This is a genomic window from Ruegeria sp. CK2, assembly GCF_056536585.1.
This window is the reverse complement of sequence record NZ_JBQFPW010000011.1, coordinates 1-57,671: the sequence shown is the minus strand read 5'-3', so window position 1 is coordinate 57,671 and position 57,671 is coordinate 1. Positions and strand designations below refer to the sequence as shown.

General features: G+C 55.9%; 51 protein-coding genes, 1 tRNA gene and 1 pseudogene (1 of these 53 running past the window's edge). 18 read left to right on the top strand and 35 right to left on the bottom strand.

Annotation, left to right across the window (positions count from 1 at the left end):
• The 3 genes from sauS to ACR0BU_RS16375 all read left to right on the top strand — a co-directional run.
• Positions 1-988: the 3' portion of an acylating sulfoacetaldehyde dehydrogenase gene (sauS, locus tag ACR0BU_RS16385; protein ID WP_480738125.1), read on the top strand. Its footprint begins 416 nt before the window's first position; 988 of the gene's 1,404 nt are visible here — the last part of the coding sequence; its start codon lies beyond the left edge, outside the window; its stop codon occupies positions 986-988.
• Positions 985-2,496: an AMP-binding protein gene (locus ACR0BU_RS16380; RefSeq protein ID WP_480738126.1), complete on the top strand. Its 1,512-nt coding sequence runs from the start codon at positions 985-987 to the stop codon at positions 2,494-2,496. Before sauS ends, ACR0BU_RS16380 begins: the two co-directional genes overlap by 4 nt.
• 837 nt (positions 2,497-3,333) lie before the next feature.
• Positions 3,334-3,747 (top strand): DUF4279 domain-containing protein, encoded by a 414-nt coding sequence (locus ACR0BU_RS16375; protein ID WP_480738127.1) that lies wholly within the window; start codon positions 3,334-3,336, stop codon positions 3,745-3,747.
• Between the two features lie 64 nt (positions 3,748-3,811).
• Here ACR0BU_RS16375 and ACR0BU_RS16370 read toward each other — a convergent pair whose 3' ends face one another.
• The 3 genes from ACR0BU_RS16370 to ACR0BU_RS16360 form a co-directional block, all read right to left on the bottom strand.
• Positions 3,812-3,970, bottom strand: a complete 159-nt coding sequence (locus ACR0BU_RS16370; RefSeq protein WP_480738128.1) for a hypothetical protein — start codon at positions 3,968-3,970, stop codon at positions 3,812-3,814.
• 272 nt (positions 3,971-4,242) lie between these two features.
• The gene (ykgO, locus tag ACR0BU_RS16365; RefSeq protein ID WP_005648635.1) at positions 4,243-4,368 is read right to left on the bottom strand and encodes a type B 50S ribosomal protein L36; all 126 of its coding nucleotides are present in this window, start codon (positions 4,366-4,368) and stop codon (positions 4,243-4,245) included.
• A gap of 89 nt (positions 4,369-4,457) precedes the next feature.
• Positions 4,458-4,532: transfer RNA gene (locus ACR0BU_RS16360), tRNA-Val, on the bottom strand.
• Positions 4,533-4,680: 148 nt separating this feature from the next.
• Between ACR0BU_RS16360 and ACR0BU_RS16355 the strand changes: the two genes are divergently transcribed.
• Complete coding sequence (locus ACR0BU_RS16355) at positions 4,681-5,541, top strand: N-formylglutamate amidohydrolase (RefSeq protein ID WP_480738129.1); 861 nt, start codon at positions 4,681-4,683, stop codon at positions 5,539-5,541.
• Between the two features lie 2 nt (positions 5,542-5,543).
• On the opposite strand, the gene ACR0BU_RS16350 is transcribed toward ACR0BU_RS16355, so the two are convergent.
• Together ACR0BU_RS16350 and pyrF are read right to left on the bottom strand one after the other, a co-directional pair.
• The gene (locus ACR0BU_RS16350) at positions 5,544-6,797 is read right to left on the bottom strand and encodes a DNA polymerase IV (protein WP_480738130.1); all 1,254 of its coding nucleotides are present in this window, start codon (positions 6,795-6,797) and stop codon (positions 5,544-5,546) included.
• A 343-nt stretch (positions 6,798-7,140) separates the two neighbouring features.
• Entirely contained in the window at positions 7,141-7,845 is a 705-nt protein-coding gene (gene pyrF, locus ACR0BU_RS16345) for an orotidine-5'-phosphate decarboxylase (protein ID WP_480738131.1), read from the bottom strand.
• A 141-nt stretch (positions 7,846-7,986) separates the two neighbouring features.
• On the opposite strand from pyrF, the gene ACR0BU_RS16340 reads away from it, so the two are divergent.
• Both ACR0BU_RS16340 and clpB read left to right on the top strand, forming a co-directional pair.
• Complete coding sequence (locus ACR0BU_RS16340; RefSeq protein WP_299887894.1) at positions 7,987-8,304, top strand: hypothetical protein; 318 nt, start codon at positions 7,987-7,989, stop codon at positions 8,302-8,304.
• Positions 8,305-8,432: 128 nt separating this feature from the next.
• Positions 8,433-11,051, top strand: a complete 2,619-nt coding sequence (clpB, locus tag ACR0BU_RS16335) for an ATP-dependent chaperone ClpB (protein WP_480738132.1) — start codon at positions 8,433-8,435, stop codon at positions 11,049-11,051.
• A 207-nt stretch (positions 11,052-11,258) separates the two neighbouring features.
• Here clpB and ACR0BU_RS16330 read toward each other — a convergent pair whose 3' ends face one another.
• From ACR0BU_RS16330 to ACR0BU_RS16295, 8 genes are read right to left on the bottom strand one after another with little or no spacing between them, the layout of a single operon-like run.
• On the bottom strand, positions 11,259-12,554 hold the full coding sequence (locus ACR0BU_RS16330; RefSeq protein ID WP_480738167.1) for an aminotransferase class III-fold pyridoxal phosphate-dependent enzyme: 1,296 nt from the start codon (positions 12,552-12,554) through the stop codon (positions 11,259-11,261).
• 52 nt (positions 12,555-12,606) lie between these two features.
• Positions 12,607-14,166 (bottom strand): trimethylamine methyltransferase family protein, encoded by a 1,560-nt coding sequence (locus ACR0BU_RS16325; protein WP_480738133.1) that lies wholly within the window; start codon positions 14,164-14,166, stop codon positions 12,607-12,609.
• On the bottom strand, positions 14,159-15,391 hold the full coding sequence (locus ACR0BU_RS16320; RefSeq protein ID WP_480738134.1) for an aromatic ring-hydroxylating oxygenase subunit alpha: 1,233 nt from the start codon (positions 15,389-15,391) through the stop codon (positions 14,159-14,161). Before ACR0BU_RS16320 ends, ACR0BU_RS16325 begins: the two co-directional genes overlap by 8 nt.
• Positions 15,391-17,451 (bottom strand): oxidoreductase, encoded by a 2,061-nt coding sequence (locus ACR0BU_RS16315; RefSeq protein WP_480738135.1) that lies wholly within the window; start codon positions 17,449-17,451, stop codon positions 15,391-15,393. The genes ACR0BU_RS16320 and ACR0BU_RS16315 overlap by 1 nt, the downstream gene beginning before the upstream one ends.
• 56 nt (positions 17,452-17,507) lie before the next feature.
• Positions 17,508-18,569, bottom strand: coding sequence for an ABC transporter substrate-binding protein (locus tag ACR0BU_RS16310; RefSeq protein ID WP_299887907.1), 1,062 nt, complete (start codon positions 18,567-18,569; stop codon positions 17,508-17,510).
• Positions 18,570-18,591: 22 nt separating this feature from the next.
• On the bottom strand, positions 18,592-19,686 hold the full coding sequence (locus ACR0BU_RS16305; RefSeq protein ID WP_480738136.1) for an ABC transporter ATP-binding protein: 1,095 nt from the start codon (positions 19,684-19,686) through the stop codon (positions 18,592-18,594).
• Complete coding sequence (locus ACR0BU_RS16300) at positions 19,686-20,471, bottom strand: ABC transporter permease (RefSeq protein WP_299081892.1); 786 nt, start codon at positions 20,469-20,471, stop codon at positions 19,686-19,688. The genes ACR0BU_RS16305 and ACR0BU_RS16300 overlap by 1 nt, the downstream gene beginning before the upstream one ends.
• Positions 20,468-21,265: an ABC transporter permease gene (locus ACR0BU_RS16295; protein WP_480738137.1), complete on the bottom strand. Its 798-nt coding sequence runs from the start codon at positions 21,263-21,265 to the stop codon at positions 20,468-20,470. The genes ACR0BU_RS16300 and ACR0BU_RS16295 overlap by 4 nt, the downstream gene beginning before the upstream one ends.
• A gap of 182 nt (positions 21,266-21,447) precedes the next feature.
• Here ACR0BU_RS16295 and ACR0BU_RS16290 point away from each other — a divergent pair, with 182 nt between their 5' ends.
• Positions 21,448-22,101, top strand: coding sequence for a TetR family transcriptional regulator C-terminal domain-containing protein (locus ACR0BU_RS16290; protein WP_299081888.1), 654 nt, complete (start codon positions 21,448-21,450; stop codon positions 22,099-22,101).
• Between the two features lie 650 nt (positions 22,102-22,751).
• On the opposite strand, the gene arcC is transcribed toward ACR0BU_RS16290, so the two are convergent.
• From arcC to ACR0BU_RS16265, 5 genes are all read right to left on the bottom strand, one after another.
• On the bottom strand, positions 22,752-23,663 hold the full coding sequence (arcC, locus tag ACR0BU_RS16285) for a carbamate kinase (protein WP_480738138.1): 912 nt from the start codon (positions 23,661-23,663) through the stop codon (positions 22,752-22,754).
• A 1-nt stretch (position 23,664) separates the two neighbouring features.
• Complete coding sequence (gene argF / locus ACR0BU_RS16280) at positions 23,665-24,666, bottom strand: ornithine carbamoyltransferase (RefSeq protein WP_480738139.1); 1,002 nt, start codon at positions 24,664-24,666, stop codon at positions 23,665-23,667.
• Positions 24,667-24,686: 20 nt separating this feature from the next.
• Complete coding sequence (locus tag ACR0BU_RS16275; protein WP_480738140.1) at positions 24,687-25,916, bottom strand: arginine deiminase; 1,230 nt, start codon at positions 25,914-25,916, stop codon at positions 24,687-24,689.
• Positions 25,917-25,939: 23 nt separating this feature from the next.
• Positions 25,940-27,391 carry a YfcC family protein gene (locus tag ACR0BU_RS16270; protein WP_480738141.1) on the bottom strand — a complete coding sequence of 484 codons (1,452 nt, stop codon included), beginning with the start codon at positions 27,389-27,391 and terminating at the stop codon, positions 25,940-25,942.
• Positions 27,392-27,815: 424 nt separating this feature from the next.
• Positions 27,816-30,548, bottom strand: a complete 2,733-nt coding sequence (locus ACR0BU_RS16265; protein ID WP_480738142.1) for a cation-transporting P-type ATPase — start codon at positions 30,546-30,548, stop codon at positions 27,816-27,818.
• Between the two features lie 413 nt (positions 30,549-30,961).
• On the opposite strand from ACR0BU_RS16265, the gene ACR0BU_RS16260 reads away from it, so the two are divergent.
• Entirely contained in the window at positions 30,962-32,755 is a 1,794-nt protein-coding gene (locus tag ACR0BU_RS16260; RefSeq protein WP_480738143.1) for a PHA/PHB synthase family protein, read from the top strand.
• 30 nt (positions 32,756-32,785) lie between these two features.
• Here the strand turns inward: ACR0BU_RS16260 and ACR0BU_RS16255 are convergent, their stop codons facing one another.
• From ACR0BU_RS16255 to ACR0BU_RS16210, 10 genes are all read right to left on the bottom strand, one after another.
• Complete coding sequence (locus ACR0BU_RS16255; RefSeq protein WP_480738144.1) at positions 32,786-33,214, bottom strand: phasin family protein; 429 nt, start codon at positions 33,212-33,214, stop codon at positions 32,786-32,788.
• A gap of 130 nt (positions 33,215-33,344) precedes the next feature.
• Complete coding sequence (locus tag ACR0BU_RS16250; RefSeq protein ID WP_298937963.1) at positions 33,345-34,469, bottom strand: ABC transporter permease; 1,125 nt, start codon at positions 34,467-34,469, stop codon at positions 33,345-33,347.
• Positions 34,470-37,163: a ribosome-associated ATPase/putative transporter RbbA gene (gene rbbA, locus ACR0BU_RS16245; RefSeq protein ID WP_480738145.1), complete on the bottom strand. Its 2,694-nt coding sequence runs from the start codon at positions 37,161-37,163 to the stop codon at positions 34,470-34,472.
• On the bottom strand, positions 37,160-38,155 hold the full coding sequence (locus tag ACR0BU_RS16240) for an HlyD family secretion protein (RefSeq protein ID WP_300070505.1): 996 nt from the start codon (positions 38,153-38,155) through the stop codon (positions 37,160-37,162). Before ACR0BU_RS16240 ends, rbbA begins: the two co-directional genes overlap by 4 nt.
• Positions 38,156-38,733: 578 nt before the next feature.
• Complete coding sequence (locus ACR0BU_RS16235) at positions 38,734-39,561, bottom strand: energy transducer TonB (protein WP_480738146.1); 828 nt, start codon at positions 39,559-39,561, stop codon at positions 38,734-38,736.
• On the bottom strand, positions 39,558-39,950 hold the full coding sequence (locus ACR0BU_RS16230) for an ExbD/TolR family protein (RefSeq protein WP_480738147.1): 393 nt from the start codon (positions 39,948-39,950) through the stop codon (positions 39,558-39,560). The genes ACR0BU_RS16235 and ACR0BU_RS16230 overlap by 4 nt, the downstream gene beginning before the upstream one ends.
• Positions 39,950-40,321, bottom strand: a complete 372-nt coding sequence (locus ACR0BU_RS16225) for a biopolymer transporter ExbD (protein ID WP_480738148.1) — start codon at positions 40,319-40,321, stop codon at positions 39,950-39,952. The genes ACR0BU_RS16230 and ACR0BU_RS16225 overlap by 1 nt, the downstream gene beginning before the upstream one ends.
• A complete protein-coding gene (locus tag ACR0BU_RS16220) occupies positions 40,311-40,979 on the bottom strand; it encodes a MotA/TolQ/ExbB proton channel family protein (RefSeq protein ID WP_480738149.1) in 669 nt (222 codons plus the stop codon). The genes ACR0BU_RS16225 and ACR0BU_RS16220 overlap by 11 nt, the downstream gene beginning before the upstream one ends.
• A gap of 4 nt (positions 40,980-40,983) precedes the next feature.
• Positions 40,984-41,430, bottom strand: a complete 447-nt coding sequence (locus tag ACR0BU_RS16215) for a hypothetical protein (protein ID WP_298937956.1) — start codon at positions 41,428-41,430, stop codon at positions 40,984-40,986.
• A gap of 20 nt (positions 41,431-41,450) precedes the next feature.
• Entirely contained in the window at positions 41,451-43,529 is a 2,079-nt protein-coding gene (locus ACR0BU_RS16210) for a TonB-dependent receptor domain-containing protein (RefSeq protein WP_480738150.1), read from the bottom strand.
• A 239-nt stretch (positions 43,530-43,768) separates the two neighbouring features.
• Between ACR0BU_RS16210 and ACR0BU_RS16205 the strand changes: the two genes are divergently transcribed.
• The 5 genes from ACR0BU_RS16205 (at position 43,769) to ACR0BU_RS16185 (ending at position 48,397) form a co-directional block, all read left to right on the top strand.
• Entirely contained in the window at positions 43,769-44,824 is a 1,056-nt protein-coding gene (locus ACR0BU_RS16205) for a hemin-degrading factor (protein ID WP_480738151.1), read from the top strand.
• Positions 44,821-45,687 carry a heme/hemin ABC transporter substrate-binding protein gene (locus tag ACR0BU_RS16200; RefSeq protein WP_480738152.1) on the top strand — a complete coding sequence of 289 codons (867 nt, stop codon included), beginning with the start codon at positions 44,821-44,823 and terminating at the stop codon, positions 45,685-45,687. Before ACR0BU_RS16205 ends, ACR0BU_RS16200 begins: the two co-directional genes overlap by 4 nt.
• The gene (locus ACR0BU_RS16195; RefSeq protein WP_480738153.1) at positions 45,684-46,760 is read left to right on the top strand and encodes a FecCD family ABC transporter permease; all 1,077 of its coding nucleotides are present in this window, start codon (positions 45,684-45,686) and stop codon (positions 46,758-46,760) included. The genes ACR0BU_RS16200 and ACR0BU_RS16195 overlap by 4 nt, the downstream gene beginning before the upstream one ends.
• A 3-nt stretch (positions 46,761-46,763) precedes the next feature.
• Entirely contained in the window at positions 46,764-47,552 is a 789-nt protein-coding gene (locus ACR0BU_RS16190; RefSeq protein WP_480738154.1) for a heme ABC transporter ATP-binding protein, read from the top strand.
• 209 nt (positions 47,553-47,761) lie between these two features.
• Entirely contained in the window at positions 47,762-48,397 is a 636-nt protein-coding gene (locus ACR0BU_RS16185) for an exonuclease domain-containing protein (RefSeq protein WP_480738155.1), read from the top strand.
• Positions 48,398-48,575: 178 nt separating this feature from the next.
• Here the strand turns inward: ACR0BU_RS16185 and ACR0BU_RS16180 are convergent, their stop codons facing one another.
• From ACR0BU_RS16180 to ACR0BU_RS16160, 5 genes are all read right to left on the bottom strand, one after another.
• Positions 48,576-49,184 (bottom strand): dihydrofolate reductase family protein, encoded by a 609-nt coding sequence (locus tag ACR0BU_RS16180; protein ID WP_480738156.1) that lies wholly within the window; start codon positions 49,182-49,184, stop codon positions 48,576-48,578.
• Positions 49,185-49,196: 12 nt separating this feature from the next.
• Positions 49,197-49,688: an SRPBCC family protein gene (locus tag ACR0BU_RS16175; protein ID WP_299081832.1), complete on the bottom strand. Its 492-nt coding sequence runs from the start codon at positions 49,686-49,688 to the stop codon at positions 49,197-49,199.
• The gene (locus ACR0BU_RS16170; RefSeq protein ID WP_480738157.1) at positions 49,681-50,019 is read right to left on the bottom strand and encodes an ArsR/SmtB family transcription factor; all 339 of its coding nucleotides are present in this window, start codon (positions 50,017-50,019) and stop codon (positions 49,681-49,683) included. Before ACR0BU_RS16170 ends, ACR0BU_RS16175 begins: the two co-directional genes overlap by 8 nt.
• A 477-nt stretch (positions 50,020-50,496) precedes the next feature.
• Entirely contained in the window at positions 50,497-51,576 is a 1,080-nt protein-coding gene (locus ACR0BU_RS16165; RefSeq protein ID WP_480738168.1) for an alpha/beta hydrolase, read from the bottom strand.
• Between the two features lie 274 nt (positions 51,577-51,850).
• On the bottom strand, positions 51,851-52,678 hold the full coding sequence (locus ACR0BU_RS16160) for a LysR family transcriptional regulator (RefSeq protein ID WP_480738158.1): 828 nt from the start codon (positions 52,676-52,678) through the stop codon (positions 51,851-51,853).
• Between the two features lie 66 nt (positions 52,679-52,744).
• Between ACR0BU_RS16160 and ACR0BU_RS16155 the strand changes: the two genes are divergently transcribed.
• The 3 genes from ACR0BU_RS16155 to ACR0BU_RS16145 all read left to right on the top strand — a co-directional run bounded on the left by ACR0BU_RS16155 (position 52,745) and on the right by ACR0BU_RS16145 (position 55,011).
• On the top strand, positions 52,745-53,941 hold the full coding sequence (locus ACR0BU_RS16155; protein WP_480738159.1) for an MFS transporter: 1,197 nt from the start codon (positions 52,745-52,747) through the stop codon (positions 53,939-53,941).
• The gene (locus ACR0BU_RS16150; protein WP_480738160.1) at positions 53,923-54,306 is read left to right on the top strand and encodes a RidA family protein; all 384 of its coding nucleotides are present in this window, start codon (positions 53,923-53,925) and stop codon (positions 54,304-54,306) included. Before ACR0BU_RS16155 ends, ACR0BU_RS16150 begins: the two co-directional genes overlap by 19 nt.
• A gap of 216 nt (positions 54,307-54,522) precedes the next feature.
• Positions 54,523-55,011: a GNAT family N-acetyltransferase gene (locus ACR0BU_RS16145; RefSeq protein WP_480738161.1), complete on the top strand. Its 489-nt coding sequence runs from the start codon at positions 54,523-54,525 to the stop codon at positions 55,009-55,011.
• A 5-nt stretch (positions 55,012-55,016) separates the two neighbouring features.
• Here the strand turns inward: ACR0BU_RS16145 and ACR0BU_RS16140 are convergent, their stop codons facing one another.
• On the bottom strand, positions 55,017-55,430 hold the full coding sequence (locus ACR0BU_RS16140) for a class I SAM-dependent methyltransferase (protein ID WP_480738162.1): 414 nt from the start codon (positions 55,428-55,430) through the stop codon (positions 55,017-55,019).
• A gap of 267 nt (positions 55,431-55,697) precedes the next feature.
• Entirely contained in the window at positions 55,698-56,105 is a 408-nt protein-coding gene (locus tag ACR0BU_RS16135) for a RidA family protein (protein ID WP_480738163.1), read from the bottom strand.
• 116 nt (positions 56,106-56,221) lie between these two features.
• Between ACR0BU_RS16135 and ACR0BU_RS16130 the strand changes: the two genes are divergently transcribed.
• Positions 56,222-57,115, top strand: a complete 894-nt coding sequence (locus tag ACR0BU_RS16130) for a LysR family transcriptional regulator (RefSeq protein WP_480738164.1) — start codon at positions 56,222-56,224, stop codon at positions 57,113-57,115.
• A 210-nt stretch (positions 57,116-57,325) separates the two neighbouring features.
• A pseudogene (locus ACR0BU_RS16125) lies at positions 57,326-57,502 on the top strand (BCCT family transporter); the annotation flags it as partial.
• Between the last annotated feature and the right edge of the window lie 169 nt (positions 57,503-57,671).

Sequence of the window (57,671 nt, the reverse complement as noted above, 5' to 3'; positions counted from 1 at the left end):
GGTGGCACCGTCCCCGAAAGGCGTCGCGAGCTGCGAGTTGTTGCTGGAGTTCATTCATACCGAGTTCGACAGGCTGGGCCTGGGTCATGATCTGGTGCAGATGATCCCGGCCCCAGGGTCCAAAGCCAAGACACAGGCCATGATGGAGCAATCCGACCTTGTGATCTGTACCGGCAGCCAGAACAACGTCCACCGCGCCCAGACCTGTGGAACCCCCGCCGTGGCCGTGGGCGCCGGAAACGTGACGGTGATCGTGGATGAAACAGCCGATCTGAAAGCTGCTGCGCAGAAGATCACCGCATCAAAGACCTTTGACAATGCCACGTCATGTTCGTCCGAAAACTCGATGATCGTGGTTGATGCAGTATACGATGGTTTTGTTGCGGCCCTCGCCGAGGAGGGCGGCGCACTGTCAAAAGACGAAGCCGCCATAGTGACCCGGCTTTGGCCTGATGGTCATCTCAACCGATCCGTAATCGCGCAGGATGCCGACCAGACGTTCGAGGCCCTGGGGCTGGCGGATCAGGTTCCTGCCGGGTCGAGGTTCCTTGTTGTCGAAACTGATGGCATCGGCCCGGACCATCCGCTGTCTGGCGAAAAACTCAGCCGCGTAGCCGCGCTTTACCGCGCGCGTGATTACGACGACGCACGTAAGATCGCCGCTCGCATTCTGGACTACCAGGGCGCAGGGCATTCGATCGGAATTCACACGTCAAGGGACAGCCGCGCTGTCGAACTGGGACAGTCTTTGCCGACCTGCCGGGTTATCGTAAACCAAGCCCACACCTTTGCGACCGGTGGCTCTTTCACCAACGGCATGCCGTTTTCGCTATCGATGGGGTGCGGCAGCTGGGGCGGAAACTCAATTGATGACAACCTGCATTGGCGGCACTTCCTGCAAACTACCAGAATCATCCGCGAAATTGCTCCGAATGAGCCGGCGGTTGAGGATATCTTTGCCGACTACTGGGCGGATGTGGGACAATGAAAGTAAGCCCGACCGCCCCCCCGCAGGGCACTGTCCGCGACTGGCTCGACCACCGCGCGGTCATGTCCGGCGAGCGCAGTGGCTATCTCTTCTTTGACGGGGGCGCGCCGCTCACTTGGAGCCAATTGCGGAACCGCGCGCGGAATCTGGCTGCTCGGCTTACCGCGCAGGGCCTTGAGAAAAGCGCCAGTGTCGCGATCATGCAACCAAACGGGCGCGAGGCGATCGAATGCCTCTACGGTGTCTTGTACGGAGGGTTTCGGGCCACCGTGATCAACCTAGCAGCGGGTGATGATGCCATCCGCTATGCGCTGGATCATTGCGAGGCACGCATCGCGCTGGTGGGTGCAGCCCAGCAAGATCTGTTTAACCGGGTTCGAACGGATGTGCTTCGACAACTACCCCAGGCAGACGGCACGAACCCCGTCGATCTGTTTGATCTGTTACCGGATGATGATGCCCTGTTGATGTATACCTCTGGCACAACGGGGCAGCCCAAAGGCGTGGTACATAGCAATTCAAGCCTACTCGCCGGAGGCTGGACGCCCACGATTGCACATGACCTCACATCGAAAGACATCGGCCTGTGTGTTTTGCCGATCAACCACATTAACGGGCTGTGCGTTACCGTGCTGGGCACGCTCATTTGCGGGGGCGCGCTGGCTGTGGCCGAAAAATTCTCGGCCAGTAGGTTCTGGGACCAATGTGAAAGCGCACAGGCGACTTGGTTCTCGGTGGTTCCGACGATCATTTCGCATCTGTTGCATTCAGAGATCGGGCCCTCGCCAAACGTGCGAGAACGACTGCGGTTTGGGCGTTCAGCTTCGGCGGCCCTTGCGCCTGATGTTCAGAACAACTTCGAGAAACGTTTTGACGTCCCAATTGTTGAGACGATGGGCCTAACCGAAACCGCCGCGCAAATCCTGTCGAATCCGCTACCGCCTGGGATTCGCAAGATTGGTTCACCCGGCAAGGCTATTGGCAATGACGTTTGTATTTTGTCTGCCGCGTTGGAACCACGCGGGCCCAACACCCAGGGTGAGATTGCAGTGCGCGGGCCCAATGTGATGCGTGAGTATTTTAAGAACCCCGATGCAACGCAAGAAACGTTCACTTCAGATGGTTGGTTGCGTACGGGCGATTTGGGACATTTGGATAACGATGGCTACGTCTTTGTAACAGGGCGGCTCAAAGAACTGATCATTAAGGGCGGTGAAAACATCGCGCCGCGTGAGATAGATGAAGCCCTCTATTCGCACCCAGATGTCATCGAAGCTGCCGCATTCGCACGCCCCTGCAAAACCTATGGTGAACGGGTCGAGGCTGCCGTGAAGCTGAAGGACGATACGAGGGTGGCACCTGAACATCTAATAGCGATTTGCCGCGAAAAACTCGGCTCATTCAAAACACCCGATGTCGTTCATGTGCTCGACGACTTACCCAAAGGCCCTTCCGGTAAGATACAAAGGATTAAACTGGTATCGTTAACTGGATCACCGACCAGTTGAATATGCTTGCCAGTCAGACCCTCCCTTAGTTCAGGCAGCCATCTGTTCGAAGATCTCTGATGACGGGCACTCCTACTTTGCTCGAAGAAGACGTTTGGCAGATCCTTCTTGAGAACAGCGACGTATTTGACGCCCAAGCCACAGCGGCGCGGCGCAAAACGTTTGATGACGTTTCCTGGGGGATGTCCTACCGGAGGCAGTACAGCTCCTGCGTGCCCCAATCTGCCTGGACGTCATGCGCGTCATTGCTGAGGCCCATGCAAAGGCAATTTCTCCGGAAGCCAGGGCCGGTGAGGAGGTAAAACCCGCTCATTATCTCGTCGACAACGAATTTCAAATACCTGCCGCCCATCCGTTTCATGAAATCCTGCTATGTCCGCACAAGCGGACAAATCAGACTTAAGTTGAAAGGGCCAATAGCTCGGTGGCCTTCCCCCAAGCAACTATCTGGCGTCCTTCATGACAAGTGAAATTTGATTCAACAAATAGGTGTCGCTTGGGGAACTCCACCATTTCTCTAACCACGATGTGCATTCTTGCCATCATAGTACCTTCAATCGAGACCCGTCTGGGTATCGGAGCACCGAATTCACTCAAAAAATTTTGCCAAATCATATAGATGGGGTCAATCTCCGCTTGATTTGGTGTTGCAACCAAGTAGAAATGTCGCTGGTTGTGCAAAGTAGAAATGTCTCACCCAGCACCGACGGCAGCAAGGCTTAGCAGCCCGGAGACCTCATATATCGAAGGGCAGAAAAGCCTTGCGATACGGTATGACTGGTTTACGCCTGTTTTTGGAGTTATCCACTGTCTGCTAAGCTCTAGGAGTGATTTAGGTTGTCAAAACTCTTTGAAACAGCTGCGGCGCTCCGAATAATGGGCGACGACTTGAACCCTGACGAAATTACGAGTTCCTTGGAGTGTGAGCCGGATAGGTTTGGGAAAAAGGGCGATAAAACACCGCTGAAAAACGGGCGCGAACGTATCGAAAGAACCGGCATATGGGGCAAAAATACCCCACGAACACAGCCGGGGAATCTGGATAGCCAAATAGCAGCACTGCTGGATAGTTTAACGGCTGATTTATCTATTTGGTCCAATCTATCGTCACGATTTGAAGTACAGATATTTTGTGGCTTGTTTCTTAAAAAGGGGAATGAGGGGCTGTATATCTCAGCAGAAACCACCCGTCTTTTGGGCGCCCGCGGTATTGCAATGGATCTTGATATCTACGGTGGCGCTGATGTTTGAGCCGTGTGTTCTTCCGCTCGCTTACTCTGCCGCTTCCACACGTTTTTTAGCCCACTTGGCAAGTTTAGAGTTCCAACCATCGTTGCGGCGTCCTGTTGGCTGGTAGCTGACCGCTGCTTTCCAGCGCTTCGCGGCTTGGGGTGGATTTGTCTTGCTCGGCTTTGATGTGCTCCAGAACCGCACCCAACCGTTTGTTCTCGGTGAATGCTGCATATTTAGTCATACGCAATACGCAGTGGAGAGGCGTCCAGTGCTTTGGCGTTTTGACTCTTTACTGTTTCCTTCAAATAGATGTGCATATGCAGTGAAGACGTTTACGGCAATTCGCCTGCAGTAAAACTCCAATGTGTCCGCACCGCATTCGTTCACGCGAAACAAATCTGTCGCAGTGCAGCTATCGGCTGCTCTTCTCCGTAAAGCCAACATTGCCCAGTTGTTGCAAACAAAAAAACCGCGCTCTGCAGCGCGGTTCTCTCGACTTGAAGTGTGCAGTTCTTAGCCCTGGCGAGCTTTGAACTTGCGCTGCGTCTTGTTGATCACGTAGACGCGGCCTTTGCGACGCACAACCCGGCAATCACGGTGCCGGTTCTTGAGCGAGCGGAGCGAGTTCTTGACCTTCATGGTCTGTCTCCAATCTGCGGCGCCTTCATCAAGGACGTGGCCAGCGCCTGGGTTAGTCGGGTGTCCCGGAAACCCGGAACAGTGAATCATGGTGGGCGGTACAAGGATCGAACTTGTGACCCCTTCGATGTCAACGAAGTGCTCTACCGCTGAGCTAACCGCCCATGAACCCTTTGCGAACCTTGCCCCACAACGAAATGGGGCGCGGATACCCGCGCCGGTAGCGGGGTCTATAAAAGGAGTCGCAAATGGGTTCAAGGGGTTTGGTAGAACTATTTTCCGGTCTATGTTCAATGCGAACATGGAGGGATCATGCAGAACGCGGCCTTTGTATTGGATATGCCCGAAATCCGCAGCTCTTGTGCGGTTTTTTCTTCGCCACATAGCGGGCGGGACTATCCCGAAGCGCTTCTGAAGCGTTCTGTTTTGAATCGCAATGTGATTCGATCCTCAGAAGACGCGTTTGTCGATTTGTTGTTCGCATCAGCCGCCGATCAAGGCGCGCCATTCATTCAAGCCGCCATGCCGCGGGCCTATCTTGACCTGAACCGCAGTGCAGATGAGCTCGACCCCGCTTTGATCAGCGGAGCCCGCAGACATGGGCATAACCCGCGTGTTGCATCGGGGCTGGGTGTGATCCCGCGTGTTGTGGCGAACGGGCGTGCCATTTACCGTGGCAAGCTGACCATGGATGAGGCGCGGTTGCGGATCGACACGTACTGGCGACCTTACCATGCGCGTCTCAAATCTCTGCTAGCCGAATCGCACAGCAAGTTTGGTCAGGCCATTCTGGTCGATTGCCACTCGATGCCGCATGAGGCCGTCGCGATGGCCAGCACCGCGCGCAGCAGGCGACCCGATATTGTACTTGGTGATCGGTTTGGGGCCTCAGCCTCGGGCGAGATTGTCGATCGGGTCGAAGCTGCCTTTGCCTCGGCGGGGCTTAACGTGGCACGCAATGCGCCATTTGCGGGCGCCTACGTCACGCAAACTTACGGCCGGCCCGCACGGCATCAACATGCGGTTCAGATCGAGATCGACAGGGCGCTATACATGGACGAGGAAAAAATCACGCCGAACGCCAATTTCGAAGAGTTTTCGGGTGTTCTAAGACAAGTGATCGCTGAAATCGCCAGCATCGGCGCGCGACCGATGCGACTGGCAGCCGAGTAACTTCACCGCAGCGCGCGCCCTTTCACAATGGCATCTGTCCCAAACTTCTGACGGATTTCATCTGTGGCCCGTTCGGCCTGTGATCTGCGCACGGCATCAGGGTCAAGCAAATCACCTGAGATATCGGCTTGGTCGGCAGAGCACAGGTCCGAAAGACCGCATCCCAACAGGCGGTAAGGCCCTTGATCACCGACCTGATCAAACAAGCCGCGTGCGGTTCGATAAATCCGATCCGCTATCTGAGTTGGATCCCGCAAAGACACGCGACGCGTCAGAGTTTTGTGATTGGCCTTCTTCAGTTTCAGCGTGACAACCCGGCCCGCCAACCCTTTGGCCTTGGCCCGGTCGGACACTTTCAAAGCCATGCGCCAGATGTGACCGTCCAGAATGTCCAGACTCGCTGTGTCCTCGAAGAATGTCGTCTCGTTGCTGATCGATTTCATCGGCTCATGCGCCGAAACGCGGCGTTTGTCTTGCCCACGCGCCAGATGCCACAGCCGATATCCCATGGATCCGAAGCGGGCGGTCAGCGCCTCTTGATCCCAGCGCAGCAAATCAGAAAACGCCCGAATACCGGCGCGCTCAAGCGATTCCTGCGCAGCCGGGCCAATCCCCCAGATCAGCCGCACCGGCTTGTCATGCAAGAACTCTGCCGTTTCGGCTTTGCCGATCACCGAAAATCCGCGCGGCTTGTCGAGGTCGGACGCAACCTTGGCCAGAAACTTGTTGTGACTCAGCCCGATTGAGCCGGTAAGCCCCAACTCGTCCTTCATCCGCTTGACCAAACGCGCCATCATAATCGCAGGTGGTGCGCCATGCAGACGTTTGGTGCCAGATAAATCCATGAAGGCCTCGTCCAGCGACAGCGGTTCCACATCCGGGGTCAGCTCATCCATCATCGCCCGGATATCGCGAGACACTTCGGCATAGACCGACATGCGCGGTTTGATCACCACGGCCTCGGGGCAAAGCTGCAAGGCCTTGAACATCGGCATGGCCGATCGCACGCCCCGAATCCGCGCCACGTAACAGGCCGTCGACACGACACCCCGTTTGCCGCCCCCGATGATGACCGGTTTATCCACCAGTTCAGGGTTGTCGCGCTTTTCGACCGAGGCGTAGAAGGCATCGCAATCCATATGCGCGATAGACAGATCAAACAATTCGGCATGCAACGTTAAGCGAGGGCTACCGCAGGACGGGCAGCGCCGTTCGTCTGTCAGAGAGGTCAGGCAATCTCGGCAAAGACCGGGCATCTGCGTTCCCACACGTTCCGCGGATAGTTCGGGCAGCCCTTTATACCATCGATTTCCAGCGATCAAAGGTCCTGTAAATCTGCTTATAAAGAAACCCCCCGCAAGTGTGCGGGGGGAAAGTAACGAACCTCAGGAAGAAACGGTTCGTTGGGGAGTGTCTCAAACCCAGACTCCCGTAATTCTCTATATTTAGATAGGTTTAAGCTTTGTGACCCTAAAAGTTGGGTTTCTCATGTGTATTTTGGGGCACAGAGGAAATCCGGCGTGAATCCCCTGAGATTGACGTAAGGTCAAGATTTCGTGGATATTTCCCGGCTTACCGGCCTGCGATTCCCAAAGGCGCTCAGTGCCGTGTCAAAGAATTTAACTCATTAAGAACCGCCTGTGCCGCCGCCTTCGGGTCGTCCGCCTGATAGATTGGGCGTCCGACAACGATGTGGTCTGCCCCGGCGCTGATGGCACTGGCGGGGGTCGCCACACGCTTCTGATCGCCCAATGCAGCACCTGTCGGTCGCACGCCGGGGGTGACGATCAAGCGCCCTTCGGATTGTGGCAGGGCGCCGATCAGTGCAGCCTCTTGCGGGCTGGCAATGACGCCGTCCGCACCTGCCTCCAACGCTTTGGCGGCGCGCTCGACAACCAGGTCCTGCACGTCGCCTGATTTCAACAGGCTGGCATCCAGATCGTCGCGGTTCAGAGAAGTCAGGATCGTCACCGCTAGAATTTTCAAGTCTTTGCCTGAGGCCCCTTCTTTCGCCGCGCGCACCACATGCGGATCACCATGGACTGTCAGAAAATCCAGATCAAACTGCGTCAACCCGCGCACCGCGTTTTCGACGGTGTTGCCAATGTCGAACAGTTTCATGTCCAGGAAGATGCGCTTGCCGTGGTCTTGTTTCAGTTCATTGGCCAGCGCCAAGCCACCACCGGTTAGCATGCCCAGCCCGATCTTGTAGAACGAGACGCTGTCACCCAACCGCTCGGCCATGGCCAGCCCCTGCAGCGCGTTGGGAACATCAAGGGCAACGATCAGACGGTCATCGGACATTGGGCAGGCTCCTTTTGGCAAACGTCTGCGTCCTAGCGGGTTCAGGCAGATGTGTCCATGCAGGTTGGCTGCCGCAGCGGATTTGGATCTGTGCTATGGTGGCGCAAATTCAAAGTAAAAACTCACAAAAAGGGACAGGATATGAAAAAACTGGTTTTGCTGGGGACAGTACTTGCATTGGCCGCGTGCAACGAAACCCCGACCGATCCGTCGGACACAGGTGCTGCGCCTGCACCCACAAATGATGACCTGCGTCTTGTGGGGGGGTATCGGTCCGAAGATGATTGGTGTCAGCTCACGGGTGAAACCGCCTTTACAGGCAATTTCCTTGACCACACTGCGGACCTAGTATCTTGCCCCACAGGTAGCAACGCGGCGCAGACATTGGTGGACGAGCAGGGTGCGGTACAGGTGGCTGAAACCGGTGGTTACACGGTGTATACAATACAGCGCGAATAAGGTCTGATTCTGTGCCCTAGCCTCTTGAACCGGCAAAGATATCTCCCAGATTGAGTGTGAGGCCCAGACAGGAGCGTGCTGCCAAGCAGGCGCTTCGCATATAGGGCGCTTGGAAAAGGAGAATAGCAATGGACTTAAACAAGTTCACCGAGCGGGCACGGGGATTCGTGCAAGCAGCGCAGACAATTGCGCTGCGTGAAGGTCACCAGAGGCTGGCACCCGAGCATATTTTGAAAGCATTGATGGATGACGATCAGGGGCTGGCGAGCAACCTGATCACACGCGCCGGCGGCGCGCCCGGCCGCGTGGTCGAAGCGTTGGATGCCGCGATGGCCAAGATTCCGAAGGTCAGCGGTGATGCGAGCCAGATCTACATGGACGGCCAGACCGCAAAGGTTCTGGACGAGGCCGCAAAGATAGCCACCAAGGCGGGCGACAGCTTTGTGCCGGTCGAGCGCGTGTTGATGGCGCTGTGCATGGTGAAATCCAAAGCCAAAGAGGCGTTGGATGCCGGTGCGGTGTCCGCCCAGAAACTGAATGAGGCGATCAATGACATCCGCAAGGGTCGCACCGCTGACACCGCATCGGCGGAAGAAGGCTATGACGCGCTCAAGAAATACGCGCGCGACCTGACCGAGGCTGCGGCCGAAGGCAAGATCGACCCAATCATCGGACGGGATGAGGAAATCCGCCGCTCGATGCAGGTTCTGTCGCGCCGCACCAAGAACAACCCAGTTCTGATCGGGGAACCCGGCGTCGGTAAAACCGCGATTGCCGAGGGCATGGCCCTGCGCGTCATCAACGGTGACGTGCCGGAATCGCTGAAGGACAAGAAGCTGCTCGCGCTCGACATGGGTGCACTGATCGCCGGTGCGAAATATCGCGGTGAGTTCGAAGAGCGCCTCAAGGCTGTTCTAACCGAGGTGACCGAAGCCGCCGGTGAAATCATCCTGTTCATCGACGAGATGCACACACTTGTTGGTGCCGGTAAATCCGACGGCGCAATGGATGCTGCCAACCTGATCAAGCCTGCGCTTGCCCGGGGTGAGCTGCACTGTATCGGCGCGACCACGCTGGATGAGTATCGCAAGTACGTGGAAAAAGACGCAGCACTTGCACGACGATTCCAGCCCGTTGTGGTGCAAGAACCGACCGTCGAAGACACGATCAGCATCCTGCGTGGCATCAAGGAAAAGTACGAGCTGCACCACGGCGTGCGTATCTCAGACTCGGCTTTGGTGTCGGCGGCGACCTTGTCACATCGCTACATCACCGACCGCTTCCTGCCCGACAAAGCCATCGACCTTGTCGATGAAGCATCGGCCCGCCTAAGGATGGAAGTGGACAGCAAGCCCGAAGAGCTGGATCAACTGGATCGCCAGATCCTGCAGATGCAGATCGAGGAAGAGGCGCTGAAGCTGGAAGACGATGCAGCCTCCAAAGATCGTCTGGAAACCTTGCAAAAGGATCTGGCCGACCTGCAGGAGAAATCTGCCGAGATGACGGCCCAGTGGCAAGCTGAACGCGATAAGCTGGCTGGTGCGCGCGATCTAAAAGAACAGCTCGACAAGGCGCGCGCTGATCTCGAGATTGCCAAGCGTGAAGGCAACCTCGCCAAAGCGGGGGAGCTGTCTTACGGCGTCATCCCTGAGCTTGAGAAAAAGCTGACCGAGGCCGAAAATGCCGAAAGCAGCCAGATGATGGCCGAGGAAACGGTGCGTCCGGAACAGATCGCTTCAGTGGTTGAGCGCTGGACCGGTATCCCAACCTCGAAGATGCTGGAAGGCGAGCGCGAGAAGCTGCTGCGGATGGAAGACGATCTGCATTCCCGCGTAATTGGGCAGGATGCAGCGGTCACAGCCGTGGCAAACGCTGTGCGCCGTGCGCGAGCGGGGCTGAACGATGAAGGTCGCCCGCTGGGCTCGTTCCTGTTCCTCGGGCCCACCGGCGTGGGTAAGACCGAGCTGACCAAAGCCGTTGCGAATTTCCTGTTCGATGACGACAACGCGATGGTGCGTATCGACATGTCCGAGTTCATGGAGAAACACGCGGTCGCCCGCCTGATCGGTGCCCCTCCGGGCTATGTCGGCTACGACGAAGGCGGTGTGCTGACCGAAGCCGTGCGGCGCCGACCCTACCAGGTGGTGCTGTTTGACGAGGTTGAAAAGGCGCACCCGGATGTGTTCAACGTGCTGTTGCAGGTTCTGGACGATGGCGTGCTGACCGATGGCCAGGGTCGCACCGTGGACTTCAAACAGACGCTGATCATCCTGACGTCGAACCTTGGGTCTCAGGCACTTAGCCAGTTGCCTGAAGGCGCAGACAGCGAGCAGGCGCGGCGGGATGTGATGGATGCGGTCCGGGCCCATTTCCGGCCCGAATTCCTGAACCGATTGGACGAAACGATCATCTTCGACCGGCTCAAGCGGGCCGACATGGATGGCATAGTTGATATCCAGATGGCGCGTTTGCAGAAACGCTTGGCCGCCCGCAAGATTGAGCTGGTCTTGGACGGCGCCGCCAAGGAATGGCTGGCCGACGAAGGCTATGACCCGGTCTTTGGGGCTCGCCCGCTGAAACGCGTGATCCAGCGCGCCCTGCAGAACCCGCTGGCCGAAGCGCTGCTCGCTGGTGAGATCAAGGATGGCGAGACGGTGCCGGTCACAGCCGGACCCGAGGGTTTGATCATCGGTGATCGGTTGGGCACGTCCGAACGACCGCGTCCGGAGGATGCCGTCGTACATTGATCAGGGCTTGAAAACTGAAGAACCCGCCTAGTAGGCGGGTTTTTTCTGTTGACGACCACCTAGCGTGACAGTTGACCTTACGAATGGTTTTGTCGCGAACTTTGGTGTGGCTGAAAGCTACGGTTTTGACTGCGCGTCATTATCAAGCGAGCTCTGCACATTGACGGAATCCGCTTGTCGAAGAAGCTCGGCCTGCTCAAAACCTTGCTACGGGTTCTTAGCCAGGCTCGTTGCTGCCTCGATCCCTTCTTTCAATATGTCAAACATCTGATGGATCTCGGTCTCCGTGATTATCAGAGGCGGCGAGAAAACACACATATTGATGATCGGACGAAGGATCAGGCCGCGCTTTTGGCATTCTTGATCGATCAATGCGCCGGTCTCATAGTCTCGCCCCAGGTCGCCGCGGGCCTTGCCTTTTTCCGAACATTGCACACATCCCATCAATCCCATTCCGCGCACATCAGCAACGATGTCGATGTTGCGCAACTCCTCCAATCGGCCCTGAAAAATGGGTGTCACGCGGCGCACATGTTCCAGAATTCCGTCATGTTCTATTATCTCAATGCTCTTCAAACCAGCGGCAGCGCTAACGGGGTGGCCTGAGTATGTGTAACCATTTGAAAAAGCAGCGTCCCTGCCCGCCACATCATCAATCAACCGATCTGAGATGATCGCGGCTCCCATAGGCGCATAGCCCGAGGTGAGGCCCTTGGCGCAGGTGATGATGTCCGGCTCAATGCCAAAGACGTCTTTAGAGGCGAACCAATGACCGAGACGGCCGAAAGCGGTGACCACTTCGTCAGAGATATAGAGAACATCGTGCTTGTGGCAGACCTCAAGGCAGCGTTTGTGATAGCCTTCGGGGGGCACGATAACGCCGCCTGAGGCGAGGATCGGTTCGGCGATAAAGGCTGCTACTTTGTCTGCGCCGAGTGATTGAATTGCATCTTCCAAGTCTGCAATTTTTTCATCGAGAAATGCATCGATGCTTTGACCTTCGCCCCGGTGCAAGGGGTTCACATCGGGCAGAAAATGCGCCAGGTGATCGGCCTTATCCAGCCAAAGACGGTCCCGTTCTTTGCCGCTGACGCTGGCAGCCAGATACGTGCTGCCGTGATAGGCTTTTTGGCGCGAGATGATGATTTTCTTCTTCGGTTTGTTCAGCAGGTTGTTGCGGAAGTGGGTGAACCGAATGGCGGTATCCACCGCTGTTGATCCGCCGGTAGTGAAGAAGACGTTGTTCAGATCCCCCGGCGCGCGTTTGGCGATCTCACGGGCAAAGTGGCTGGCAGTAGAATTGGTGGCATTGAATGGCGAGAAATAAGCAAGTTTACGAGCTTGCTCGGCCATTGCTTCGGCCATCTCCCTACGCCCATAGCCGATCTGAGTACACCACATGCCGCCAGGCCCATCGATCAGCCGTTCACCCTTGTCGTTCACCACATGAATGCCGCTGGCCCCTTCCATAAACGTGCGATCGTTCTGACGAAGCGTTTGCATCCCCTCCCACGGGTGGAGGAAATGGTCATTGTCCCATTGTTTGGCGTCGGAGTTATCCACGGCGAGCCATATCCTCAGTGCTCATGACGATCGAAAACTCTTCACGCACCTGCGCATCGGCAGCACCGAAATAGTTGGGGAAGTGAGTGTCGAGGATGGAATTGGCCTTATCTCGGGCACGATCCAGCAGGTCAGTTTTACCTTCATTTTCCCAAGTATCTGTGCGTTCTCGATCCATCAGCTCGGGGTAGATGAATTCGCTCGTCATATAGTTCAAAGTGTGAGGGTTCCCTAAAAAATGGCCCGGGTCGATGGCGCATTTGTGGATGATGTCAACCACCATGGTCTCGTCGGTCACTTCGATGCCACGCAAGGAACGCAAAATCATTCCACCCGCCTCATCGTCGATCACCATGCTTTCAAAACTGCAGCCCATGAGTGAACCGATCATGCCGCCGAATTCACAAAGGCGGTTGGCACCCGCATGGGCGGCCAGGGTAAAGGTCAACGCCTTTTCCAACCCGTATTGGGCGTCCGGAATTTTGGCGTCGGTCATACCCGCGCCCACAGAAGTGGGCAGGTTATAGAAATTGCCCATTTGAACGGCTGCCGCTGCGATCAAGGCCTGTTCACCGCTGCCGCCGGTGAACGACCCGCTGCGCAGGTCGGTTATAAAGGGCCATGCAGCAAAGCAGATTGGACAGCCAGGTGTGATCAGGTTGACGATGGCCACGCAGGCGAGCGTTTCGGCGACGGTTTGCACCAGCGTCCCGGCAAGGGTTGCGGGCGCAGTAGCACCGGCCTGAGGTGGAACGGCCAGATCGACGGTCAAGCCCAGTTTAGCGGTGTCGATCATTATCTCCATGTTTTCCTTGCCGATCCTTAGCGGCGAGACCATGGGGCAGCCGCCAAAGATGACGCTGGGCTTTTTCATGAAGCTGCCTTCACCACCCTGGGCGAGATCAAACATACGGATGGCATGGGGGATATGGCTGCGGTCGCGAAAGGTCAGACAGGCGGGTTTCTGACTGCCGGCCAGTATCGCATAGATGGTGTTCATATCGTGCGAAAGGTCGTCAGTTACATCGGTCGCTAGCACCGTGTCACCCAGCATATGAATGTTTTCCAGGCGGTCCACCAGCCGGGTGAAATCATAAACATCACGCAATACAGAAGGGCGATAGCTTTTGGTCTCAGAATCAAACGTTGTCACGGCTGTACCAGAGTTGGCGAAATAAACGCTTTCCGCCGTGCAATGCATGTCGTCTTTGCCTTCTCGCTCACCACGGGCATAAACATAGAACTCGTTGCCAGCTCCGGCGAGGATGTCTTCAATCAGGGCGCGCGGGAAACACAGGCGGTTATGTTCATTCATCACCGCGCCTTTGGGCAAGACGAGGTCGAGGAGTTCCGGGAAATGATCGGAGATACCGGTTCTCTCCAAAACTGTCAGTGCAGCATTGTGGATGTTTTCAATATCAACCTGCGACAAAGGCCGATAGCGCCCTCCGCTCAAGCCGCCACGAACGGCTTCGTTGCCGGTTGTCGCCTCTTGCACCTTGATGCGCGCCGCGCGCCCGCCGCCGCGGCGTCGTGTTCTCACTTCAGCCATGGATCGCGATCCTTTGTTCTTGTTTCGGTCCGATCATGGCGAAATAGAAATCGTAAAAAGCCTGTAGCGAGGTTTCCATTTCGCTCAATGGCCCAGGTTGGAAGTGGTGAGAGTTTACGCCCGATTGGTTGTGGCGAATGATGCGTTCGTCGTCCAGCGATGTGACATGCCACAGCCAGGTCAGGTCATCCTTGTCATAGTCAGCGCCATCTTCAGCATCGCTGCGCACGAACCAAACCACCTGAATATCTGTTTCCTGCAGCTTGCGGGGAATGAAACGATAACCGACCATGTGATCGGAGTAGATGAGGAACCAGTTGAGCGGGCCGATGCCGAGATCGGTTGCGCCGCCGTCGAACGACATCAGCGATCCCAAAAGCGGTGCAAGGGCTTCACCCGTTTTGCTGCCGGTTTTGTAACCTTCGTAAAGGGGATAGCGGCGGTAATAGGCACTGGTGAAGGGGGTTGTGGCCGCCGCCCCAATCAGCTCCAATTCATCTGCCGAAAGACCCGCGTCTTTCGCGCGTTCCCTCAACGACCCGACCAAACCCTTCATTTCCTGCGGTGATTTCAGGCTGTGTGAGCGGGAGTATTCCTTGTGTGCCGGGCCGCAGTGATAACATTCAAGATAGTTTTCAACCGCAAGTTTCCAGTTGGCAGGCACAGGGAACGATGCTGTGTGAGCGATTTTAAGATCATTCAAACCATAAGGCACAGTGAGCGGAGCAAGCTGCGCTAAGACAGTGTCGAGGGCTGGTGTTGCAGCGTCAGCACAGGCAAAAATCAACCCTTGAAAAACGGAGATCTGTACCGGGAACAATCCATATTTCGATGGATCGAAATCGGCCCCCATGTTCTGACCTGCACGCAGCTTTCCAGAAAGCTCAAACGTCCAGGCGTGATAGGGACAAACGAAAACGCGCGCGCGGCCTTCCGCTTTGGTGCAGACCCGTGATCCCCGATGTCGGCAGACGTTTTGATGGGCGCGGATTTCTCCATCAAGGTCGCGAACGACGATTATGGATTCTGGGCCATAGTCAAACAGGAAATAGTCGCCCGGATTGGGAATTTGGCTTTCATGCCCGACCCAAAGCCAATTGCGATTCCAGACCTGAGCTATGTCATAGTCATAGATATCTTGCGACGTATAGAACCCACGGGGCATGGCATGGCCGAGCCTATGCGAGGCGATCAGATCATCCAAGTCAAGTGTACGGTTGGGCATTACGCCTCCTCCAGATCGATGATTTCACGACGGAACCAATCTTTTTCGGCCTCATTCTTCGGGCGTTCGAAATTCCGCGCCGCGCGGTGCCCTGAGAAAACGGCGTCGACGATTAGACCGGGTTGGGCGGCGTCGCCGATCAGTTCCAGAGTTTTGAGTTCCAGGGGTTTCAAAGCGTCGTATAGAGCAGTTTCGCGCGTACGCTCGGTGATCAAAACAACCGATGAGCAGACGATTTCAGTTTCGCGACCTGAAAACATGCAGGTAAGCGTCGCCGTTTCACCAGAGAGAGCTCCCAAGGATTGATTGCATCGAATGTCCACACCCAATTCAATGAGCCGCGCTTGAATTCGGTGATGCTCAAGCGTGTAAGTCGTAAAGCTAGAGATCAGGCTCTCAGGTGTGGCAAAAACAACGTCGTGGCCTGCCCTCGCCAGTTTTTCAGCGAGTACGCCAGCGATGTAAATATGATCATCGTCATAGATCAGTACCGGACCATTGGGGGGAATTTTGCCTGACAATATCTCGTCTGGCGTCAGAATGTTGGCGCTACTGTCGATCTCAGGCGCATTGCGCATGGTGTTGCGTCCTACACCGTCACGTCGCCACTTTGATCCCGTGGCCAAAAAGACATTCCGAATGCCCAACTCCATGACTTGCTCTGCGCCCAATGCACTCTCGGTGAACATCTCAACATTGCTACGTTGTGCTAGATCGTTCAGCCGGTAATCCATCACGCGGCCCCAAGCGGAAAGTCCGGGCAACTTACTTTCTTTCGCAACCCGCCCGCCAAATTCGCTGGCGCCCTCTGCCAAGGTTACACCATAGCCGCGACGGGCTAGCTGCATGGCGCATTCAAGGCCTGCTGGACCACTACCAACGACCAAGGCTTGCTCCTCGGACCCTCGCTTCTGAATAATCTCCGGGTGCCAGCCGCGCCGCCATTCTTCACCCATTGTGGGGTTTTGGGTGCAGCGGATCGGGATACCGATGTTGTCTGAGGCCACGCAAATGTTGCAGCCGATGCATTCACGGATTTCGTCGATGCGACCTTCTTCGATTTTCTTCGGAATGAAAGGGTCGGCTATGGAAGGGCGGGCGGCTCCGATAAGATCGACAATGCCTTTCTTCACCATCGACAACATCATATCGGGCGACGTCAGGCGGCCCACACCAACCACCGGTTTTCCGGTGACTTTTTTGACGAAAGACAGATAGTCATTTTGATACCCGTCTTGCGGCTGAAAGCGTGTTGTGGCGCTGTCGTTTTCCCAACCTGAAACATTCACATCCCAAAGGTCCGGCAGATCTGACAACAACTCCACCACTGCTCGGCCTTCCTCTGCCGCCTGCATCCCATCTGGGCCTTGCATTTCGTCAATGGCAAACCGGAGGGCGACGGCGCAGGTATCTCCGACAGCCTCGCGCGTATCTTCCAACAACTCACGCGCCAAACGCACGCGGTTTTCCAGAGAACCGCCATATTCATCGGTCCGGCTATTCATGTGTGGCAGCATGAAGTGCTGGGCAATGGACATTGAGTGACCAGCATAGACGTAGATGATATCGGCGCCCGCAGCCTTCGCTCGCAGCGCGGCGTCCCGATGCCAGCGACGAAACACGCGAATGTCTTCTTTGTCCATGGCGCGGGCCTGTTTGGGCATGGCGGAATCGGAGCTCATTTCGGAGGGCGCGATCAGGGGCGCGCGGCTAAGATGATTGGGCGCATGATTGCCATTGTGCACCAATTGAATGGCTGCCAATGCGCCGTGTTTATGAACGGCATCGGTCATCAGGCGCAGGGCAGGAATATCGCGCTCGTCCCAAAGACGCCCTTCTGGAAATGGAGATAGGTCAGAACTGGGGTGGATTTCAGTTTCCTGGTTCGCAACCACCGCCCATCCGCCTTCCGCCTTCATTCCCCGAACCGCCGCATCTGCGCGCGGGCGCATGTGCCCTAAGCCGGTGCAATGGGGCACTTGGTAGAAGCGGTTCTTGGCCTTAACTGGACCGATCTGTACCGGTTCAAATAGCAAGCCGTATGGGTTCGCGTCCGACATTTCGCGCGTTTCCTGTGGTTTAAGGGCCCGGGCCGTAGCCCTGGCCGATTTGCTGTCTAGAAGCCTGCTTTGATCCGCTCGAATTCGGCCAACATCTTGGCTTCCAGTTCAGGGTTCACAGCATCAAAAAACAAGCTGCCTTCAAAGAAGCTTTTTGGATCGGCAAAACCATAGGCCTCGATGCTGGCTTGATCGGCAATTTCAAACGCTCTTGCATTGGCATGGGGATAACCCCAATTCTCGATGATGTACTGACCAGAGCCTGGTTCGGACAGGGCGTTCAACAGGTCATAAATCTGCTCTTCATCTGTGGTCGAGGACTTCAGATGTACATACCCGCAAACCCACGTAGCAATGCCTTTGTCTACATCACGCATCATGGCAGCGGGCACTTCGTTCCAGATCAGGTTCAGTTCCGATTGGTTCCAGGCCCAGCCCATCTCAATCTCACCACTGGTCATTGCCTGGTCCAATTGACCTGCATCGGACCAGTAGAAGCGCATGTTGGGGTGGATTGCACGCAGGAAGTCGGAGGCTTCCTTGAACTGTGCATCGGTCAGGTTGGTATAGTTGTCAGCGTTGCCGGTTGCGAGCGAGGCTAAAGCATAGGCGGAAGAGGCCGCGTCTGGGATCGAGATTTTTCCTGCATAGGCCGGGTCCGACAAAAGCTGCAGCGAGATATCATCGCCTGAGATTTTATCGGTGCGATAGATCAATCCGGTGTTACCCCATTCAAAAGGCAACATGTACAGGTTGCCGTCGATGACAATGCCGTCGACCTCCTTGATTTCGGGCAACATGTCCGCCCAGTTGGTCAGCCTGCTTTCGTCCAAGGGCTGGATCAGGTCCGCTGCCACCCATTTGCGCACGGCGTCCGAGCAGGGGTGTGCCAGGTCTGCTGTGAAGCCGGACATCAGTTTGGTGAATGCCTCTTCCTGGCTGCCAAAGTAAGAATAGCTTGGCGCTTCATTCCCATGTTTCGCCATGTAGTTTGCGAAAAAACCCGGGTCTTCATAACCCGACCAGTCAAATACGCTTAGATCAGCGCCACCGGCGCTAACACTGCCAGCACTGGTGACGGTTGCAAACGCAAACGCCGCAATTCTTTGAAGTTTCATTTTTTCCTCCTGTTGGTTGTATTCATTTGCCGCGGCCAAGGTCGATTGCGCTAGCAGCTTGCAAGCCCAGCCAAACCGCGTCACCACGATTGAAATCGACGGTGTGAAAGTAGTTGGGAACAGAAACAGCGATTGGTTTGTCATGGCCATCGACCGTGACGTGATAGTGAATGTTCTCGCCATAGAAGGCGACGTTGATGACCTTGCCTTGTACTGTCGCGGGGTAATCCGCGGGCTTTTCGGATTTGATCTCCAGCTGCTCAGGTCGGATACCGATGATAATGTCTTTGCCCGGGTTCGTGACGTTGGGATTGCGGTCGATCTGCATGTTTCCAAATGCAGCAACATTGACTGAGAGAGCATTGTCTGATTCGCCGGCGACTGAAGCGGGAAGGATGTTCATTTCACCAATAAAACTCGCCACCTCTTCGTCACATGGGCGTGCATAAAGTGAAGCGGGGGTGTCGACCTGCGCCAAGCGCCCGTTGAACATGACACCGATGCGGTCGGACATTGTCATTGCTTCGTATTGGTCGTGAGTGACCATCACGAACGTGATCCCGAGTGACTGCTGTAAGTTGCGCATTTCAAACTGCATTTGTTCGCGCAGCTTTTTATCAAGCGCTGAAAGCGGTTCGTCGAGCAAGAGCACCTTGGGCCGCATGATGAGCGCGCGCGCAAGCGCTATGCGCTGCCGTTGCCCTCCGGAAAGCTCATTCGCGCCACGCAACTGCAGCCCGCCAAGTTCGACCATCTCCAGCGTTTCCGCCACTCGGTTTTCGATTTCGGCTTTCGGGGCGCGACCGCGAAGACCATAGGCTACGTTGTTTCCAACATTCAGATGCGGGAAGATAGCGTAGCTTTGAAAGACCATGTTGGTGGGGCGGTTGTTTGCGGGGACCCCTTCCATGTTTCGTCCGTCGATTGTGACAGTGCCTTGGGTTGGGTCCTGAAATCCGGCGATCATGCGAAGTACAGTGGTCTTACCGCAGCCTGATGGCCCGAGGAGTGAGAAGAATTCACCTTCCTTCAGGTCCAGATTGATACCCGATGCTGCTGCAAAGCTGCCGTAGCGTTTCTCGACCCCGGAAAGTTCTATGATATTTTTTTCGATCATCAGGTTCCTTTCCCGGAGGAGCGGCGGCGGAAATATTCGGCCAAAACGAGAAGCAGTACCGATGTGAAGAGGAGAATCGAACCAAGCGCCAGAACGTTCGGGAGTTTGGCCGGGAAGCGGATTTGGCTCCAAATATAGACCGGCAGAGTTGGTTGGTTGCCGGATAGGAAGAAGGCCAGGACGAACTCATCAAAGCTGACAGTGAAGGTCACAAGAATGCTGGCGATAATCCCTGGGGCGACGACCGGAAGCGTCACGCGCCGAAAGGTTTCGAAAACGCCAACGCCTAGGTCGTATGAGGCTTCCTCCAGTGAGGCGTCGAAGTCGTCGAAGGCGGATTTTAGGATTGAGACAGCGAAAGGCAACGCCAGGAAGATGTGGCCGAGCGCCACGGTTACAAGAGACGGTTTGAGGCCCAGGAATAAGAACAGAACCAGCATGGAAGATGCGACGATGATGCCGGGAATGACGAGGGGCAGCATGACCAACCCCTCCGCTGCGCGCTGGCCTTTGAAACGGTAGCGTACGAATGCGCGAGCGGCGAATAGGCCTATGGCGGTGGAGAGCAGCGCGGCAACAAAGCCGACGCCGATAGAATTCCACAGCGCTTGAATAAGCGTGTCCTGTTCACCCAGTTTTCGGTACCAGTCCAGCGTCCAACCCTTGATCGGGAATGCAACAATAGTACCAGAATTGAAGGAAAACAGCGGCAGGAAGAGAACGGGCAGATAGAGAAATGCCAGATAAAGGAGGGCATACCCAGTGAGGGTTGAAGGGCGTTTCATCTTATGCGCCTTCCCAAACGGTTTCCGGTGATGACGAAGACGATGGCGACAAAGCCAACCGAGAGCATGGCTAAAAGCGAGAGCGTTGCTCCAAGTGGCCAGTTATTGGCCGCGCCAAACTGTACCTGAATGAGGTTTGCGATCATCTTGCCGTCACTACCGCCCACCAAAGCGGGGGTAACATAATCGCCAACAGTTGGGATGAAGATGATCAAGCAGGCGGCGATGATCCCGGGGATCGTCAGCGGCAAAGTCACCCGCATGAAGCGTTGAAAAGCGTTATTGCCAAGGTCAGTAGCAGCTTCCAAAAGGCTCGGGTCGATCTTTTGCAAGCTCACATAGATCGGCAAAATCGCGAAAGGCGCCCATGCATGAGCAAGAGTCAAGACCACTGCGAACTCGTTGTAGAGAAGGAAACTCAGGGGTTCATTGATTAGCCCGAGCCCCAGCAAGGCTGAGTTCATCACGCCATTGAAGCCAAGGATGAGCTTCCATGCAAAGACGCGCAGGAGATAGCTGGACCAGAAGGGAATGGTGATCAGCAAAAGCCAGATGGTCTTTTTGTGTGCCTTCATCGCGATGAAGTAAGCAATAGGATACGCGAGCGCGACGGTAACAATGGTGACGGCCCCAGCGATCCAGATCGAACGCAGCATGAGGTGCTGAACCAGGGGGTCGGTCAAAGCTTCGCGGTAGTTCTTCAGTGTAATGCTTTTGTCGAGCGTGACGTAGGTCTGCGTCCAGAAAGAATAGGCAATCAATATCGCCAAAGGAGCAGCCACCAGAAAGCCCACGTAAATCGTGGCGGGCGCGCTGAGGCTATAGCCTTTGGCAGCATCACTTCTAAAAATAACCGACCCTCCCTTTCCGGCCGCGCGATCATCACTAATGGACGATCGTCCATTAATTGTTGCACCGAAGGGGGCTTTTGTGTCAATCTTCCTCTTGAGTAATCGAGAACCGAAAATTTAAGTGCATGACAATAAAAGATAAGCTCCCCGAGGGACTTCGCGAAAAGCCCGCTGCAAAGCGAGATCCGGCGGCGAAAAAGCAGGCGTTGATTAAGGCAACACTGGATACAATCGCTGAAATTGGAATCACCGATACCTCGGTAAGTCGGATTATTGAGCGCGCGGGCCTGTCCCGCGGAATGATCCATTTGCACTTTGGCGGAAAGGACAATTTGCTGACAGTTGCGGCCCAGCAGTTCAGTGAGCAGTACTATGCGGAAATGGATCGAATGACCGATCTTGGTCCGAATGCGTCGCCCGAAGATCGGGTAATGGCTGTTATCGAGGCTGATTTATCTGAAAGCTTGCTCAACCCGCGAAGTACGAAAATTTGGCACGCCTTCCGGGGCGTCTCAAGCTCACACCCTGGGATTGCCCGCTATAGCAGCACTCAAGACGAGAGATTGGTGTCCACACTGCGCCAGGCATTTGACGAGCTTGAAAAGGTAGGGTGCTATCCCCCAAATCACGCGGAAGATGCAACAAGCGGAACGTTGGCCCTTCTAGAGGGCATGTGGGTGAATTATCTGACTGATATGGCTGGATTTTCGCGTGAACGTTCGGTGGATTTGATACGCAGATTTTTGTCAGGCTTGTTTCCAGGGAGTTTTCTGAGATGAAAACCTATGGATTTGAGAACTGCCAACAGTATTAGATTGGTCAAGAACATTGCTGAGGGTGTTGTCGCCAGTCAGTTGTGTGTGCTCATCACTTCGATCCGCTAGTCATAGTCGCGATTGAGATTTGACGTTGCTAGCCACATGCCCTTGATCCGAATGGCAACGATCCTCCCCCACTGAATTGGTCCGGCCCCAAGGCTAGGAAACAGCGGACCAAATATGGGGGACAAGCGACACAAAACACGGCTTCTTCTAATATCGAACGGCCAAACATACGTAGAGGTAGCGATATCTGCGTGTCGAGAAGATGTATTTGTCAGTCTGTCGAGCATGGAAATCGAAAGCGGTGTGGCTAATGCCCAGAGTTACTCGTCAATGCGAGCCTCGAATGATCTTTGTACAATAACCTAAGATATACCCTCAGAACATCACCCAAGAAGTCATCAGGGGACGGTTTTACTAGCGGCTTCTTTTCAGGGGCCTTTCTGAAAACTAGTGTCATTGACGATAAGCGAACAATCCTTCCAGCATCACTACAATACTGCGGGCTCCGCCAGATCGAGCACACAATCCAACCTATCTGAGCGCAAAGCTTGCGACAGATATGCTTCGGATTGGTTTGGCAAATGAACGTCGCACCATTGCGAGCGTCATCCCACACCCGAGATACAAGTGCCGGCCCGATTTTCGAGAATGGCAAATGCATCTGTCAATTTCCCGATGCCAGAAAAACCGCCTTTGGCGGCGAATGTCGCGGCCGCCGCGACCTTAGGACCCATAGACCCCGATGGCAGTTTCAGAGCCCCGGCCGAGTCTGGAGTCAAGTCTCTGATGACGCGGGCTTCGGGCGTGCCGAACCCCTCATAAACCGCATCCACATCAGTCAAAAGCAGCAGTGCGTCGGCGCCTAGCTGTTGCGCAAGCATGGCACTGGCGGCATCTTTGTCGATCACCGCCTCGATCCCGATCAGGTTGCCATCATCACGTCGCATCACTGGGATACCGCCGCCGCCGGCACAAATCACGACTACTTTATGGTCCAGCAGCAATTGCAACACTCGCAGATCAGGGATTTCTTGAGGCTTGGGCGAGGGAACGACACGCCTCCAGTTGTCCCCATCGGGTGCGATGTTCCAACCTGCCGCCTTGGCGCGCGCTTCGGCCTCGGCGCGCTCATAAACCGGACCAACGAGTTTCGTCGGATTTTGGAATGCCGGATCACGCCCGTCCACCAGGATCTGCGTTAGCAACGTTGCAACAGATCGGTCGTGACCCAGCACGTTTTCCAGTTCTTGTTCGATCATGTAGCCAATCATGCCCTCGGTCTCGGCCCCGAGGACGTCAAGTGGACTGGCGGTCGCTGGATCATAGGCAGCGCCCTGCAATGCCAACAGGCCAACCTGCGGCCCGTTGCCATGGGTGATGACAAGCTGATGGCCGGCATTCAGGATTTCCGCCAAAGCCGGCATTGCGGAACGTACGTTGTCGCGTTGAACCTCGGCGTTCAACGGCTCACCGCGTTTCAAAAGGGCATTGCCGCCCAAGGCCGCTACAACCAACATCTCAACCTCCCAAAGTGGCGACCAGAACCGCCTTAATTGTATGCATCCGGTTCTCGGCCTGATCGAAGACGATCGAGGTCGGACCTTCGAAAACCTCTTCGGTCACTTCCATGGCGTCGATCCCAAACTCTTTGCTGATATCTGCTCCCACTGCGGTCTCGGTGTTGTGAAAGGCCGGCAGGCAATGCAAGAAACGCACCCGAGGATTGCCGGTTTTGGCGATCACGTCGGCATTGACCTGATAGGGCAGCATCTGATCAATGCGCTCGCGCCATTTTTCCTTGGGCTCACCCATCGACAGCCAAACATCGGTATAGACGAAATCAACACCCTTCACGGCCTCGTCCAAATCCTCGGTCAACGTGATCTGCGCGCCAGTGGTTTCGGCGATTGTCCGCGCCTCGGCCTCGACCACGCGGTGGGGCCAGCAGGCTTTGGGGCCGCACAACCGCACATCCATACCCATCTTGGCCCCGCCCAGCATCAGGCTGTCGCCCATGTTGTTGCCCACATCCCCCAGAAAAGCGAATGACACCTCGCGCAGCGGCTTTTCGACATGCTCTTGCATGGTCAGGAAATCGGCCAGGATCTGAGTCGGGTGAAACTCATCCGTCAACCCGTTATAGACGGGTACACCGGCGTGTTCGGCGAGTTCCTCGACGATGGTTTGGCCGAAGCCCCGATATTCGATCGCGTCATACACCCGACCCAGAACCCTGGCGGTATCCTTGACCGATTCCTTGTGACCGATATGCGTGCCGGTGGGGCCCAGATAGGTCACGCGCGCGCCCTGATCATAAGCTGCGACCTCGAACCCCACGCGGGTGCGGGTGGAATCCTTTTCAAAGATCAGTGCGATGTCCTTGCCTTTAAGCACCGGCACCTCGGTGCCCGCGTATTTTGCGGCCTTTAGATCGGCTGCCAGTTTCAGCAGAAAGGCGATCTCGTCAGGCGCGAAGTCACGCAGTGTCAGGAAGTGCCGGTAGCGCAGGTTATAAGCCATGTCGGTGTCCTTTCTAGGTCTCAAACCGCGTCGCGGATGGTGGGGCACGTCATGCAGTGACCGCCGCCACGACCGCGGCCCAACTCGGCGCCGGGCATCTCCAGCACCTCGATCCCGGCGGCTTTGAGCGCGGCATTGGTGTCGTCGTTGCGGTCATAGCCGACCACCACGCCCGGGCGCAGGGCGATCACGTTGTTGCCGTCGTTCCACTGCTCGCGCGCGCGCTCCTCCTCGGTCTCGCCGCCGGTGGGGACCAGTTGCAGCCGCTTGTAGCCCAGCACCTCGGCCACGATGTCGAAGATCGGGCGCGTGTCCCGGCGGAATTCCAGCGGGGCCTTGCTTTCGCCGGGGCGGATGTCATAGCAGATCAGCGCATCGGCCACTTCCTTGAACGTGGTCACCACATCGCCGCCGCACAGGGTAAAGACAGTGTCGAGATGCATCGCCGCGCGTGATTTCGGCATCTGGAACGCCAGCAGCCGTTGCGCCGCGCCGGTGTCGAACAGCGCCTCGGCCAGCAGGCCGATGGCCTGCGGCGACGACCGCTCGCCCATGCCGACAAGAACGGTGCCATTGCCAATGGGCATGATGTCACCGCCCTCAAGCGTGGCAAGCCCGTGATCGCGGGTCGGATCGCCCCAGTGGACCGTCGTCTGGCCAGCAAACTTGGGATGGAACTTGTAGATCGCCGTGTTCAGCAGAGTTTCGGGGCGCCGGGCAGGCCAGAACATAGGGTTCACGACGACACCACCATAGATCCAGGCGCTGTTGTCGCGGGAGAACAGTGCGTTGGGCAGGGGTGGCAGAACAAAACCGTTGTGGCCCAGATATCCGCCGAAGAGGCCGGTCGGCGTGAACGGTAGTTCGTTAACCGCCAGCCCGCCAATAAGGTGTCTGGCCAACACCTCTGCCGGGATCTCATTCATCCAGCCTCGCAGTTCGGGCAGCATGCCGACCCCGATCTGATGCGGGGTGATCCGGTGGTCCAGCACCCAGGCGCGCGCTTTCGTATCCTCCAGCGTCTCGGCCAGCAGATCGTTCACGTCCAACACTTCTACCCCTTCGCCATGCATCAGTTCGCAAAAGGCATCGTGGTCTTTCTGCGCCCGCTTGACCCAGAATACGTCGTCGAACAGCAAGTCCTGACAGTTGGCGGGAGTCAGACGGCGATGCGCCAAGCCAGGTCGGCAGACGATGACCTGTCGCAGGCGTCCGGTTTCCGAATGAACGCCAAGCTTTGTGTCGGCCATATCCAAAGCTCCTTTCCGACAGATCAAAGAACTGCGCCGATGCTGAGCACGGCCATGACAAACACCGTAAGCACGATCAGCAAAGGCCAGATGAAAGCGATCCAGCGGTCATAAGACACGCGCCCGATTGCCAACCCGCCAATCACCACTGCCGAGGTCGGGGTGATCAGGTTTACCAGCCCGCTGGCCGCCTGATAGGCAGTGACCACCAGATCGCGCGATACACCGGCGAAGTCCGAAAGCGGGGCGAGGATCGGCATCGACAACACTGCAAGCCCAGAAGTGGAAGGCACTAAAAAGCTCATCCCAACCTCGATCCACATCATCAGATTGATGAAGGCCAGTTTGTGCAGCCCGCCCAGACTCTGCTCGGCACTGTGCAGGATCGTGTCAGCGATCAGCCCCTGTTCCATGACGATCACGATGCCGCGCGCCAGCCCTATGATCAGCGCAACGCCCAGCAAGTCGCGCGCGCCGTCGACGAAATGGCCAGTCAAAGCCTTTTCGCCCATGCGGGCAACAATCCCGACCAGTATTGCAGATCCAAAAAACAGCGCGCCCATGCGAGCCATCCACCAGCCCTGAGACGACACGCCCCAGATCATGACCAGAAAAGACAGCGCGAAAATGAGCAGCACGATCTTTTGGTTGCCTGTCAGGACATCGGCCGCTTTACCGGTATCCGATCGATCTTGCAGGAAGATCCGGCGATGCTCGTCAAGTTGTTTTGCCACGATAGACGCGCCTGGGTCCGCCTTGACCCGCCGGGCGTAGCGCATGACATAAGCCGTACAAATCGCCAGCCCGCCCAGTAGCAAAACGAAGCGTAAAACGATCCCTTCGGTGAACGGAACTCCGGCGGCATTCGAGGCAATAACCGTGGCAAATGGGTTAATGGTCGAACCCAACACCCCTACTCCGGCACCGATAAGTATGATTGCCACGCCAGTAACCGCGTCATAGCCCGCGGCGATCACGACCGGGATCAAAATGGCATAGAACGCGAGTGTTTCTTCGGCCATGCCATAGGTGGTGCCGCCCGCAGCAAAAAGCGCCATCAGGATCGGGATCATCCATATCTCCCGCCCCTGCAACTTGCGCATGGCTGCACGAATGCCAGTATCGATGGCTCCGGTGGCGTTCACAACGCCCAGAAAACCACCCAGCAGCAAAACGAACAAAGCAACGTCGATAGCCCCAGCCTGATAACTGTCAGGATTGTAGAACCCGGCGATCGGCGCGAGCATGATGTCAACAAAACCCTGCGGGTTTGGCTCAACCGTTCGGTAGGTCCCGGCGACCGCGATCTCGCGCCCGACTGTTTCGCTCATGATGCGTTCATATTGTCCGGCAGGGATGACCCAGGTCAGCGCCGCGACCAGAACGATGAGCAGGAACAGGATCGTATAGGCGCTTGGAAATTTTGAGGAAAAGCGCTGATCCGAAGCTGTTTGGTGTTTAGTTTCGTCAGACATTCTATATGCCTCACACGTGTTGTGAATGGTCGGGGTTAACCGGTTTGGGCCTGCTCGAACGCAAAAGCTCGAACCGAGCCAAAGTGTACGAAGTAGGCGCAAACTAGCAGGCCAGCGACCTCTTGCCTTTGACACGGATCAACCGGCGTCATCTAAATCTGCGTGTTTCTGATCCGCGCCATCTAAGAGGTTGAATCAGAGCAACAGCGGATGACCGGCTTATGTCGCTTGCTGCTCATTTTGATCCTCTGTCGCCCAACTATTGGGCCGGATCACCATGTTTTTCAGGGCATTGATGTACGCCCGTTTGCTGTGAAGAGGATCCCTTGGCCAATGGGCTCGACAACGTTGGTGAGGCGGGAATGCCTAAATAATATCGCCGAACAGGATCACCGGCTCATCAAAAAGGCGAACTCGGCCCATGTTAGACCTCTGCTGAGCTCCGCGCCCCTAGAGTCAGTGCGAGTTGTTTTTCCAGCTCAAGCAGTACAAACAGCGCCATTCCCAAGACAATTATATAGACCCCATCTTTGAAACCGACCGCGGCGGTTCCGAGGATGATCTGAAGGCCCGGCACATATGTTGCCGCAAGTTGTGCAGCAGAGACAGAAATTACGCAGATCCAGACCATCGGTGTACCCCGGATCGCTTTCCAAGTCAGCGAGGTGCCATAAATGTTGCGCACAAAGAACAGATGAAAAATCTCCATCACCACCAATGTGTTCAAAGCGAGGGTTTGGGCCAGTTCCAGGGGATAACCCTGTTTTAAAGCGTAGGTGAAAATGCTGAACACACCGGCCAGAAACAGGCCTGAGACCAGCACAATATGCCAGACCAGTTCGCCCCCAAGGATTGGCGCATCACGCGGTCGGGGCGGGCGTTGCATGGTGCTTTCTTCGGTCGGCTCAAACGCGAGCGCAATGCCAAGGGTGATAGCAGTAATGAGATTGATCCAAAGTATCTGAATCGGCGACACCGGAAGCGTTAGTCCCAAGAGAAGCGCGACGATGACGACCAGCGCTTCTCCCCCGCTTGTGGGAAGGAGCCAGCTAATCACTTTTTTGATGTTGTCAAACACCGTGCGCCCTTCGCGCACCGCCGCCGCTATGGTGGCAAAGTTGTCATCAGCAAGAACGATATCGGCGGCTTCTTTTGCCGCTTCGGACCCTTTTCTGCCCATAGCGATGCCGACATCGGCACGTTTCAACGCCGGGGCATCGTTGACACCATCACCCGTCATGGCAACGGTCAGGTCACGGGCTTGCAGTGCATTCACAAGCCGCAACTTATGCTCGGGGTTGGTGCGCGCGAAGATATCCGTTTGCAGGACGGCGACCGACAACGCCGCATCATCCATCTGGTCGATCTGTACACCCGTAAGAACCCCGCTGGTATGGGCAAGCCCGATGTCACTGCCGATTGCTGCGGCTGTGCCGGCGTGATCCCCGGTGATCATTTTGACCGTTATGCCTGCATTCTGGCAGTCAGCTATTGCCAGTTTCACCTTCTCTCGCGGTGGATCCATGAGGCCGACAACACCAAGAAAAACCAGATCTCCCGGTATCTCAGGCGGCGTCAGGTTCATCTCATCGTCGCGGGCCGGGCGGGAGGCGAAGGCCAGCACACGACATCCCTCTGAGGTAAAACGATCTTCGGCCAAACGCCACGTCTTCGGGTCGATTGGCATCGGGTTCCCATTTGCGTCAGACTGGGTTTTACACAGTGACAACAAAGTTTCAGGCGCACCTTTGACAAAGACCATACGAGCACCGGCCTCATTCTCGTCCAGCGTTGCCATAAAGCGGCGTTGCGAGTCGAATGGCAGAACAAATTGGCGGTTCCAACCCTCGGCTGCCGCGCCGAGTCTGCCAGCAACCTTTGCAGCGAAGCACAACAGTGCTCCTTCCATCGGGTCGCCGTTGACACCCCAAACCCCGGACTGTTCTTCAAGCGTCGCGTCATTGCAGCGCGCCGCAACCACCGCCAGTTCTTGCAGCGCAAGTGATGCCGCTTCTTCCACATTATTGCCTTCGGCGACAACAGTCCCGGTGGGATCATACCCTGTGCCCTCGACGCGGTAGTAACTTCCGCCAGCTGCAACATCGGTAACAACCATTTCGTTGCGGGTCAGCGTCCCTGTCTTGTCCGTGCATATGACCGAAACCGAACCGATGGTTTCGATCGCTGGAAGGCGCCGCACAATGGCATCTCGTCTTGCCATCGACTGAACACCGATTGCAAGCGTAATAGTCAGCACCGCAGGAAGCCCTTCGGGAATCGCTGCGACTGACAAACCAATGACCGCCATGAACAGATCGATTAAACTGTATTCGGCAACGAAGTAACCGAAAGCCAGAATAATTGCAGCCACAGCAAGAATTAGAAGTGTCAGCCAACGCGCGAAAGTATTCATTTGGCGCACCAGCGGCGTCGTCAGCTTCTCAACGTCGGAAAGCATCCGGCTGATGCGTCCGACTTCTGTCCGTGTTCCGGTGGCAGTCACGACACCACGCCCCTGTCCAGCGGTGATCAGGGTGCCACCAAACAACATGCTGCGCCGGTCGCCCAGCGGTGCGTCTGCGGCTGAGGGCACGTCGTCCTTGTCTACCGCAACCGACTCGCCCGTCAGAATAGCCTCTTGCGCCTGGAGGCCATGTGCTTCGATCAGGCGTATATCGGCAGGTGGCTTGTCGCCTGCTTCGAGCAGAACGATGTCGCCCGGGACAACCTCGGAACCGTCGATTGAGACCCGTCGCCCATCGCGCAAGACCGAGGCCTTTGGCGCTAGCATCTGGTGAATCGCTTCCATCGCCTTTTCGGCGCGACCCTCCTGCACAAACCCGATGCAGGCATTGGCCAGAACAACTGCCAAAATGACGACTGTATCCACCATATGCCCTAGGAGAAACGTCACCACAGAAGAGCCGATCAGCACGTAGATCAGAACATTGTTGAAATGTGCAAGAAACCTGAGGATCACATTTTGCCGACGGGGTGGCGGTGGCGCGTTGCGCCCATACTTCACAAGGCGGCGCGCCGCTTGATCAGATGTGAGCCCGTTTGCAGTTGTGTTGAGCGCAGCTAGAGTATCCGCACTGTCTTGCGTATGCGGTAGGGGTTCCAGCGCTTCGGGTGGAAATCCGGGATCATCCGGCATGTTACACTCCGTTTCAGGCAAGTCTGAGAGCGACGATCAATGTGCTGAAGCACTGGTTCGATATACGTCTGAGTTTCTTAATCAATGCTGCACTGACTGTTTTCGATGAGACTGTCCCAGGCGCTGACCCTCTTACGATTGGGGGCCCGGCCACGCCATGTCTAAGCGCCCCTCTTTCGCGTGTATTTGATATGGGTCAGATCGCCGGCGTGTATTTGGTGACAAACTCCAGCCGTAAACCTTAGTCCAGTGCCGCTGGGATGCGCCTAAGACTACCAAAGATATCTCATCGCGAACGGAACAGGGCGTTTTGTGAAGAGAGGGCAAAGCTCAAAGGGTTCGGCCCGAGATCACATCATCGGGCATGACGCATAAGCCACTAACCCGCGAGGGGCCCAGAACGGAGAAACCAAATGACGGAACTGTCTCCGGACAAACTGACGTCCGATGATCAAGCCTCTGCCCCGGAACCCCGGCAGCAAGCCCCCGGGCATCCATATGAGAAACTTGACCGCGCCATGCGTGCCGCACTGGCCCGGGCCACGGCAGGGGTTTCGCCGCATTCGATCATGGCCACATGGTTGGATTGGGCCTTGCATCTCAGCCGCTCGCCCGGACGCCAGATTGAGCTGTCAGAACGTGCGGCGCACGATGCTGTTAAGCTGTGGATCTATGCCGGCGAGCTGGCTGCGGGAACCGAGGCAATACCGCCCTTTGAAACCCGCGCTCAGGATCACCGTTTCAGCGCACAGGGTTGGCAAAAGGCCCCATTCTCGTTTTGGCAGCAAGCTTTTCTGAGCACGCAGGACTGGTGGCAGGCAGCTACCGACCAGATGCCGGGTATCGCGCCGCGCGATGCTGAACGCGCCCAGTTTCAGATCCGTCAGGCCCTTGATCTCATCTCTCCTTCGAATTTTCCATGGTCAAACCCCGAGATTATCAGCCGCACCATCCAGACAAGAGGTAAGAACCTAGTCGAAGGAAGCGCGCATTTTCTTGAGGATGTTGCCCACACCGCAACACAGGGACGTGAGCCAGCTCCCGAAGGCTACCAAGTTGGCAAGGATCTGGCGGCAACGCCCGGTCGGGTTGTGTTTCGCAACACGCTGTTCGAACTGATACAATACACGCCCACCAGTAAAAAAGTACACGCAGAACCGATCCTTTTTGTGCCTGCTTGGATCATGAAGTACTATGTGCTGGATCTGTCACCGGAAAACTCCATGGTGCGCTATCTGGTTGACCAGGGGTTTACCGTTTTCATGGTCTCTTGGATCAATCCCACGGCGGATCAGGCCGATCTCAGCCTCGAGGATTATCGCCTCAAGGGCATCATGGCCGCGATCGATGCCGTTGAAAAAATTGTCCAGGGTCAGAAAATCCATGCCAATGGCTATTGTCTTGGTGGCACACTTCTGGCGATTGCCGCCGCAGTGATGCAGCGCGATGGTGACGACCGCTTGGCCAGCGTTACACTGATGGCCGCGCAGGTTGATTTTACCGAGGCGGGCGAGCTCTTGCTTTTCATCGACGACAGTCAGGTGGCTTTTGTCGAGGATCTGATGTGGTTGCAGGGCTGTCTGGACCGACCACAAATGACGCGCACCTTTACCACCATCCGCGCCGAAGATCTGATCTATGCGCGGGCGGTACGGCGTTACTTCCTGGGCGAAGACGACCTACCGACCGACCTGACCGTGTGGAATAACGACACAACACGCATGCCCGCGCGCATGCATTCCGAGTATCTGCGGGGCCTGTTCCTTGAAAACCGGCTGAGTGCTGGGCGGTTTGCTGTCGAGGGCCGTGTTGTTGCGCTGAAAGATATCCGAGTCCCGATGTTTGTAGTGGGAACCGAGTCCGATCACATCGCGCCGTGGCGCTCTGTTTACAAGATCAGATTGTTTACTGATGGCGAACTGAGCTTCGTGCTCACCAATGGTGGCCATAACGGTGGCATCCTGAGCGAGCCAGGACATAAGCACCGCCACTACCGACAGGGTCACAGGGCTGCAGACGCGCTCTACACGCCTCCGGATGAATGGCTTGAAACCAGCGAAGTACAACAGGGATCATGGTGGCCAGCCATGGCGGATTGGCTAAGGGATCACTCAACAGACGAAACTACGCCCCCGCCCATGGGCGGCAAGCGTAGAGGGGTCTATAAGCTGCCCAGAGCACCCGGCAGCTATGTTCATCAAACCTGAGTGAGACGGTCCAAAACGAATTGGGTTCCTTTATTTCTTGGACTTACCCGAGACTTTTGATGTCACTTCCATGCTTTCACCAATGGCTTCGGCTTCCGTTTCGATGACGTGCTTTGAGCAGCGCGATACCATTTCGAACCATTCACGGGCATCTTCGACCATGCGCTCGATTGAATGGCGCTGCCATTCAGCCATCTGACGCATCGCTTTGGTGGGCTCTATCTTGTCGCCGGACGTGGTTTCCCGCGCGGTTTCGATCGCCGTGCGTGCCGCCTCGTGTCGACGTTGGAACCAGAGACGGGAATACTCCTCGGCTTCATTCAGCAGACGGTCCTGCGCCCTCCAGAACTGTTCGACCTGTGGCATGATCGTCGGGTTCAAAGACATCATTCCCTGCATGGATTTCAGAACCTCAGTAAAGCTTTCCTGCGTTTCGGGTTTTGCGGAGGTATTGGGCATAACGGACTCTCCCTAAAAAGATGACGGTGAGACGATTCTACCATAGGTGCAGGCAATCACATTAACCGAGATCAATGCTGACTCCGACGATCTCACACGCGGCTCTGTCGGGGCTATATCGGAGGTCAGCTTAGCTCAATTGCGCCACAGACCGCCGGAAGAGAACCAGACTTGTCGCCAACAGGGCAGCGCCCAGCAAAGCCATCCAGGCGAATTCAGGCCAGACAGTTTCAAGCCCGGCCCCCTTGAACACAATCGCCTGGCTGGCCGCCATGTAGTGGCGGGACGGCAAAAGCAGCGTGCCAACCTGCAACCAGTCGGGCTGACCCTCAATCGGCGTCTCGCCTCCGGAGAGCATCAGCATGGGCAGGACAACCAGCATGACCAAAAGCGCAAACTGTGCCATTGAGCGCGCGATTGTCGCCAGAAAAACCCCCAGTGCCGTCGCTGTGAACAGAAACAGAGCAGTACCAAGCAGAAATAACCCTTTTGAACCAGCGATTTCTATTTGTAGTGAGCCTTGCATGACAAAGGTCAGCGACAGGCTGGCGGCGACCAGCACAACCGCTGCGTTGGCCCAGATTTTGGCCGCTGCTATGTCAAAGGGGGTCAGCGGCATTGCCAACAAATGCTCGATCGTCCCGTGTTCTCGCTCGCGGATCATCGCAGCGCCGGTCAGAATGGTCGTCAACCACATGATCTGGCCGATCAGCGCGACGATCCCAGCAAATCGCACAGTATCGCGGTTTGGATTGAAAGCGCTTCTAAGGATGACATCCACCGCCGGCGGCGCCACAAGATCGATCCCGATTGCAAAGCGGCGAATTTCGGCTCCCAGAATGTTGGTGATGTAATTGGCACCGATCCCGGCCTGTTCCATCGCCGTGGCATCAACCAGAACCTGTATTTCAGGTTTGCGCCTTGCTCTAAGGTCTTTCTCGAAGCCCGGCGGTACGGCCACTACAAATATGAACTCGCCCGCGTCCATCAGCGTTGGTCCGCTTCCCGGCTCGATCTGCACCACTGGTTGGAACTCAGGCGGAAAAAAAGCCGTGGCAAGCGCCCGGGACAGCGGGGAGTTGTCTTCATCCGCAAACGCAATCGAGGCGTTGTTTACCGAGTTTGCGACACCCGTCGCCTCCATGATCGGCGACAGAGTGAATGACCAGACCAGCAATGCCATCATTACCCAGTCGCGGCGCAGGCTCATCACTTCTTTCAGACCCAGCCAGAATATGCTGTACAGTCGCTGCATTCACTTCTCCTGCGCGCGAAGACAAAGCGCGGCGATCAGGGTCAGCACTGGCCCGAAGCAGGCCAGCGCCAGAATGTCCGGCGCAAGGGCTTCCCACCCCAGCCCTTTGGTGAACGCACCAACATTGAGATGCAAAAAATAGGATGAAGGCCAGAGCGATCCGATCATCTGGGCACCAGGCTCAAGCGTCGAAACGGGTTGCAACAGGCCTGAAAACTGGATCGTGGGAACCACGGAGGCGATGGCCGTTGCAAAGGTCGCGGCCACCTGACTGGACGTCATGGTCGCAATCAGCAACCCATAAGATGTTGTCGCCCAGACATAGAAAAACACGCCCAACGCCAAGGGAAGAGGATCCCCTTTGAGCGGCACATCGAAGACAAAGACAATCATCGCGGCCAGCAACAGGAAATTCAAGAATGCGATCACGATATAGGGAATTTGCTTGCCGATCAGGAACTCTAGACGCGTGGTCGGGGTCACGTAGAAATTGACGACCGACCCCAGCTCGCGCTCGCGTGCGACGCTGACTGCGGTCAATATGGCCGGCAGCATGATCAGCAGAATGGCAGGCATCGCCGGAGCCATTGCAGCTATACTTTCAAAACTCTGGTTGTAGCGAAAGCGTGGCTCGATGCGAGCGATCTCGATTTCGTGCTCACCGTTTTCACGGGCCTGTGCGTCAAGAAAAGTCTGGTGCAGCCCCGCGACGTAACCTTCGACCGTTTCACCCTTGAACGGAATAGCGCCGTCCACCGTGGCTAGCACTTCCGTTGGTTCAGCCGTCCTCAGCTTGCGGCCGAAGTCAGGCGGCAATTCGACTACCATCGAAACGTCGCCTGCCCGCAATCGGTTGCGACCTTCAGCAGCACTGTTCAGCGGTGGTGTCGGCCTGAAATAGGTTGATCCGCCAATTTCGTCTATATAGGCCCGGCTTTCCGGGCTCTGAGATAGGTCCAGAACCGCAAAATCCAGTTCATCAATGTCGAGCGTAATCCCAAAACAGAAGACCAGCATCAGAATGGCTGATCCAAGAAACGCAAAGGCCAGACGCACGGGATCGCGCGCCACCTCAATCGTTTCGCGCCGTGTATAGGTCAACGCGCGCCCAATGCCGCCGCCTGTCGCTTTTGTTTTGGTCCCAACATCAACTTTTGGCGCGACGACGGGTGCTGGTTGTTCTGCGGTTTCGAGAACCGAAATGAAGGCATCCTCAAGACTGTCGGCCTCCTCAGAAGCAATCAGCTCGGCTGGTGTACCCTCGGCCAGAACGCGGCCCGCATGCATGAAGGACACCCTGTCACAACGCTCTGCTTCGGCCATGAAGTGGGTCGAAACGAAGATAGTCACCGATTCTTCGCGCGACAGCTCAACCAGCAAAGCCCAAAACGTATCGCGCGCTTCTGGGTCCACACCCGAGGTGGGTTCGTCAAGAATGAGAACTCTGGGGCGATGGATCACCGCCACAGCCAGGGACAATCGCTGCTTGATCCCAAGAGGCAGCGCGGCTGCCAGCGCCTCGCGATGTGCGTTCAATCCGAAGCGTTCCATCAATTCCGCGATGCGAGCCTCTCGATCAGGGATCGCAAAGACACGGGCATGAAGTTGAAGGTTCTGATGAACAGACAATTCGCCATACAGCGAGAAGGCCTGACTCATATACCCAATCTCGAGGCGCATTTTGCGATCACGAGCGTCAACCGGCTTTCCGAATAACAATGCCTCGCCCGAGCTAGCAGGGAGCAAGCCGGTCAGCATCTTCATCGTCGTGGATTTGCCGCACCCGTTTGACCCGAGGAAGCCAAATATCTCTCCCCGGTTGATCGAGAAGTCGACACTGTCAACCGCGGTGAAATCGCCAAAGCGCCGCGTCAGCCCCCGCGCAATGATCACCGGGTCCGGCTCGATCTGTCGAACCGATGCCTGACCCGGTGCTGATCCGGGTGCATCACGCGTCCGCAATTGGCGGTAGGCGGTCTCGAGGTCTCGGTACTGTCCCTTCAATTCCGCGGGCTTGCCCTGAAAGATGACGCGACCCGCATCCATGGCAACTATCCAGTCGAAGCTTTCTGCCTCCTCCATGTAAGCTGTCGATACCAGAACCGAAAGCTTGGGATGCTCGCATCGTATCGCGTCGATCAATGCCCAAAACTGACGACGCGACAAGGGGTCGACCCCGGTTGTCGGTTCATCAAGAACTAGCAGTTTCGGATCATGTATCAGCGCACAACAAAGTCCGAGTTTTTGCTTCATCCCGCCCGAAAGCTTTCCCATCAGGCGGTCTTCAAACGGCGCCAGCCCCGTCGCTGACAACAATGCATCGATCCGGGTGTCACGCTCATCGTGCCTCTGCCCAAAAAGACCCGAGAAGAACTCGAGGTTCTCTCGCACCGACAATTCTGAATAAAGATTTCGACCCAGACCCTGAGGCATGAAGGCGATGGCGGGACAGATGCGACGTCTATGGGCCGGATGATCTATCGAGCCACCTAGGACGTTGATCGTGCCGGTCTGCAGTTTCTTTGCACCTGTGATCAGGCCAAGTAACGTTGATTTACCCACCCCATCCGGCCCGATGAAACCGACAAGCTGGCCGGATGGCAGGTCCAGCAGTACCGAATCCAGAGCAACATGTTTTCGATACAGGTGTGTGACACCCGCTACGTGAAACTCGGAGGCGGCTTCGGGGATCATTCGAACAGCTCGGGCGGGATGCCCTGCTTCAAAGCTTCTGGCCATGCGCTGTTGGGATCGATCTGGATTACGGCGATACCGCGAAGCCCTGTCTTTACATGCTCAATTCGGCTCTGAACCAAGTCCTCAGGGATGCGAACGCGGACGCGGAACACCAGCTGCTCGCGCTCTTCCAGTGTCTCAACCTGTTTAGGTGTGAACTGCGCTTCGGGAGAGACAAAGCTCACGTAGGCGGGAACTGAATAATCTGGTAACGCGTCGAGCACGATGCGGGCCTCGGCACCGATCGGCAAAAGCCCGGCTTCGCGCGCAGGGAGGAAAACCTCCATATACACATTCTCAAGACTCAGCAGGGTCAGGATCGGGTCACCCGCACCAACAACTTCGCCGGGTTCTGCCAGCCGGTAAAGCACCCGTCCGGGCATCGGAGCCAACAAAATGCTATCTTCGATCTGCGCTTCAATACGGCGCGCTTCAGCCTCGGCGGCGGCAATCCGACTTTCCGCTGTTGCTACCCGGGCTTTTGCAGCACCTAGTACTGCAACTGCGACCTGATGAATGGTTTCGCGTTCCTCGAACACCGTTTCAGAGATGTTCTGGCCAGTTAAGAGCGCTGTTGCGCGTTCAAGCTCCTGCCCGGCCCGGCGCAGTTCGCTCTGGCGTTGCACAACCAAAGCTTCTGCCTCTGCCTTGGTCTGATGCGCCAGTGCCACTTCGGCGGTGGCACGATCCAGTGCCGCCGACAGCTCATCAATATCCATTGCGGCCAGAGTATCGCCGGCGGAGACCATACCTCCCTCAACGGCCATGACCCTGTCTACGCGACCGGCTAAGGTGGGCGCGATCTCGACCTGTTCCGCCTCAATCCGACCATTGCCCTGCACAAACCCGTCGGGCAATTGATCGCCATTTTTGGAGATCACTGAATACCCCAGAGCGCCCGCAATCACGAGCGTCGCCAGAGCAAGAAATACACGCAAATTCTTCTTCATAGTCAGCCACCAGATGGTTCGCTTCGACTATCGAGTTTATCTTGCTGCCGAATCCTAAGCCTTGCTTTGGATCAAACCAATGACCCAAATCCTCATGCCAAGGCGCGATATATATTTAATGGTCCTTTATGCTCTCCCATGACTTCTTCCCACTCTTGTTTTCAATTTCGAACAATTTTGACTCAGCCACTCCGACATCCTTCCAATTGGGTTTGCCACCGGCGCGGTGATTTCAGGTGTCTGATGCCAGAAAGCGCCTTGGCAGCTACTATGAGGGCGTAAGCCCTGCCCGGCGACATCGCGTTGCTAGCGCTGATCCACATATCGACCGAGCCGGTGACCGTAATAGTCTGTTGTATGCTGGCAGACAGCTAAACTGGTTGCTGGTTCTGATGACGCGAACATCCCCTGAACTTTCGTCTGACAGGTCTTGGAGATGGAGGCCATCACGGGGGTAGCAAAATGGCCGACTTGGGTCTTGTCGGCGTAGATCTGGCGAAGAGGCGTTGCCAGGCGAGCAAACCTCCCAGCCTGAGTTTGGACGTGGTAACCGCTACTTTTTGACTTGGACACAACAGCTATCGCTGTCCCATGATTTCGAAAGTATAGTCCCGTCTCACCGCTGCCGGCGGTGGTGGGAACGGGGCTGCAGCTTTTACTTGGGCAAGAGCGATCTGGTCCAGTCTTTTTGATCCCGAACTACGCACAATGCTGACTGTCTGCAATGTTCCGTTATCGGCTATTCGAAAAGCCACCAGGGCGGCACCTCGGATATTAGTGCTCTTTCTCCGGGCGCGGAATATTTTGCGTTTTACCCGTCCGGCGTAGTTACTGGCCTCGGCGTTTCCGGATCCGGTGACGGCCCGTTTGGACGTCTTTGCCTTCGCCGCGCCTTCGGGAGTTTTCCCGGTCGCCTCACCCTTTCTTTCGCTTTGCTTGGCGTTTCCTTTTGGTGTCGCAGTTTGATTGGTTGTCTGTTTCTCCGGCCGAGGCCGTTGGGCATCCATGATCGGCGAACTCGATGCAACATCAACTTGCGTTTTTGCAGTTTCAGTTTCTGCAGGCTTCCGTGGTGTTTGAACAGCTGCTCTCGTGAATGCGGCTGTAGTTCCGGCTGGGATCGGGTTGAGCGTCGGCGGCGTCGTCGCTCGCTGCTGCAAGGTAGGGCTGGCCTGGGGCTGAAACTGGTGCGGCACGGCTGATTTTTGGCGGGTTTTGGCGGGCGCAGGTGCATTGGTTCCCGCAACAAAGTCTTTGAATGTGGATCCCAGCGCAGCGGCTGTTACCACTCTGCCACCCTCGACTTCCGCTGTTTCTTCGGGCGAATAATCTATAAGCGCCAGGCTATGTGTCGCCGCAGCGATTGCGACGGCAATGGCAACCGCGCCGCGGGATTTTGGTATCACCGTAAACCCCTTTCCGTCACTACATAGACCTTGCTTGCACCCAACCCCCGCAAGGCATCACTGACTTGTTTGAGCGCAACCGCAGGCAAGGACTGATCCGGCACGATTCGAACGGCATCAAGCGGCAGATCAATAGAAGCCCGTTCGACATAGGCCTCGGCATTGGTCAGTTTTGCCCCGCGATATTCAAGTGTGCCATCAGCGTGAATAACTAATGCATCAGGTGGTTCGCGCCCTTCCAGATCCCTCGTTTCAACAAGCCGAACCGATTTGCTGAGCGGCGGTGCAAGTGAGCCTGCTATCATGAAGAAAATGAGCATCAGGAACACGACATTGATCAGCGCGATTGTCGGTTCCCTGCTTGGTCTGGTTTCGGATTTAAGCTGCATCAGCCCAAAACCTGAGTGCGCAATTGTTCGACAGAGGCGAGCGCCGCGAGCAGATCGATCAATTGCTGAGAGGTGGCGTGCGGACTTAGGCTGATGAGCGCGGTCTGGGATTTGGCGGTGCCAAGCTTCTGCGCCACGTGCGCCAATGACACCGTCGAACCATCGACCAGAATTCGGTCGGCATCCAGTTTGATAAAACGGATGACTTGATCTATTTCAGCGCCACCAATGGCTGTCGTCGAAAACTCTATCTCGCCGAATTTCGAGAATGTGGATGTGAGCATGAAAAACAGCAGCAGCAAAAAGATGACATCTATGAGCGATGTCATCGACAGGCGTTTGCGCCGCTTTCTCTGAACGTCAAGCGCCATGGACAAGTGCGGTAGTTGACGCCCCAACCGTTGGTGCCGTGTCATCAGCATGGCCCGGCGCAAAGATTGTTCTGAGCGCACGGTTGGCAAAGGTACGCTCGCGGTTCATGCGGGCCTCAAACCAGGTCAGGATCAGTGAGGTCGGCATCGCTACGGCAAGCCCCGCCGCCGTCGTCATCAGCGCCACCCAGATTCCCCCGGCGAGTAGCGACGGATCAACGGCGTTGCCAGCATCTTGTAGTGTCTGGAAGGCTTCAATCATGCCCAACACCGTGCCGAACAACCCAAGCAAAGGCGCAAGTTGAGAGACGATATCCAACACGTTGAGACCTTGTTCCAACCGCGCAAAACGCGCCTCGGCTTCCGCGTCGACCCTCTCGGACAACGCGCGCTCGCCACCCGAAAGCGCCATCACAATCACAGGCACCAGATAACTGCGGCTTTTGTTCAGATGGGTTCTGGCAGCCATGTGGTCTTGTCGGTCCCACGCATCGATGGCCTTAGACAACTCGATGTGACGCCCGACCCCCGCCGCCTTGTATTGCCAGAGCTTGTAGATGACCAAAGCAAGGGTAGCTATCGAAGCGGCGATCAGGATGGCAACAACCGGACCCCCCAATTGCAGTATCTCCACCAGTTTTTGCTGCATTTCGGACATGACCCTATCCAACTAAATCGGTTTCAAGACGGCTTTTGAGTTTGAGACCGGTCATGCAGGCGTCTTTGGTGTCGGTTTCAATTTCACATTCCTGCACGCCGTTGATCAGGATCCGGCTGATCTGATCACAGGCCAAGTCATTGAACTGAAACTGTCTGACCCTTGTGCGACCTGCGGGCAACTCTTCGAAATCCAGCAAGGTGAGCAGCGCCACCTCACCTGTGTTGCCGAACAAGACAGTTTCATAAACGACCCCGCTGATATCGGCATCGTGTGTGTTTTCGACGACAAAACTCAGCAGACAGTTTTGCCCCTTTGCCTCTGCGGTACTTAGTTCGATGGACACACCACCTGGTTGGCTGGTTTCTTCTGCACTGACATCCCCTGCCCCCAAATTTAGGGACAGGGTCAGCAGGACCACGCTGGTATTTCTTGTTATCGATTTTCGCATGACTGGTCCTTTCGGTTGGATCAGAATGTTTTTGCCAAGGTCAGCTTGAAGTTCCGACCCGGCGAGTTGCGGGTAGAAAGGTTCGGCAGATAGTTCTTGCCAAAGATGTTCTCGACGCCTGCGCGGACCTCGAAACCCTGGAACGCACCCTCTTGTGGCAAGTAAGTCGCGCGCAGGGTATTCACGCCGTAGCCGGCAACCGGATCGCCGCTCGAATCGATGCCGGACCTGGCGCCGAACAGCTCCCAGCTGACGTCCAGCGTTTCGCCGAAACGTTTACCAACTGTTACACGGGCGGAGTCTGTCGGCTCATTGCGCCAGGGCGAGTCCTCACCGGCAGCGTTCGTCTCGGTCCCTTTCACAATGTTTGCGTTGAAATCGACATAGTAGCCGGCCGCATTTGCATAGGACGCTTCGATTTCCACGCCGCGTGTTTCAACTTCGCTCAGGGGAAGAAACGGGCGACCCGATCCATAAGACGTAATGTCCCAAAGATCTGTCTTGTAGAAGTTGACCTTTGCGCGAACCACATCACCCGCAGCAAAGATGTCGCCTCGATTATACGAAAAGCCCGCTTCCCACGTGCGCGATTTCTCGGGTTGGGTCTGGAATGCCGGAGTACCCAGATCGTCGAGGATCGGAAGATTCTCGGTGTATGCGCCACTCCCAAAAACGGCGAAGCCGCTGGAGAACTCATAGCGCGCGGACAAACCGCCCATCAGTGCGTTGTTGTCGTAGCTCGCATTTTCCGGAGCCGACGCATCGCTGTCGCCTTCGAGATCCTGCGTTTCATAGCGGATCGCTGGAGTCAGCGTCAGACCATCGCCAATCTGAATGTCATCAACCGCAAACAAGGCGATCCGTTTATCGGTGCCACCCGGCGCGGCAAATGCATCCAATCGCTCACGATTGATGAACTCAAATCCGGCGCGCAGGTCATGCGTGGCGGCTCCGGTTTGGAAGTAAGAGTTGTTTTTGATCGTCAGCTTTGTCGTCTCGTAACGATGATCGGCATCCTGAAGTGAGCTATCAAATGGGGTACCTGGCGGCACTGGGCGACCGCGGAGACAAGATGGGGCATTCGATTGAAACCCGTTAATGTCGCAAGATGCACTGCCCGCAACATAGTTGCTGTCAATTTTTTGGTCCGAATAGCTGAGGTTGACATCCAGATCGATCAAATCGTTGCCTGCAGGGCGATATTGATATCGCAGAACCGCGATCTTCGTTTCAATATCGCGATCTACGTTGCCAAATGAATCCGTCGTCGTACCAAACGAGTCATATGGCACGTCACGCTCTTCAGACGTGGACTGGTTGTATGAGGCAGTGATCGAGTGCTCGAGGTCGTCGCCGAAGCTGTACTTCCCTTTGGCCAGCAGCGACGGCAGCGTGAACGCGCTGTTGCCGATTGTGTCGCCGTTGCCGTCCTCTTGATCGCTCTGATCACGATAGGTGTAGTTGAACAGAAACTCGGTCTGACGATTAGGTTGCCACGCGAGGATCGATGACGACGCAAAGCCATTGCCATTTGAGTAACCTTCGAACGTCTGACGGAGACGGAAGCCTGGTTCACCGCCGGTGAAATCCGAGGCGTCTTTAGTTTCCAGTTGCACCACGCCGCCAACGACACCGGAACCGTACTCAAAAGACCCAACCGTGCCACGGATTACCGAAACGCTCTTATAGAGTTGTGGATCTGTGAACAGCTGGTTGCCAATTCGGTATAGCTCTTCTGCGCCGGTTGTTGCCCCATCGACCAGGATCAACACCTTCTGGTCTGTCCCAAACGTGCCGTTGGCGCCAAAGCCGCGAATGTTGATGCCTGATCCTTGAGGGGTCGAGCCGTTCACCAGGCTTACGCCCGGAACCGAATCGATCAGTTCGGCGACCGTGTTGGCCTGCCGGTCATTGATCTCTTCCTGATCGATATTTGTGACGGGTACAGCGGTATCTGTCTGGATTTCCCGCTTGCTTTCCCCAAGAACAAGGGTGCCAAGGAAACCGTCATCCTGTTCCTGCGCCCAAGCGTTAGCCGCAATCATGCTGAGGCACGAAGCCGTTCCCAACAATGCAATCTTTCGTATTTGCACACGCATTTCTGTCCCTTCGAAACAGTTAAGAGGACCGGAAATGCTTGCGCCGCGCTGGCTTTGGTCTGTCTGTTTTGTCGTTTTTTGGAATCGCTTTTCGTTGCGACTTGTGCTCGTTAATAAAGGTTACTAAAACAGTCAACAATAAATGTTGATCGTTTAGACAACATCCGCCAGCGGGTAGCCGAGCAATTTGGCAGCCCGGCCAGCACCTCAGAAAAATCAACTCGAAGATGGGAAACCCCATGACAGAACAGGTGCTTACAGCCCCGGATCAAATTCGTACCGCACATGCGCAAAACAGCGGTAAGCGTGACCGCGATCTGGCAGAATCGCTTAGCATTGCAGAAGGGCAGCTGGTCGCAGCCTTTGCCGGACACGACGTTACACGGCTGTCGGCAAACCTTGATGATCTCTTTCCAAGGCTCAACGCGCTGGGGGAGGTCATGGCTTTGACGCGCAATACATCCTGCGTGATCGAAAAGGTCGGACAGTACGACAATTACCATTCGGGCGGGCATGCCTCGATGGTGCTGACGGAGGATATCGATCTGCGCATGTTTCCCAGTCACTGGGTTCATGCCTTTGCCATCGAACGCAACACCGACAGCGGGGTCAAAAGATCCCTGCAGATTTTTGATGCCGTCGGTGACGCCGTGCACAAGATCTTTCTGCGTGATGGATCGGATCTGACCCAATGGACGCAGCTTGTCAGCGCTCTTGCATCGGATGATCAGTCGCAAACTCTCGACGTTGCGCCCCGCAAGCCGACCGAAGCGCCCAAGGCCAACGCTGACAAGGCCGACATTTTGCGCGCGGAGTGGGCCAAAATGACGGACACACACCAGTTCATGCGATTGACTTCAAAGCTCAAGATGAACCGTCTGGGGGCTTATCGCATCGCCGGTGAGCCGCTCGTCAAGGAACTGACGCCAGCCGCCATAACCGCGATGTTCGAACAGGCGCGCGATAAGGAAATCGAGGTCATGATCTTTGTTGGTAACCGCGGATGTATCGAAATTCACGGTGGTCGCATTAAATCGCTCAAGCAGATGGGACCCTGGTTCAACGTTCTTGATCCGCGTTTCAACCTGCATCTGCGCACCGACCATATTGCAGAGGTTTGGGCCGTCACCAAACCGACGCAGCGCGGCCCCGCCGTCTCGGTCGAGGCGTTCGATGCCGAAGGTGGGCTGATCTTCCAGATATTTGGTCGCCGCTCCGGTGAAATTGACCATCGCCCGGTTTGGGATGAACTGGTCGCCGGGCTTGAACCCAAACCCGAGGCAGCTTTGACATGAACAAAATACGATTGATCTGGTCTGTTCTCGCCGCCCTGCTGAGCACGCAGGCCGTGTTGGCCGAAAACGACAGTCCAAAGCGTATTATCGCGATCGGCAGTTCCATCACCGAAATCGTGTACGCGCTTGGTCAGCAAGACAGGCTTGTCGGCCGTGACCGGACATCGACCTACCCGACAGAGGTGTTAGAGTTGCCCGATATCGGGTATCGACGCTCGCTGTCGCCCGAGGGCGTTTTGTCGGTCGAACCGGACTTGATTCTGGCGCTTGAAGGCTCGGGCCCGCCAGACGCAATTGCGGTTCTGCAACAGGCCGGCGTGCAATATGTCACGATCAAGGACGAGTTCTCTCTGGATGGCGTGATCGAAAAGATCCAAACAGTTGGTGCTGTGCTGGGTGTCGACGACGCTGCCGAAGATTTGGCAACGCAAACTAAGCGCCAGCTAAGTCAGGCTCAAACAGCGGCGCATTATGCGGCCGCGTCCGATCCGAAGCGGGTCTTGTTTATCCTGTCGACGCAGGACAATCGGATCACGGTTGGCGGCGTGGATACCCAAGCAGATAGCATCATTCGACTGGCAGGTGGGGTAAATGCCGCCGACAGCGTGTCGGGCTACAAGCCATTGACCCCCGAAGCGATGGCGTCGGCCGCGCCGGATGTCATCCTCATGATGGATCGGCAAGGCAATCACGACACTGAGGACCACGCATTGTTTTCGCTGCCCTCCATAAAGCTGACCCCGGCGGGCCGGAACAAGAGGCTTATCCGCATGCAAGGTGCTTTCCTGCTCGGGTTTGGTCCTCGAACTGCCAGTGCCATTTCTGATCTGTCAGCGGCCCTTCAGGATGTCGGAGACTCATGACGCTGGCACTGGATCATTTAGGCGCAGAAGCACCCAAACGCGACCGGCGGGCAACAGCACGGCGGGTCACACTGACCTTAGCGGTTCTGCTTGGCCTGACCAGCGGTGTCAGCGTCTCTGTAGGCGCGTCAGACGCATCGCTAAACACCGCTCTGACAGACCTGATCAATGGGCAATCCATGTCAGACCTGAACCTGATTGTTCTTTGGGACATACGCTTGCCCCGGCTTGCTATGGGGATTCTAGTTGGCGCCGCGCTGGCTGTTTCTGGGGTTGTCATGCAGGGACTTTTCCGAAACCCGTTGGCGGATCCCGGGATCGTCGGCGTTAGCGCTGGCGCGGGACTGGGCGCAATTTCGGCCATCATACTTGGCACCTACCTGCCCGCGCAGATATTGGTCTGGACTGGAAACGGATTGGTGGCCATCGCGGCCTTTCTGGGTAGCTGGGTGTCTGTTCTGATCCTGTACCGTGTCTCGACAAGACTGGGACAGACATCCGTGGCGACCATGCTGCTAGCCGGCATAGCATTGGGTGCCTTGTCCGGCGCGGCATCGGGCCTTTTAGTCTATATGGCCGACGATCAGCAATTACGAGACCTGACATTCTGGGGAATGGGATCATTGGCGGGCGCAACCTGGGGGAAGATCGTCACGGCCGCGCCAATCATTTTGATTGCACTGGCCAGCACTCAATTCCTTGCGCGAGCGCTCAACGGTCTGGCGATGGGAGAGGCGGTGGCCCACCACATGGGCATTCCGGTGCAGCGCAGCAAGAACATTGCCATTCTGGCGGTCGCCGGTGCCACCGGGGCCGCCGTCGCCGTGTCTGGTGGTATCGGGTTCATTGGAATTGTGGTTCCACACTTGTTACGTCTCGCGACGGGTCCGGACCACAATAGGCTTTTGATGAATTCTGCTTTGTTAGGTGCCAGTCTACTGCTTTGCGCCGACATGATCAGCCGGGTCGTGGTGGCCCCGGCGGAGCTGCCAATCGGGATCGTTACGGCAATTCTCGGCGCGCCGGTCTTTCTTTGGATCTTGCTGCGCCGGCACGGCACAATGGGGATGTAGGTCATGCAAGGTAAGAGCATCTGCGTCAACCTCGGCCGAAAGGACATTCTGCACGACGTGAATTTCAAGGCGGAATCTGGACAGGTCACTGCAATCATCGGACCCAACGGATCGGGCAAGTCGACCTTGCTTAAGACATTGGCCGGAGAAATCGGCACATCGGGAACCGTAACCCTGAACGGCCACGACATTTCAGCGTTGAAACCTTGGCAGTTGGCTGCGATGCGGGGTGTACTGCCACAATCCACAAGCGTGGCCTTTCCTTTCAAGGTGCACGAGATTGTCAGGCTGGGCCTGGCAAATGGGCTGGCGGCAATCGATGACGAACTGACGGCCAAAGCCTTGGCGCATGTTGATCTTGCCGGGTTCGAAGATCGATCCTACCAAACCCTGTCTGGGGGCGAGCAACAGCGCGTTCAGCTTGCCCGCGTTCTGACTCAGGTCTGGGAGACCCAACATACTGATCAACCCAGGTGGCTATTGCTGGACGAACCTGTTGCCAGCCTCGACATAGCGCATCAGTTTGCGGTTCTTCATATTGCCGGTGATTTCGCCGCCGCCGGAGGCGGTGTCGTGGTAGTGATGCACGATCTGAACCTTACTGCGCTATTTGCTGACTGTGTTTATGTTCTATCACAGGGCTACGTCTGGGGCTCTGGCACGCCATCTGAAGTGCTGAATATCGACCTGATGCAGCAAGTCTATGGCATCGACTTGCCAATCAGCAAAGTTCCGAAATCCTCGATCCCTTTTGTTCTACCTCAGGTAATGCGCAAACGCTTGGGCGCCTGATGCAACGCTCTTTCCCAAAACCTACTTTGGGAAGGCGGCACCGCGGCGTCGGCGACAATGGTCAACGATCGGATTGGGCCGTGAGTGAAGTGTCGTATGAGCAAACTGCGCTCCTCAAGAGCAAGAATTGCTTGCCAAGACCCATTCGGCCCGCAAAATTAGGATGCGCAGTTGTAGATCTGGTAGCGAGGGCTGAGGGAATCCGACAAATGCAGAGCGCCCAAACGGTGGATACGTTGAACAGATTTGGACATCTTAGTACGCCGCCTGCCGGGCCTTTTCGATTTATTGCGTTGGACGTCGAAACGGCGGGCAAAGCTATCAGCAGCATCTGCCAGATCGGGCTTTGTTTTGTCAGCGACGCAGGGTCTATGCAGACCTATTCTGTCCTGATTGACCCCGAGGGACCATTTGAGGTTTTTAATACCGAGCTTCACGGGATTTCCGCCGAAACCGTGATTGGGGCTGGAACATTCCCGACGGTCTACGCGTCCTTGTTTGAAGTCCTGAACACGCACAGTCTTGTGCAACACAGTACGTTTGATGAAAAGGCGATAACGGCTGCTTGCGCCCGGTATGACCTGCCAATAATCTCGTCGCATTGGACGAATAGCGTGTCGATTGCCCGTAAAGCATGGCCATCGTTGAAGGGCGCCGGTGGGCATGGGCTGGCAAATCTTAAGAAACATCTAGGCCTTGAGTTTCATCACCATGATGCAGGTGAAGACGCTCGTGCTTCGGCTTCTGTGATCTTAAAAGCAGAGGAGGCTTTAGGGACGCCGTTGTCTTATCTAAGGACAAACCGCCAGTTGAACTTCCAATTCGGAAATCCATCTGAGAGATAAGCGGTCAATGTCTGTAAGATCCGGCTGATCGACGAACTAACCGTCCGGTGTTAGGCAATGTACGGAGGCCAGCTCCGCGGAAGTAGCCATCCCAAATCCTGCTTTGCTCGAATGACTGGAATGCGCTGCGAGCAACCCGTCGTTCCGAATAGATTCTATTCTGTCATGAAACTCAGGGTCACGGGTATTTCTCCCCGATAGAATGGTCGTGTTCGGGCCGATAGAATTGCATCGTTGCACCATTTCCACAGCGCTCAAATCTGGTCAGCTTCAGTTGGCGCGGCGAGCTGCCGTTCTCAAAAAGACGCTTGCCGCCGCCGACAACCACCGGAAAAATCCACAGGCGGAACTCGTCGATAAGACTGTGGGAAAGAAGGGTTTGTATCAGCCGGGCGCTGCCGTGCACCTGCAAAAGAGGCCCATCTTGTGCCTTCAAAGTCGAGATTCCGCCAGCAACGTCATCGTTGATCGGGCGCGAGTTTTCCCAACGCAAACCTTCAGGTTGCGAAGTTACTACGTATTTCCTCGCGCTATTCATTCGGTTTGACAAAGCGGACTTTGGTGCGTTCGGCCAGTGACCCGCGAAGATGTCGTAGGTCTTACGACCAAAAACCATGTCATATGGCTCGGAAATGGCGTGACGCTCGACCTGATCCATCACGCCGTCCCAATATGGCGTGGCCCAGCCTCCATTTGCAAATCCATCAGACGGGTCTTCTTCTGGCATACTCGGGGATTGCATCACGCCATCGAGCGTCACGAATGTCAGAATGGCAAGCTGTCGCATGTGTCCGACCTGTCAGCTAACTTCTCTTGCAGAAAGGTACTCAGCGAGCTTGTCAAAGGCCTGATTCCAGCCACCGGCACCAGCTGTGCCCGCCTCAACACCGATGTGGACCATGGTCATTAAGGTTTTGCCATTCACTTCAGAGAGTTCAACAATGATCTCGGTGATGTCAGGAAAGTCATCAGGCATGCCCATCGCCTGAGGTGTGATAAGAGTGCCATCCTCATCACACATACTCTCCGTATAGACGAGGCGGCGTGGTCGGGTGACTTCCTTATACACTCCGGTGAACCACATTTTCATTGGTCGCTCGGGTGAAGTCATTTCCATACAAACCTTACGCGTGCCGCCAACAACCACGTCCATTTCTGCTACCGGCACAGACATACCACGGGGTCCGTACCACGCACTAAACAAGGCCGGGTCAGTCCACATGTCCCAGATGGTGCCAATCGGGGCATCAAATTCTCGTTCGATCTTTACCCATTTCTTCTCTTCATTCATCTGGCGTTTCCTTCATTCCATTCAAAATTCTGTCCATGGCGTCGAACCGAGCTTCCCAGATGAAACGGTATTGGTCGGTCCAGCTTGCAACGGCCTCCAACGGTTTTGTGTCTAGTGCACAAGGGCGGAACTGGGCGTCCCTGCCACGGGAGACCAAGCCAGCGGCCTCTAGCACCCGGATATGTTTGGAAATCGCTGGCAAGGTCGCGTCGAAGGGCTCTGCAAGCTCATTCACCGTCGCCGTGCCTTTGGCCAATCGGGCCAGAATTGCGCGCCTCGTTGGGTGGGCCAGTGCGAAAAAAGCTGCGTCAAGTTGTTGATCACCTGTCATAGCGCAATATTATACTAGTTAGTTAATTAATCAACTGGTATAATGAAGCTCAGCGATTGCATGATTGCATTCGTCGCTTCTGCGCGGACTACTCGAACCGAAATACGCTACTCAGTCGGTAGACCAGCATCGGTTTCGGGATGTTCCCCGACGAATGCTGATTTCAACCTGTACTGTGAACTCGTTCGATCCACATGATTGTGCGTCCGACATTTCCAAAGGCTGTTATCCTTAGCTTGCATGTCTCGATGGTCCAACACAACGCGCCCGAGGTTTTCGAAGGGATAGAGAATGCAAACCCCGATGCACCAGAAGTCACATAATGGTCCCATGGTTTGGCATTCGAACTGAGTTCAATTGTGGAGGGCGCCGGCCTACAACGTGCCATTGACATGGCTATCTCTGATGAAAGCTTGCAGGCTAGTGTCCAACCAGAGCAAAAAGACGCCGGCTACCAATCCATGGTTTCACCCACCATTACTCGCCGAAGTCCAATCTTCTAACCACCCAGGGAATGACAGTCTCTTCCAATCGCTCACCAACGCGTTGCCGATGATCGCCTGCGTAAGCATCCAGGCTGTGAGGAATACGTTCATCGCCGAGCTGCTGAGACAGTGCAAGTGTGCCCGCTGGAATATGAAGGAATTGGTCACCAAGCCCTACACCCATCCCGAGGCCTTTCAATTCACGCAGATTCTCGCGAGAAGTGCGTACCTGCCTGATCGGAAACGCGTCCGAATAGCTATCGAATGCTTGGTCATCGAGAACGACCTCCCCTTTCACGATCTCGAATGGGAAATCTCCATAGATCGGCTCACTATCCGGATCAGGATTGAATGCGGCAATGATGCCGAGAATGGCAATCGGATAAAAGTCTCGGCTCTCTAAAAGAGCATCGACATCGTCGAAATCTTCGATTTGCGAGGCACGCTTCCAAGCGTCATTTCCGAAACCCAGATCTTCCGTCGGCGCTAGGCAGCACGGGCTGATGGCCCAAACAACCGAGAACACTCCGGGATGGTGCATGGCTAGGTGAAGTGCGCCATAGCCCCCCATGGAATGGCCAATCACAGCGCGGCTCTCTGGATTCGGCAGGGTGCTGTAGTTGGCATCTACGTAGCTGACAAGGTCATTGGTGATATAGTCTGCCCAGTTTCCGCTTACGGGAGAATTCCGATAGTATCCCCCGCCATATCGATTACCAGCATTTGGCATTACAGCGATGACTTCCGGTATAGCTTCTTCCTGGATCATTCGATCCAAAATCGAAGGAACGTTGTAGTTTTCGATCCACACCCCGTAATCATCGAAAATACCATGCAACAGATATAAAACGGGGAAGCGGCGGTTCGGGTGTTGTTCGTAGTCGGGTGGCAGGTAAATCGCGACATCTTGAATACCAGATGTTCCTAGTAGGTTTTCCTCAAGTGATGGGGCCGGAACCCTGAGCTCGACAACTTGTCCAGAACTCGGTTGGTCCGACTGCGCGGTGGCGCTTGTGGCGCAAACGAAAAGGCTGATAGCGAATACGGCTCTCCAACTTGACATATCGAGCATCAGCAAGATCCCCTATGTAAATATCTTTAACATATTTCATTAAGGCTCGCTCGAGAGGAAATTCAAGGCGGTAGTGGTTTCAAGGCACGCAGAATCCAAATCAAACTATGGAAGTTTGCCTGTTGTAAGGGATAACGGGGCATCAAAAAGGCCGTACGGGGCTGCAACTGGTCACTTATGCGATTGGCGTTTAACAGCTGCTCAGTACCCAACCTAAGCCTTCGTCAAGCTGCGACAGACGTCTGGTTTCGTAGTTAGGCGCGTTGGCACCAATTCATGATCGGAGTTTGGTTATGCGGTTGATAACCCGGCGTATTTCCGGCAGATGTCTGTCATCGTCATGCGCGACCAGCCAGGCATCATGCGACAATTCAGGGATTGAGTCGGAGCGCCGTTCGAGTCTCGCATCCCTGTCGCCTATGAATGTGGGTAGGACGATCTGCCCGGCGCCTTCCAACGCAAGATCAAGAGCCAGTCTTGGATGGCTGACTTCCAGACTGACATTCTGACCAGCACGCGCCCTAGCCCAATGGGAGGACGGCGTGTCGACATCGTGGATGATCCAGCTTTCTCGCGCGTCGCGCGCCGAAAAGACTGCAAATTCATTGCGGGCCAGCTTGCGCCCTGCAAGCCCATGCTCAGTCGGGCGGCTGTTACGTATCGCAATCGACGCTTCGCGCCGTGCAATGCTGAGGACTGCCTCGGAAGTCATGAAGCGCAGCCTGACATCGGCGGGATCGCCAGTGATGTCGCGCCACTGTCGCGTCAGCGCAAGCGATGTCCACGTCCCCGCTGACACCTTGATCAACGGTAGCTGGCCATCGTTAGCCTTTGTTGTCGCCCGCGAGATGCTTAAGGCCACGTCTTCCAACTCACGCATCAATTCAATGCCCGCGTCCGTTAGGTCATAGCCATGGCTGCGACGGACGAACAATTCACGACCCATGGCACGCTCTAGCTCCCGCATCCGCCTGCCTAGGGTTGGGGCGCTGGATGTTACATCCTTGGCAGCGGCAGCAAGACCGCCGGCGCGCGCAACCGCCAAGAACGCCGCAAGGTCGTCCCAGCGGATGTGGTCACGAGGTTTCGGATATTCGTTCATCTATGAAATGATCACTTCAAATCGAGTTGTTTTGCAACTGAATGATGCTGGCTAGCCTTAGAGCGCATGACCAAATCCATTCCCGTCGCATTTCTGTCTCTCCTATTTGTCGGAACCGTCTGCAATTCAATGGCGGTCTCGTTCATGGGCTTCTACATCGTCGAGAGCCTTCAACGAGCACCTTGGAACATAAGCGTCTACACAGGTGTCTTCGCACTCGTTGTCATCCTCTCCAATCGCATTTTCGCCAAACAGATGGACCAGGGAGCCAACCCGTTCCCGATGATAGGCTTGGCCGCGCTTGGCTATTGCATGGCCGCATTTGCACTGTCCATGTCGCCCAGCTTTCTGACTGTCGCGACTGCAGGTGTGATCGGCTTCGGCCTCGGCTCCAGTGCCATGTCGACCATGTTCTCGCTTGGCGGTGACATTGCCGAACGCAACAGCATAAAGCGCAGCACGTTTAACGCATATATGCGCGCGATCACGTCAACATCATGGATGGTTGGACCGGCGTTAAGCTTCATTGTAGCCGACCAATTCGGCCCTGAAGTCGTCTTTCAGGCTGCTTTCGCGATTGGCCTTATCTGGCTTGCTTTGTGGTGGCGAACGGCTCCGCGTGATGCGGCCAGAATACCAGTCTCCGCCGCTCAGGAAAAACTAATGAAGGGGGACCGACATCCGGAGCTTTGGGCGGCTATCCTGTTCGTATTTTGCCTCGCGCTTGCTCATTCTTTGACGTTTTCGGCCCTTCCGATCTTTTTTGTTCGGGAAGTCGGGCTGCCAGCTTATGCGCCGGGCGTCGCATTCAGCATAAAGACGTTCGCCGAGCTTTTCGCGATTTTCACCACACCATATCTGATTGCCCGTTTTGGGCTACGCACAGCGTTGATGGGCACAGCACAAGTCGCCATCGTCGCAATTCTGGTTCTCGCGACGGTTCGCTCCTTCCCACACATGTTTTTTGGTGCTGCCGCGGAAGGGGTCTACTTCGGCCTGTTCTCAACACTCGCGATCAGCTTTGTGCAGTCTCTGTCAAAGAACCGGCCAGCCCACGCAACAGCGACGTACTGGAATACAATGATGATTGCCCTCGTCATCGCCGGGCCCGCAGCAGGCCTAATTGCGCAGGTATCGGATTTCCAATCCGTCATATTCACAGGATCGGCGTTCGCTGTTGCGTCCGCCGCGATACTTGGATGGTCCTCTTATCAACGTTCAGAACGCCAGAAGAGAGATAAAACATGCCAATCAGACAAATAAATGCGGAAGATGGACCTAGAGCCGTTGGTGCCTATGCACAAGCAGTTGAGGTAACAGGCACAGCACGACGTCTGTACGTGAGTGGTCAGGCACCGATTGCGGCAGACGGCACTTTGCCAGAGACCTTTGAAGAACAGGCAAAGGCTGTGTGGACGAACATCCTGGCACAACTAAACGCCGCAGATATGACCGCCCAGAACATCGTGAAGGCGACTACTTTTCTGGTTGATCGCAGACACCGCGAAGCAAACAGGGACATTCGGATGGCAATGTTGGGCGGTCATACTTTTGCGCTTACCGTCGTATTGGCCGGGATGTTTGAAGACGGTTGGCTTTTGGAAGTCGATGCCATTGCCGAAAAATAACCGCTTTGGTTCCGGCCTTCCTATACGGCGTTAGTGCGAATGGCATCAAAGCCCTGCATCTCGGATATCGCAAGCTTGGCAATTATGGCCTGCTAAAGACTGCCTGCTTTCATCGCCCCAATCCCTGCAATTCGATGCGATGCCGATCCAAGCGGTGCAACTCTGCAAGGCGGCTTCAAGCCATACCGCCCGGCGCTGATGTGCTACAGTGATGGTATGACAACCAACAACAATTATACATTTCGAAAGGCGACGATAGCTGATCTCGATCTGTTAGCGGGATGGCGATCGAGACCCCATGTCCGTGAATGGTGGGATTCAGATGAACCCCACGATGCGGAGGAATTCGAAGACCGTCGTGTGGCCCGTTGGATTGTTTCGACGGCCGGGCGCCCCTTCGCATACATGCAAGACTATATTGTTCATGGCTGGGATGGGCATCATTTCTATCAACTTCCGAAAGGCTCTCGGGGCATCGACCAATTCATCGGCGAACCGGACATGATCGCGCGAGGACACGGTTCAGCATTCATCACACAGCGGCTGAGTGCGTTGTTCGACGAAGGAGTCCCCGTCGTTGCGACGGACCCGCACCCGGAAAACGCACGCGCCATCGCTTCATACAAAAAATCGGGTTTCAGAGAGTTCAGCGCACCTATGGATACCCGGTGGGGCCTGATACTGCCGATGAAGGTCTGTCGCTAAGAGGGTCATTCGATTTCTGTCCGATCGGCGCCCCGCATGCCTCGGTATGGGCGATGCATCATCCATTCAGTAGGCGATACATCGAGGGGTGAGCAGATCAGGGAAAGCGCGTGATTTCCGAGGAACACCAGCCATCCGCCCGTGCGCAGCAATCGCCAATCCTCTGGCAGCCATCTATCTGGCGGACACCAGATCGATGCCCCATATTCCGATATCGCGAAGTCGAACGAGACATCCGGTAGGCCTGTCGCTTCGGCGTTGCCCTCGATGAAGGTGATGTCTGCACGGTGCTCTGCGGCCAACTCACGTGCGGTGGCCAATTGTACGATGGAAACGACAATCGCCGTGACCCTCGACCCACACCGAGATATCCAGCCCGAAACGTATCCTGTTCCGGAACCTGGTTCGATCCCATTCATGCCTGACATGTAGTGGGGCAGCAGGCTCAGGCCCTCGTCGGAATTCCCCCAGTTGCCTCAGTCCGGAGTGTCGAGGCTCCAAAGACGTTTGCCCGCGATAACCCAGTTGGTAGGATCGGCATTCCGAAAGGTGTTCAAAAGGCTCACCGGTATGACGCCAAACGCGTACCGGCTGCGTTTTTGTGTGACAGCTTAGCTTTGAGAGGAGAATGAAAGCTGCCACTGGCTGAATGTCATCATTGCAACTGATCCCGTCAGCAAGCCTGTTTAGCCTGAGACCTTAACGACCATCTCTACTTCGATCTGTAGATCGGGCGCTGCAAGAGCGGCCACACCGATCCCGGTCAGACTTGGCTGTGCCCCATCAAGAAATTTCAGGATCTCGCTCATGGCGATGCCCTGCGTCTCATCCGTAAGCTTCGTCATGTAAATGCGCATCTGGACAATATCGTCGGTTGTCGCGTGGATCGCATCCAATGCGCCTTGCAGGTTGTCGACCACGATAGCCGTTTGATCCGCCAACGAGGCCGGTGTGGCCGTCCCATCCAGGCGCCATGCCACCTGACCCGACACGAATGCCAAAGGGCCTGGCGGAGCGATGGAAATCTGCGAGTATCCGATCTTGCCAGCATCCGGCAAAGCCGATGGATTGATCCGGTCAATAGCAGCGGACATGTGTGTCTCCTTTGTTATACTTTCATGTCGAGAGACTTAATGCTTGAGTGAGGCGAATGGGGATCGCTTCATTCACGATCATAGTGCTACAATCTCGATCTATGATCGGATCAAAAGTGAACGACATCCTCGTCTTCTTATCGGTTGTCGAAACCGGAAGTTTTGTCGCCGCCGGCAAATCATTCGGGATGTCGAGATCAACCGCGGGAAAGGCTGTTGCCCGGTTGGAAGAAGCCTATGGCGCCCGCCTTCTGAACCGCACCACCCGTGCACTCGACCTGACCGAAGAAGGCCGCAGCCTTTACGAGCATGGTCTGGCTATCAGGGACGCAATTGAGGCGGCTGATAGCAGCATCAAAAGCGATCAGGGTGTGCCGCGCGGGACACTTCGGGTCACCGCACCTGACGCCTTAGGGCGCAGATTGCTTCTGCCAACGGTTCAAAAATACCTTGAGACCTGGCCGGAAACTCAGATCGAGCTTTCGCTGTCAGATCGGGTGGATAACATCATTGAAAAAGGCTTTGATCTCGCCATACGGATCGGAGTGAACTCGCCTGACCAAAGCTTTGTCACAAGAACACTCCTGCGCGACGAGACCATGCTGTGCGCTGCTCCTTCCTACTTTGAGACGCACGATACGCCCTTGAATATCGAACAGCTTAGCCGTCACGACCTTCTCCAATTCGCAACTCGCAGCGCAAGGCAGGGTTGGCATTTGCAAGATGAGGATGGTACCTGGGTTCGTGCTCAGGGGCGCGTCCGCCTGCGGCTCGACAGCGCGGAAGCGCTACGTGAGGCGGCCATTCAGGGGCTTGGGATCGTCCTTTTGCCGAGACTACTGATCGGCCCAGACTTCTCAGAAAGGCGGTTACAACAGGTGTTGCCTCACGTTTCTTCTGGTCGCATTCCCATCGTTGCACTTTACCCGCACAAACGTCTTCTAGAGCCAAAGGTTCGCCGCTTCATTGATATGCTCAGCAGTGATCTGAGGAGGCTACCTGACCAGTAACAAAACTTGCAAACAACTGGCCCGAGGCCAGCCTCTCTAGGATCAGGATTCACAACCTGTAGATGACGGTTACTGCGCGTGCGATGGTTGCTTGGAACCACTCGGCATTAAGAGCTTCCCCGCGCAATGCGCCACTGAAGCGCTCGTTGCACCCACTCTCGCAGGTCGATCTGGGATAGATTTGGATCACTGTAGCGGGCTAAGACAGGCGTCGTTTTGCTTGTGACCTTCCTGGTAACGTCAGCTGACTCGGCCGTTTTGATCGTCGACACGATCAACGGTGCAGGCGGCGAAGGTCCAAAGGCGCGTCCGCACATCGTGTTCTGGGGCGCTGCGCTCGCTTTGGTTGTCGGTGGGTTGCTGATTTCTGGCGGCATTGGTGGCATTTGAACCGCAATGGTGATCGAGGCGTTGCAGGCCTATATCATGGCCGAGCCAAGCGAGAGCTCACAGACTGTTCAGCCGGTGTTTTTCAAGTATTCCACACAGCACTTCTTTGGCATGAAGCCGGTGTTGTCTATGGCGTTCGCGTGCTTCATTTGCCTTTCCTTCTTGG

Excerpts from the sequence above, each read along its gene's own strand:
- ACR0BU_RS16380 (WP_480738126.1), top strand. The coding sequence starts at position 985 with ATGAAAGTAAGCCCGACCGCCCCCCCGCAGGGCACTGTCCGCGACTGG.
- ACR0BU_RS16135 (WP_480738163.1), bottom strand. The coding sequence starts at position 56,105 with ATGTCCGCTGCTATTGACCGGATCAATCCATCGGCTTTGCCGGATGCT.
- ACR0BU_RS16270 (WP_480738141.1), bottom strand. The coding sequence starts at position 27,391 with ATGTCTGACGAAACTAAACACCAAACAGCTTCGGATCAGCGCTTTTCC.
- ACR0BU_RS16215 (WP_298937956.1), bottom strand. The coding sequence starts at position 41,430 with ATGCGAAAATCGATAACAAGAAATACCAGCGTGGTCCTGCTGACCCTG.
- ACR0BU_RS16240 (WP_300070505.1), bottom strand. The coding sequence starts at position 38,155 with ATGAAGAAGAATTTGCGTGTATTTCTTGCTCTGGCGACGCTCGTGATT.
- ACR0BU_RS16350 (WP_480738130.1), bottom strand. The coding sequence starts at position 6,797 with ATGCCCGGTCTTTGCCGAGATTGCCTGACCTCTCTGACAGACGAACGG.
- ACR0BU_RS16325 (WP_480738133.1), bottom strand. The coding sequence starts at position 14,166 with ATGGCTGAAGTGAGAACACGACGCCGCGGCGGCGGGCGCGCGGCGCGC.
- ACR0BU_RS16165 (WP_480738168.1), bottom strand. The coding sequence starts at position 51,576 with ATGCTCGATATGTCAAGTTGGAGAGCCGTATTCGCTATCAGCCTTTTC.
- ACR0BU_RS16275 (WP_480738140.1), bottom strand. The coding sequence starts at position 25,916 with ATGGCCGACACAAAGCTTGGCGTTCATTCGGAAACCGGACGCCTGCGA.
- ACR0BU_RS16210 (WP_480738150.1), bottom strand. The coding sequence starts at position 43,529 with ATGCGTGTGCAAATACGAAAGATTGCATTGTTGGGAACGGCTTCGTGC.
- ACR0BU_RS16200 (WP_480738152.1), top strand. The coding sequence starts at position 44,821 with ATGAACAAAATACGATTGATCTGGTCTGTTCTCGCCGCCCTGCTGAGC.
- ACR0BU_RS16340 (WP_299887894.1), top strand. The coding sequence starts at position 7,987 with ATGAAAAAACTGGTTTTGCTGGGGACAGTACTTGCATTGGCCGCGTGC.
- ACR0BU_RS16250 (WP_298937963.1), bottom strand. The coding sequence starts at position 34,469 with ATGCAGCGACTGTACAGCATATTCTGGCTGGGTCTGAAAGAAGTGATG.
- ACR0BU_RS16185 (WP_480738155.1), top strand. The coding sequence starts at position 47,762 with ATGCAGAGCGCCCAAACGGTGGATACGTTGAACAGATTTGGACATCTT.
- ACR0BU_RS16315 (WP_480738135.1), bottom strand. The coding sequence starts at position 17,451 with ATGTCGGACGCGAACCCATACGGCTTGCTATTTGAACCGGTACAGATC.
- ACR0BU_RS16140 (WP_480738162.1), bottom strand. The coding sequence starts at position 55,430 with ATGAATGGGATCGAACCAGGTTCCGGAACAGGATACGTTTCGGGCTGG.
- pyrF (WP_480738131.1), bottom strand. The coding sequence starts at position 7,845 with ATGTCCGATGACCGTCTGATCGTTGCCCTTGATGTTCCCAACGCGCTG.
- ACR0BU_RS16150 (WP_480738160.1), top strand. The coding sequence starts at position 53,923 with ATGCCAATCAGACAAATAAATGCGGAAGATGGACCTAGAGCCGTTGGT.
- ACR0BU_RS16260 (WP_480738143.1), top strand. The coding sequence starts at position 30,962 with ATGACGGAACTGTCTCCGGACAAACTGACGTCCGATGATCAAGCCTCT.
- ACR0BU_RS16255 (WP_480738144.1), bottom strand. The coding sequence starts at position 33,214 with ATGCCCAATACCTCCGCAAAACCCGAAACGCAGGAAAGCTTTACTGAG.
- ACR0BU_RS16175 (WP_299081832.1), bottom strand. The coding sequence starts at position 49,688 with ATGAATGAAGAGAAGAAATGGGTAAAGATCGAACGAGAATTTGATGCC.
- ACR0BU_RS16355 (WP_480738129.1), top strand. The coding sequence starts at position 4,681 with ATGCAGAACGCGGCCTTTGTATTGGATATGCCCGAAATCCGCAGCTCT.
- ACR0BU_RS16230 (WP_480738147.1), bottom strand. The coding sequence starts at position 39,950 with ATGCAGCTTAAATCCGAAACCAGACCAAGCAGGGAACCGACAATCGCG.
- argF (WP_480738139.1), bottom strand. The coding sequence starts at position 24,666 with ATGGCTTATAACCTGCGCTACCGGCACTTCCTGACACTGCGTGACTTC.
- ACR0BU_RS16145 (WP_480738161.1), top strand. The coding sequence starts at position 54,523 with ATGACAACCAACAACAATTATACATTTCGAAAGGCGACGATAGCTGAT.
- ACR0BU_RS16320 (WP_480738134.1), bottom strand. The coding sequence starts at position 15,391 with ATGCCCAACCGTACACTTGACTTGGATGATCTGATCGCCTCGCATAGG.
- ACR0BU_RS16170 (WP_480738157.1), bottom strand. The coding sequence starts at position 50,019 with ATGACAGGTGATCAACAACTTGACGCAGCTTTTTTCGCACTGGCCCAC.
- ACR0BU_RS16220 (WP_480738149.1), bottom strand. The coding sequence starts at position 40,979 with ATGTCCGAAATGCAGCAAAAACTGGTGGAGATACTGCAATTGGGGGGT.
- ACR0BU_RS16290 (WP_299081888.1), top strand. The coding sequence starts at position 21,448 with ATGACAATAAAAGATAAGCTCCCCGAGGGACTTCGCGAAAAGCCCGCT.
- arcC (WP_480738138.1), bottom strand. The coding sequence starts at position 23,663 with ATGTTGGTTGTAGCGGCCTTGGGCGGCAATGCCCTTTTGAAACGCGGT.
- rbbA (WP_480738145.1), bottom strand. The coding sequence starts at position 37,163 with ATGATCCCCGAAGCCGCCTCCGAGTTTCACGTAGCGGGTGTCACACAC.
- ACR0BU_RS16205 (WP_480738151.1), top strand. The coding sequence starts at position 43,769 with ATGACAGAACAGGTGCTTACAGCCCCGGATCAAATTCGTACCGCACAT.
- ACR0BU_RS16225 (WP_480738148.1), bottom strand. The coding sequence starts at position 40,321 with ATGGCGCTTGACGTTCAGAGAAAGCGGCGCAAACGCCTGTCGATGACA.
- ACR0BU_RS16370 (WP_480738128.1), bottom strand. The coding sequence starts at position 3,970 with ATGACTAAATATGCAGCATTCACCGAGAACAAACGGTTGGGTGCGGTT.
- ACR0BU_RS16330 (WP_480738167.1), bottom strand. The coding sequence starts at position 12,554 with ATGCAAACGCTTCGTCAGAACGATCGCACGTTTATGGAAGGGGCCAGC.
- clpB (WP_480738132.1), top strand. The coding sequence starts at position 8,433 with ATGGACTTAAACAAGTTCACCGAGCGGGCACGGGGATTCGTGCAAGCA.
- ACR0BU_RS16190 (WP_480738154.1), top strand. The coding sequence starts at position 46,764 with ATGCAAGGTAAGAGCATCTGCGTCAACCTCGGCCGAAAGGACATTCTG.
- ACR0BU_RS16305 (WP_480738136.1), bottom strand. The coding sequence starts at position 19,686 with ATGATCGAAAAAAATATCATAGAACTTTCCGGGGTCGAGAAACGCTAC.
- ACR0BU_RS16265 (WP_480738142.1), bottom strand. The coding sequence starts at position 30,548 with ATGCCGGATGATCCCGGATTTCCACCCGAAGCGCTGGAACCCCTACCG.
- ykgO (WP_005648635.1), bottom strand. The coding sequence starts at position 4,368 with ATGAAGGTCAAGAACTCGCTCCGCTCGCTCAAGAACCGGCACCGTGAT.
- ACR0BU_RS16195 (WP_480738153.1), top strand. The coding sequence starts at position 45,684 with ATGACGCTGGCACTGGATCATTTAGGCGCAGAAGCACCCAAACGCGAC.
- ACR0BU_RS16160 (WP_480738158.1), bottom strand. The coding sequence starts at position 52,678 with ATGAACGAATATCCGAAACCTCGTGACCACATCCGCTGGGACGACCTT.
- ACR0BU_RS16310 (WP_299887907.1), bottom strand. The coding sequence starts at position 18,569 with ATGAAACTTCAAAGAATTGCGGCGTTTGCGTTTGCAACCGTCACCAGT.
- ACR0BU_RS16180 (WP_480738156.1), bottom strand. The coding sequence starts at position 49,184 with ATGCGACAGCTTGCCATTCTGACATTCGTGACGCTCGATGGCGTGATG.
- ACR0BU_RS16155 (WP_480738159.1), top strand. The coding sequence starts at position 52,745 with ATGACCAAATCCATTCCCGTCGCATTTCTGTCTCTCCTATTTGTCGGA.
- ACR0BU_RS16300 (WP_299081892.1), bottom strand. The coding sequence starts at position 20,471 with ATGAAACGCCCTTCAACCCTCACTGGGTATGCCCTCCTTTATCTGGCA.